The sequence below is a fragment of the Butyrivibrio sp. NC3005 genome (assembly GCF_000424545.1).
Classification (GTDB): domain Bacteria; phylum Bacillota; class Clostridia; order Lachnospirales; family Lachnospiraceae; genus Butyrivibrio.
The window spans coordinates 1-46700 of the sequence record NZ_AUKC01000031.1 but is presented as its reverse complement, the minus strand read 5'-3'; the positions used below and the strand labels follow the sequence as shown (position 1 = coordinate 46700).

At 35.0% G+C, this 46700-nt stretch carries 37 protein-coding genes; 33 read left to right on the top strand and 4 right to left on the bottom strand.

The window, feature by feature from the left end; genetic code table 11:
• The first annotated feature begins 469 nt into the window (after positions 1-469).
• The 6 genes from G634_RS0109525 (at position 470) to G634_RS0109500 (ending at position 6037) form a co-directional block, all read left to right on the top strand.
• Positions 470-1639: an ABC transporter substrate-binding protein gene (locus G634_RS0109525; protein ID WP_026505103.1), complete on the top strand. Its 1170-nt coding sequence runs from the start codon at positions 470-472 to the stop codon at positions 1637-1639.
• 130 nt (positions 1640-1769) lie between these two features.
• Positions 1770-2657, top strand: coding sequence for a branched-chain amino acid ABC transporter permease (locus G634_RS0109520; protein WP_026505102.1), 888 nt, complete (start codon positions 1770-1772; stop codon positions 2655-2657).
• A gap of 46 nt (positions 2658-2703) precedes the next feature.
• Entirely contained in the window at positions 2704-3780 is a 1077-nt protein-coding gene (locus tag G634_RS0109515; RefSeq protein WP_051233803.1) for a branched-chain amino acid ABC transporter permease, read from the top strand.
• A 2-nt stretch (positions 3781-3782) separates the two neighbouring features.
• Positions 3783-4547 carry an ABC transporter ATP-binding protein gene (locus G634_RS0109510; RefSeq protein ID WP_026505100.1) on the top strand — a complete coding sequence of 255 codons (765 nt, stop codon included), beginning with the start codon at positions 3783-3785 and terminating at the stop codon, positions 4545-4547.
• Between the two features lie 9 nt (positions 4548-4556).
• The gene (locus G634_RS0109505; RefSeq protein ID WP_026505099.1) at positions 4557-5267 is read left to right on the top strand and encodes an ABC transporter ATP-binding protein; all 711 of its coding nucleotides are present in this window, start codon (positions 4557-4559) and stop codon (positions 5265-5267) included.
• A 119-nt stretch (positions 5268-5386) separates the two neighbouring features.
• Positions 5387-6037, top strand: coding sequence for a cytidylate kinase-like family protein (locus tag G634_RS0109500; RefSeq protein WP_026505098.1), 651 nt, complete (start codon positions 5387-5389; stop codon positions 6035-6037).
• Between the two features lie 56 nt (positions 6038-6093).
• Here G634_RS0109500 and G634_RS0109495 read toward each other — a convergent pair whose 3' ends face one another.
• Both G634_RS0109495 and uxaC read right to left on the bottom strand, forming a co-directional pair.
• A complete protein-coding gene (locus G634_RS0109495; RefSeq protein WP_035799540.1) occupies positions 6094-6339 on the bottom strand; it encodes a GlsB/YeaQ/YmgE family stress response membrane protein in 246 nt (81 codons plus the stop codon).
• Positions 6340-6490: 151 nt separating this feature from the next.
• Complete coding sequence (gene uxaC, locus G634_RS0109490) at positions 6491-7888, bottom strand: glucuronate isomerase (protein WP_026505096.1); 1398 nt, start codon at positions 7886-7888, stop codon at positions 6491-6493.
• Positions 7889-8007: 119 nt separating this feature from the next.
• Here uxaC and G634_RS0109485 point away from each other — a divergent pair, with 119 nt between their 5' ends.
• Positions 8008-9012, top strand: coding sequence for a LacI family DNA-binding transcriptional regulator (locus G634_RS0109485; protein ID WP_026505095.1), 1005 nt, complete (start codon positions 8008-8010; stop codon positions 9010-9012).
• Positions 9013-9181: 169 nt separating this feature from the next.
• Here G634_RS0109485 and G634_RS0109480 read toward each other — a convergent pair whose 3' ends face one another.
• Together G634_RS0109480 and G634_RS18685 are read right to left on the bottom strand one after the other, a co-directional pair.
• Positions 9182-9823, bottom strand: coding sequence for an RpiB/LacA/LacB family sugar-phosphate isomerase (locus G634_RS0109480; RefSeq protein ID WP_026505094.1), 642 nt, complete (start codon positions 9821-9823; stop codon positions 9182-9184).
• A gap of 2 nt (positions 9824-9825) precedes the next feature.
• Positions 9826-10674 carry a gluconate 5-dehydrogenase gene (locus tag G634_RS18685; RefSeq protein ID WP_035799538.1) on the bottom strand — a complete coding sequence of 283 codons (849 nt, stop codon included), beginning with the start codon at positions 10672-10674 and terminating at the stop codon, positions 9826-9828.
• Positions 10675-10849: 175 nt separating this feature from the next.
• On the opposite strand from G634_RS18685, the gene G634_RS0109470 reads away from it, so the two are divergent.
• From G634_RS0109470 to G634_RS20325, 26 genes are all read left to right on the top strand, one after another.
• On the top strand, positions 10850-11992 hold the full coding sequence (locus G634_RS0109470) for an EpsG family protein (RefSeq protein ID WP_026505093.1): 1143 nt from the start codon (positions 10850-10852) through the stop codon (positions 11990-11992).
• Between the two features lie 55 nt (positions 11993-12047).
• A complete protein-coding gene (locus G634_RS0109465; protein WP_026505092.1) occupies positions 12048-12980 on the top strand; it encodes a glycosyltransferase in 933 nt (310 codons plus the stop codon).
• Between the two features lie 15 nt (positions 12981-12995).
• Positions 12996-14357, top strand: a complete 1362-nt coding sequence (locus tag G634_RS0109460) for a glycosyltransferase family 4 protein (RefSeq protein WP_026505091.1) — start codon at positions 12996-12998, stop codon at positions 14355-14357.
• A complete protein-coding gene (locus G634_RS0109455; RefSeq protein ID WP_026505090.1) occupies positions 14320-15720 on the top strand; it encodes a hypothetical protein in 1401 nt (466 codons plus the stop codon). Before G634_RS0109460 ends, G634_RS0109455 begins: the two co-directional genes overlap by 38 nt.
• Positions 15721-15788: 68 nt before the next feature.
• Positions 15789-16802, top strand: a complete 1014-nt coding sequence (locus tag G634_RS0109450; RefSeq protein ID WP_026505089.1) for a glycosyltransferase — start codon at positions 15789-15791, stop codon at positions 16800-16802.
• Positions 16799-18505: a hypothetical protein gene (locus G634_RS0109445; protein ID WP_026505088.1), complete on the top strand. Its 1707-nt coding sequence runs from the start codon at positions 16799-16801 to the stop codon at positions 18503-18505. Before G634_RS0109450 ends, G634_RS0109445 begins: the two co-directional genes overlap by 4 nt.
• 14 nt (positions 18506-18519) lie before the next feature.
• Positions 18520-19632: a glycosyltransferase family 52 gene (locus tag G634_RS18680; RefSeq protein WP_051233802.1), complete on the top strand. Its 1113-nt coding sequence runs from the start codon at positions 18520-18522 to the stop codon at positions 19630-19632.
• Between the two features lies 1 nt (position 19633).
• Positions 19634-20350 (top strand): pseudaminic acid cytidylyltransferase, encoded by a 717-nt coding sequence (gene pseF, locus G634_RS0109435; protein ID WP_026505087.1) that lies wholly within the window; start codon positions 19634-19636, stop codon positions 20348-20350.
• Entirely contained in the window at positions 20334-21437 is a 1104-nt protein-coding gene (pseI, locus tag G634_RS18675; protein WP_051233801.1) for a pseudaminic acid synthase, read from the top strand. Before pseF ends, pseI begins: the two co-directional genes overlap by 17 nt.
• 37 nt (positions 21438-21474) lie before the next feature.
• Positions 21475-23568 (top strand): UDP-2,4-diacetamido-2,4,6-trideoxy-beta-L-altropyranose hydrolase, encoded by a 2094-nt coding sequence (gene pseG, locus G634_RS20330; protein WP_196805332.1) that lies wholly within the window; start codon positions 21475-21477, stop codon positions 23566-23568.
• A 17-nt stretch (positions 23569-23585) separates the two neighbouring features.
• Complete coding sequence (locus G634_RS0109420; protein WP_026505086.1) at positions 23586-25136, top strand: MBOAT family O-acyltransferase; 1551 nt, start codon at positions 23586-23588, stop codon at positions 25134-25136.
• A 2-nt stretch (positions 25137-25138) separates the two neighbouring features.
• A complete protein-coding gene (locus tag G634_RS0109415; protein ID WP_035799537.1) occupies positions 25139-26248 on the top strand; it encodes a glycosyltransferase family 2 protein in 1110 nt (369 codons plus the stop codon).
• 6 nt (positions 26249-26254) lie between these two features.
• On the top strand, positions 26255-28012 hold the full coding sequence (locus tag G634_RS0109410; RefSeq protein ID WP_026505084.1) for an ABC transporter ATP-binding protein: 1758 nt from the start codon (positions 26255-26257) through the stop codon (positions 28010-28012).
• Between the two features lie 7 nt (positions 28013-28019).
• Positions 28020-29174, top strand: coding sequence for an acyltransferase (locus G634_RS0109405; RefSeq protein ID WP_026505083.1), 1155 nt, complete (start codon positions 28020-28022; stop codon positions 29172-29174).
• Positions 29158-31026 (top strand): hypothetical protein, encoded by a 1869-nt coding sequence (locus tag G634_RS0109400; protein ID WP_026505082.1) that lies wholly within the window; start codon positions 29158-29160, stop codon positions 31024-31026. The genes G634_RS0109405 and G634_RS0109400 overlap by 17 nt, the downstream gene beginning before the upstream one ends.
• 39 nt (positions 31027-31065) lie before the next feature.
• Positions 31066-32634 (top strand): MBOAT family O-acyltransferase, encoded by a 1569-nt coding sequence (locus tag G634_RS0109395; RefSeq protein WP_026505081.1) that lies wholly within the window; start codon positions 31066-31068, stop codon positions 32632-32634.
• On the top strand, positions 32621-33652 hold the full coding sequence (locus tag G634_RS0109390; protein WP_026505080.1) for a hypothetical protein: 1032 nt from the start codon (positions 32621-32623) through the stop codon (positions 33650-33652). Before G634_RS0109395 ends, G634_RS0109390 begins: the two co-directional genes overlap by 14 nt.
• 28 nt (positions 33653-33680) lie before the next feature.
• Complete coding sequence (locus G634_RS0109385) at positions 33681-34919, top strand: diaminopimelate decarboxylase family protein (protein ID WP_026505079.1); 1239 nt, start codon at positions 33681-33683, stop codon at positions 34917-34919.
• A gap of 59 nt (positions 34920-34978) precedes the next feature.
• A complete protein-coding gene (locus tag G634_RS0109380) occupies positions 34979-35206 on the top strand; it encodes an acyl carrier protein (RefSeq protein ID WP_026505078.1) in 228 nt (75 codons plus the stop codon).
• Complete coding sequence (locus G634_RS0109375) at positions 35206-35667, top strand: GtrA family protein (protein ID WP_026505077.1); 462 nt, start codon at positions 35206-35208, stop codon at positions 35665-35667. The genes G634_RS0109380 and G634_RS0109375 overlap by 1 nt, the downstream gene beginning before the upstream one ends.
• Before the next feature lie 21 nt (positions 35668-35688).
• Complete coding sequence (rffA, locus tag G634_RS0109370; protein WP_026505076.1) at positions 35689-36831, top strand: dTDP-4-amino-4,6-dideoxygalactose transaminase; 1143 nt, start codon at positions 35689-35691, stop codon at positions 36829-36831.
• An 8-nt stretch (positions 36832-36839) separates the two neighbouring features.
• On the top strand, positions 36840-38621 hold the full coding sequence (locus G634_RS0109365; RefSeq protein ID WP_026505075.1) for a hypothetical protein: 1782 nt from the start codon (positions 36840-36842) through the stop codon (positions 38619-38621).
• Entirely contained in the window at positions 38603-39547 is a 945-nt protein-coding gene (locus tag G634_RS0109360) for a glycosyltransferase (RefSeq protein WP_026505074.1), read from the top strand. The genes G634_RS0109365 and G634_RS0109360 overlap by 19 nt, the downstream gene beginning before the upstream one ends.
• Positions 39548-39558: 11 nt before the next feature.
• Positions 39559-42201 (top strand): O-antigen ligase family protein, encoded by a 2643-nt coding sequence (locus G634_RS0109355; RefSeq protein WP_196805330.1) that lies wholly within the window; start codon positions 39559-39561, stop codon positions 42199-42201.
• A gap of 4 nt (positions 42202-42205) precedes the next feature.
• Positions 42206-44152, top strand: a complete 1947-nt coding sequence (locus G634_RS0109350) for a polysaccharide biosynthesis protein (RefSeq protein WP_026505072.1) — start codon at positions 42206-42208, stop codon at positions 44150-44152.
• Between the two features lie 234 nt (positions 44153-44386).
• Positions 44387-46375 (top strand): sugar transferase, encoded by a 1989-nt coding sequence (locus G634_RS20325; RefSeq protein WP_051233799.1) that lies wholly within the window; start codon positions 44387-44389, stop codon positions 46373-46375.
• Positions 46376-46700: the final 325 nt, after the last annotated feature.

The following is a 46700-nucleotide window of genomic DNA, read 5'->3' as shown; positions in this document are numbered from 1 at the left end:
AAAGCGTGTCTGCGACGAAATATACAAACAGTAAAACGGACTATATAGAAACAATAAAGTATGACTTCATGTTTTTATTATAATAATCATTATTACGACAAACAGGTATATTTCCATATAGTGGAATATACCTGTTTTTCTTTGCAATAATTTAAAGCGTTGAGGTGGTGAATAGTCTCTAAAAAACAAACGCTATTACGACAACAAAGAATAAAAATGCATTATCGAAATTAAAATTACTATTGCACGAAAGAAAAAACATCAAGAAAATACGTAGCGAAATTAATGTGTAACTGTAGCGATTTTATCCAAATGATAAAATTACTCATTTTTACTTGACTTTTTTTGCATTTCCAAACATAATTTTTGTATACATGGATGCACGTAAAAACGTTATACTGAGCAAACGTTCAATATGTACCCATGTTTTACTACAAATTCCTTTGAGTGAGGAAACAGGAGGCGCATTATGAAAAAAAAGTTACTGAGTGCGGCACTTGCCGTCGTATTCACAGCATCAATGCTTGTAGGTTGTAGTAGTTCTAATTCTGGTTCAGGAAAAGGATCTGATAAATTCAAGATTGGTGCAATCGGACCGTTTACAGGTGCTTATGCAGCGTATGGCAATGCAGTTCAATGGGGGGCAAAAATTGCAGTCGACGAGATTAATGCTTCTGGCGGTATTAATGGATATCAGATTGAGTTCAAGGCAGAAGATGACGAAACAGACAATCAGAAATCTGTAAATGCTTACAATACCCTTAAGGATTGGGGAATGCAGTTTCTTGTAGGTTCTACTACTAGTGGATGTTCTATTGCGGTTTCCGAAGAAACACATAACGATAATATGTTCCAGATTACACCATCTGGTTCGGCATCTGACTGTGTAAATTATGATAATGTATTCAGAGTATGTTTCTCAGATCCGGCACAGGGAACAGCATCTGCACAGTACATTGCAGAACACAAGATTGCCAAGAAAGTTGGTATTATCTATGATTCCTCTGACGTATATTCAAATGGAATCGAGCAGACTTTTGAAAAAGAGGCAGCAAATCAGGGATTGGAAGTAGTATCAAAGGAAGCTTTTACAGCTGATTCCAAGACTGATTTTACAGTACAGCTTCAGAAAGCTAAAGACGGCGGCGCTGAACTTGTTTTCTTGCCAATTTATTATTCAGAGGCAGCATTAATATTACAGCAGGCAAATACAATGGGATTTGCTCCTAAGTTTTTTGGATGTGATGGAATGGACGGCATTCTGGGCGTTGAGAAATTTGATAAAAAGTTAGCTGAAGGACTTATGCTCCTTACTCCATTTTCAGCTGATGCAGAAGATGACCTTACAAAGAAGTTCGTAGAAACTTTCAAGAAGGAACATGATATTGTACCAAATCAGTTTGCAGCAGATGCATATGATGCGGTATATGCAATAAAGGCAGCAGCAGAGAAAGCTTCACTTACACCTGATATGAGCGTTTCAGATATTTGTGATAAGACTAAAGAAGCTATGACACAGATAACAGTTGATGGAGTTACATCTCCACAGATGACATGGTCTGCTAAGGGCGAACCTACAAAGCAGCCAAAGGCAGTTGTTATAAAGAATGGTGCATATGCACTTATGGAAGATAAATAATCTTTTTAAGACTGGCATCATTTATCTGCATAAAGGGAAGAAGTGCAACTTGCCGCACCTCTTCCCTTTATAAATTTTTTTATACAAAAAGAAAAATGTTACTTAATTATCTGAAAGGGGTCTGATGAGTATGAATTTTTTGACCTATTTAATAAGCGGCATAAGCCTTGGAAGTATTTATGCAATTATTGCACTTGGATATACCATGGTCTATGGAATAGCTAAAATGCTTAATTTCGCACATGGTGATTTCATAATGGTAGGCTGCTATGTGGTATTTACTATAATGGGAATGTTTAACGGTTCTGCTGTGGGGAAAATTGCAGGAGTATTCGTGGCAATAATTGTATGTACACTGGTTGGTGTCATTACAGAAAAAATAGCATACAAGCCACTTCGTGGAGCATCATCACCTCTGGCAGTATTAATTACAGCAATAGGAGTCAGCTATTTGCTTGAAAATGCAGCTCTTCTTATATTTGGTTCTGATCCAAAGTCTTTCACATCAGTAGTTCCATGGGAAGGCGTTGCAGTAAAAGGATTAAAGATACAGGGTGTTACTATTGTCACAATAGTAGTAAGTGTAATCGTTCTTGTCGTACTACAGCTCTTTGTCCACAAGACAAGAGAAGGGCAGGCAATGCTATGCGTAGCGCAGGATAAGGGAGCAGCAATGCTGATGGGAATAAATGTTAACAAGACAATTACTATCACATTTGCGATAGGTTCAGCACTTGCAGCTATAGCAGGTGCATTACAGTGTAGCGCATATCCGGCACTTACACCATATACAGGAGCAATGCCTGGTATCAAGGCCTTTGTTGCAGCAGTACTTGGAGGAATCGGATCTATTCCCGGAGCAATGATAGGTGGAATAGTATTAGGAGTAATAGAAATACTTAGTCGAAGTTATATATCTTCACAGTTAGCAGATGCTATTGTATTCGGAGTCCTGATTATAGTACTTCTCGTAAAGCCAACTGGTATTTTAGGAAAAAATATTCAGGAGAAAGTATAAAACAAATATTAAAGACAGAAGAGAATAAGAAAAGGAAGGCTTTGATATGAAGGATGAGAATAAAAAAAGTAAGATGCTTTCGATAGTTAAAGAGAAAAAAGCTTCTGATATTTCAACATATATAATAGTGGCAACCGCATGGGCTGTATTTGAAATTCTTATTGCCAATGGTATGATTTCAAGTCACATGAAAGGACTTCTTGTGCCAATGGTATATTACGCAATAGCGGCGGTAGGTCTTAATCTTTGCGTAGGAATTTTGGGAGAACTTTCTATAGGACACGCAGGATTTATGTGTGTAGGAGCATTCACAAGCGTAATGTTTTCTAATATTTTTGCAGAGACATTTCCGGCACCTGTAAGATTTTTCCTTGCTATGATGTGCGGAATAGCATTTGCTGCGCTTTTTGGATTTCTGATTGGAATACCTGTTTTGAGATTAAATGGTGATTATCTTGCAATTGTAACACTTGCTTTTGGAGAAATAATCAAAAATGTAATAAATGCTCTTTATCTTGGATATGACAAAGAAGGAGTACATGCTTCTTTGTCAGCACCGGTTGTGCTGGATGCAGAGACTGGAAAGATGCTTATAAATGGACCGCTTGGAGTTACAGGAACACCAAGAGATGCAAATTTTTCAGTAAGCATAGTGGTTCTTTTGATATCTCTTTTTATAGTTCAAAACCTTATGAAATCCAGAGATGGAAGAGCAATAATGGCTATAAGAGATAATAGGATAGCAGCTGAGTCAATCGGGATAAATGTTACCAAATTCAAAATCTATGCATTTACGATTTCTGCAGCAATCGCAGGTGCTGCTGGAGTATTGTTCGGACACAGCATATCCACTCTGCAGTCCACAAGCGGAAATTTTGGATATAACATATCAATTCTGATACTGGTATATGTAGTACTCGGAGGAATTGGTAACATTAAGGGAAGTATTATTGCGGCAGCAGTTTTGTATCTTCTTCCTGAACTTTTGAGAGGACTCTCAAGCTACAGAATGCTTATTTACTCAATAGTATTAATTGTAATGATGCTATTTAACTGGGCACCTTCAGTAAGAGATTTCAGAAGCAGTATGTGGATGAAAATTCGTCGTAGAAAGGAAAATTGATTATGGCACTTTTGGAAGTAAATCATCTTAGTATTTCCTTTGGCGGTTTAAGAGCAGTTGATGATTTGAGCTTTTCTATAGAAAAAGGAGAACTCTACGGACTCATCGGGCCAAACGGAGCAGGTAAGACTACTGTATTCAATCTTTTAACAGGAGTATACAGCCCAACAGAAGGAATTATAAAACTCGGAGATACCGATATTACAGGTAAAAAAACAATAGATATTAATAAAGAAGGAATAGCAAGAACATTCCAGAACATTCGTTTATTTGGAAAGATGTCAGTAATAGATAATGTTAAAGTGGCACTGAATAACAGCAGTGAATTCTATTACGGAAGTCTTCATGGAATACTGCATACACCAAAGTATCACAGAATAGAAAAAGCGCTCGAGAAGCGTGCGCTTGAACTTCTCGAAGTGTTCGATTTAGACAAGGAAAGAGATGTTCTTGCAAGCAATCTTCCTTATGGAAAACAGAGAAAATTAGAGATTGCAAGGGCTATGGCAACAGAACCCAAACTGCTTTTGCTAGATGAGCCGGCAGCAGGAATGAATCCGAATGAAACTGCAGAACTAATGAATACTATTTCACTTATACGCAGTAAATTTGGAATGACAATACTTCTTATCGAGCATGATATGAAGCTTGTAAGTGGAATATGCGAACGACTTACTGTTTTGAATTTTGGAAAAGTTCTAAAACAAGGCGAGACTAAAACTGTATTGAATGATCCTGAAGTAATTAAGGCATATATTGGCGAGTGAGGAAAAAGTATGGCATTATTGGAAATAAAAGATCTGACTGTAAGCTACGGAATGATAGCTGCATTAAAGGGGATATCTTTTGAGGTAGAAAAGGGAGAAATAGTGGCATTAATCGGAGCTAACGGAGCAGGAAAAACGACAACACTCCACACAATTTCCGGACTTTTGAAGCCTAAAAGCGGTCAGATATTATACAAAGGAAACGATATTAGTAAAGTTCCGGGACATAAAATCGTACAAATGGGTATGGCACATGTTCCAGAGGGAAGACGAGTATTTCCTGATATGACAGTAGCACAGAATTTGTCTATGGGAGCGTATACTAGGCGAAATAAAAAAGAAATAGCTGATAATCTTGCAAATGTATATGAACAGTTTCCAAGATTGTGCGAAAGACAGAACCAGCTGGCCGGAACACTATCAGGTGGTGAACAGCAGATGCTGGCTATGGGAAGAGCACTTATGTCACAGCCGGAAATCATACTGATGGATGAGCCTTCTATGGGACTTTCACCGCTTCTTGTTAATGAAATTTTTTCCATAATAGAAAAAGTTCATCAAAATGGTGTAACAGTGCTTCTAGTAGAGCAAAATGCAAAAAAAGCACTTTCTATTGCAGACAGAGCCTATGTTCTCGAAACAGGTAATGTTATAATGGAAGGGAAGGCTAGTGATCTTCTTAATGATGAGAAAATCCATAAAGCTTATTTGGGAGAATAGGTTAAAGGTAAGCTGTTTTTGGTGAATAGGCAAGTTTTCTCATTTTCTTGAAAATATAACCATTATAAGTAATTGCACAATAGTAATAAGTGACATTCTAAAGAAAGCTGGTGATTTGTATGAAGAGAAATATTGTTATTGCCATCGCACGTCAATATGGAAGCGGAGGCAGAACAGTTGGGGAAATGCTGGCAGATGAACTTGGAATAAACTACTATGACAACGGATTAGTCAAACTCGCATCTGAACTTAGTGGGATAAGCGAGACTATGTTCGTAAAGGCGGATGAGAATATCTTAAATGGCAAACATCTATTAGATAAAGTCAAATGGAAGAAGAATATCTACAAAGGAGGGATTATCCCACCAGATAGTGATAACTTTACTTCGATGAAGAACCTCTTTAATTATCAAGCGGAGGTTATCAAACAGCTTGCAGAAAAGGAAAGTTGCGTAATAGTCGGAAGATGTGCGGATTTTGTACTTAAAGATTATGAAAATGCAATAAGTGTATTTGTTCATGCAGACCATGATTTCCTTATGGAACAAGCCGCAAAAAAGCAAGCCGTAAGAGGAGAAGAACTGGCAAAGACTATCGAGAAAATCGACAAGTATCGCTCCGATTATTATGAATACTATACAGGAAAAAAATGGACAGATGCCCTTAATTATGATTTATGCCTTGATTCCGGAAAGCTGGGTTTTAAAAAATGTGTGGAAGCCATAAAGGCATATATGAAAGTTCGCTATGGAAATGATATATTAGATTAGTATAAAAACACTAAACTCCTGACAAAGATTAGATTCCTTGTCAGGAGTTTGTTTTTTTATGATAGTTTACGACCGAGAAAAATGATAATACATGATCCAACTACAGAAGCTACCAGATAGCCAAAACCTTTGTAAGTATGGAAACCTAAAAAATTAAATACAGCAGTTCCGACTACTCCACCAATAACTCCCAGAACAATGTTTCGAAAAAGTGAGCCCTCTGACTCCATAATTCGTCCTGCAATCCAACCCGCCAGGGCGCCGATTATAAGGCTGGTGATAACACCTGAAGAAAACAGCATACCAATCGTCCTCCTAAAAACTTTAATTTAGTAAAGGATATCATATAATACTTGAGGCGTCAAAAAACAAGTTATGACTATATGTCACTTTCATTCAGAAACTCGCATTTACTGCGAATTTCGTGAGAAAATGATTTAAGCAGCATAAAGGTTATAGGTTGAAGCCAAAGTATCTTACAGCGTTATTATATGAGATATCTTCTACGATACCACCAATATAATCATAATCTTCCGGAAGTTCGCCGTTTTCAATCCACTGTCCCAAAAGTCCGCAAAGAATACGTCTGAAATATTCGTGTCTAGCATAAGAAATGAAACTTCTAGAATCAGTCAGCATTCCGATGAAATTGCCAAGAAGACCAAGATTTGCAAGATCAGTGAGCTGATTAGTGATACCTGTTTTGTGGTCATTGAACCACCATGCACTACCAAGTTGAATCTTTCCTCTTGCTTCGTCATTCTGGAAACATCCGATAATAGTGCCAAGAGCGGAATTATCATTTGGATTTAATGAATAAAGAATAGTCTTTGGAAGTTCATCTGTTTCGGCAAGACTGTTAAGAAAATTGGAAATTGCAGCAGTAGAACACTGGTCGCCAATGCAGTCAAAACCTGTATCAGGTCCGATTTTAGCGAACATAGAAGTATTATTGTCACGTTTACATCCAAAATGAAGCTGCATAACCCAGTTTCTCTTGTGATATTCTTTTGCAAGTTCCTTTAAAAGCATGTATTTGTAACCATCAATTTCAGCTTGAGTAAGCTTTTCTCCAGCAAGTCTCTTGGCAAAAATCTTTTCTGTTTCTTCTATATTAACAGGTGCATATGGAACATAATCAAGACCATGATCCGAAACATTTGCACCATGCTTTTCGAAGAAATCAAGTCGGATAGAAAGAGCTTTGACAATATCAGCAAAAGAGCGGATATCTACACCAGATACTTTTCCAAGTTTGTCTAAGTATTCGATGAAGTCTACCTTCTCGATATTAGTAGCTTTGTCAGGACGCCATGCAGGAAGAACCTGAACATCAAAACTATCATCAGCCGCAATCTTTTCATGCCACTCAAGGGAATCAGCAGGGTCATCAGTAGTACAGATAAGAGTTACATTAGAATCTTTAATAAGTTGTCTGCAAGAAGTATTCTTGAGTTTTTCATTACAAAGATCCCATACTTCTTTGCAAGTTTTGGAATTTAAAACACCTTCATAACCAAAATATCTCTGAAGTTCTAAGTGACTCCAATGATAGAGAGGGTTGCCTATAGCTTTTTCCAAAGTCTTAGCCCACATCTCGAATTTCTCATAATCAGAAGCATCACCTGTAATATATTTCTCACTTACACCATTAGAGCGCATCTGTCTCCATTTGTAGTGATCGCCGCCAAGCCATAATTGAGTGATATTGTCAAACTTCTTATTAGTCGCAATCTCCATAGGACTGATATGACAATGATAGTCCAGAATAGGCATGTTCTCAGCATAATTGTGATAAAGTGTCTTTGCAGCATCAGTAGTAAGCAGAAAGTCTTTATCTAGAAATTTCATACGTAATCCTCCCTTGTATTAACACTAGAAAATAAGTAAAATAGTCTATGTAAGCACTTACATATAAATATAGTAGAAGAAAAATAAAAAATCAAGCTTAAAAATATCGAGGTGATCATATGGCAGTTACAATTTATGATATAGCAAGACTATCAGGGGTATCAATTGCGACTATTTCCAGAGTGGTGAATGGAAATCCAAATGTAAGTGATAAGACAAGAGAAAGAGTTCTTTCTATAATGAAAGAATATGACTATACGCCAAATCCATTTGCGAGGAGTTTGCAGTTTAATTCTATGAAGATGGTGGGAATATCCTGCTCTGATATATCAGATGATTATATGGCTAATATGGTTTCTATTATAGAAAAAAGACTTCATGAATACGGATATGATTATATGCTGTTTTGCAGTGGCTATGATTTGAATTCCAGAGAACATGCTGTGAACTTGCTGTTAAAGAAAAAAATGGATGCACTGATACTTATAGGTTCACAATTTCTGGGAAACGGACAGGAAGAAGAAGTAAGTTATCTTCATAAAGTTGCCAAAAATGTACCTATTTTCATAATAAATGGAGCTTTGGAAGACCCTAATATATATAGCGTAATTGCGGATGATTATAAGTCTATGTATGATGCTGCAAAAAAGCTTATTGAATCAGGAAGGAGAAAAATACTTTTTTTATACGATTCTGATTCGGTAAGTTCTATGCAGAAAATGGGTGGTTATGAAAAGGCTTTGAAAGAAGCTGGAATTCCCATCGATGGGAATTTAAAGATTAAGATAACATGTAAAGTCCATGAAGAAAGAGATTTGCTTCTTTTAAGAAAGGACTTGGAATTTGATGCTGTTCTTACAACAACTGATAAACTGGCTATAGGAGTTATAAAATATGCCAAGGCAAAAAAACTTGATATACCTAAGGATATCAGTGTTGTAGGATATAACAATTCATATCTGTCAGAGTATATAGAACCTGAATTAACATCCGTAGATCCTTCTGCAAAAAAAATGGCCAAAACAGTAGTTGATAATATAATGAAACTTTTGAAAGGTGATGAAATTGAGCATAGAATTACTGTAGAGGGAAATCTTATAAAACGATGTACGACTGATTTTTGATTGTTTGTAATATTTCATGAGCAGAACTGTTTATAAACGTTGGTTCTTAGATGCTGTCTTTTAGCATCTTATGAACCATTACGTTTATAATCAAGCGAAAGCGCGTCTGCGACGAAATATACAAACATCAAAACGGAACACAAAAAACAAAAAATCTATACTTTTTGCGTCATCCTATAATCTTTTTCACTGTTTCAGCTATTTTTTCATCTTTGCAATCTCTAAAGAAATACTCTTTAAAGTGCTCTCCCATGAAAGAACCTTTGACAAGTTCATGGTCGAGTTTATTTAGTATTTCAGATAAATCCTGATTGATGGTGACTTTTCTTACTTCATCTAATATTTTCTTGTTTTTTTGTTCTGGTTCTCTTCGCTCTTTGGGATATCCGCCACCAAATGGTTCTGACCAGAGTTTCTCGAAGATGTATTTAAGATTTAAATCTCCGCCCCAGCCAAATCCAAGTGCAAAGGGTATAGAAATAGCATTTCCATCGTTTATTTGTGCAAATGTATATGCATCCAGAGGGGTTTCTATATGACCACATATAACTCCAGGAAAGGAGTTAAGTGCAAGCATAGCACCTTCTCCGGTTCCACATCCGGTTACCACAAAGTCTGCGGCGCCGCTGTTAAGAAGGGTTGCAGCTAGTATGCCGTTTTGGACATAAGTAAGCTGGCATTTATCTTCCGAAGAATACATTCCATAATTTACAACTTCATAGCCTTTATTGTCAGCGATTTCTTTTAGTGCGTCAAAGATACAGGAGTTTTTTCCTGCCTGTGAGTTTTCATTTATAAGTGCTATTTTCATGTTCATTCCTCCAGAGGTTCTTCACTCAAAACAGATTCATCAAGGTTACTTGGGTCTTGACCAATATATGCGGATATTCCACCGTCAATATATATCACCTGGCCATTGATAAAATCAGATGCTGGTGAGGCCAAAAATACAGCAAGTCCCTGCAAATCTTTTGGAGTTCCCCAACGTCTTGCTGGGGTTTTCGAACGAATGAATCTATCAAAAGGATTCATTGAACCGTCTTCACCTTTTTGTCGAAGAGGCGCTGTTTGAGGAGTGGCAATATAGCCGGGGCCTATTGCATTACATTGAATGTTATAAGCTCCATATTCTGAGCAAATATTTCTAGTGAGCATTTTTAGACCGCCTTTTGCTGCGGCGTAAGCAGATACTGTTTCTCTTCCGAATTCTGACATCATCGAGCAGGCATTTATAATTTTGCCTCCGCCCTTTTTGATCATATCCGGAATAACAGCTTTAGAACAGATGAAAGGACCAGTAAGATCAACATTAATAACTGCATTCCAATCATCAAGAGACATTTCTACCATTGGAATTCTCTTGATGATTCCTGCATTGTTGACAAGAATATCAATCGAACCGATGTTTTCTCTGACGTTACTTACAAAAGAAGCGACATCTTTTTCATTAGTGACATCACATACGCTTCCATAGGCTTTGATACCGAGTTTTTCATATTCGGCAAGACCTTTGTCTACAAGCTCTTTGGTAATGTCGTTGAATACGATTGTTGCACCCGCCTCTGCGAAGGCTTTTGCATAGGATAATCCCAGTCCATAAGAAGCACCGGTAATCCACGCAACTTTTCCTGTTAACGCAAACTTATCCAATACGTTTCCCATAACCCTATACCTCCATATATTAAAATGTAACCCACTTACTATTGTAGGCTAACCCAAAAGGAGATTCAACATATAATGGTAAAAGCCTAGCCGATATGCTAAAATTGAGTTAAAATTTACAACAAACAGAAGGCTTTTTTGGAATTATTTCATAGTTTTCTTAATGGAGGAATATATGTGGCTTTATTTTTTGCTGACAGCAGTGACTTTGTTTTTGGCATTTAATGTCAGAGAAGATCATATCGCCAAGGCAAATTCTGATGATAGATTTGTTTTTACATTTACAGGTATTACTAGAAGAGATGCGATGAATATAGTGAGCATGGTGAGTATTTTCATCATGCTTTTTGCTGTATCTGCTCTAAGGCTAAATGTTGGAAATGACTATGCAAAATATGTCAATTTCATGCATTTGGCATATGTGGATGCTTATGTACCTACAGAGATAGGATTTAATCTTTTGGCAAAGATTGTTTACTCTTTGTGCGGATTTGAAAACTATCTGCTAGTATTTGCTTTTTTTTCATTTTTCACAATGTTATTTTTTTTGTGGGCAATGAAAGAGTTAAGTGATGCATTTAGATGGACGTTTATGATGTTCATGCTTTTAAGCTACTATTTTCAATCATTATCTACAGTAAGGTACTATTTGGCATTATCTATAGCGCTTTTTTCTATAAGATATATAAGAAAAAAAGACTATGTCAGATTTGTAGTTGCAATTTTGCTGGGCTCGTTATTTCATAAGTCGGTTTTAGTAACACTTATTATATATCCCCTTTGTATTATTAAATGGAAGAGGTGGATGGGAATAGCAGCAGGTAGTATTGCTTTGACTTTTGTTTTCTGCAAAGAATTTTATCTAAAACTACTTCTATTGGTATATCCTTCCTACAAGGGAACTGAATATCTGGCAGGAGGTACCAGTATTGTAAGTATTGTAAGGATACTTGCAATTGGAGCTCTTGTTTATTTGTTCTATAAAGATGCAATCAAGGAAAATGTGATGAATATTTTTTATGTAAAGTGCAATTTTCTTGCGTTGCTATTATATGTTTTTTGCTCTTTTTTGCCTGTTATATCGAGAATTGGATACTATCTGACAATAACACAGATTTTGCTTGTTCCATCTATTTTGGTACACATTAAGAGTACAGGAAAAAGGCATACAGCTAAAATTGCAGTTTTTTTGGTTCTTGTATTGTTTTTTTTAATCTTTATGTTTAGAAGTGCAGCCAAAGACGGTGTTAGAATATTGCCATATGAAACTTTTATGTTTCACGATATGGTTCCTTTGGAATATCAAGTAACAGACTGATGTAAATATTTTTATCTGTACAGAAAAGAGATGTATGTAACTAGCGGAGGAAATAATGGTTCCATTTTTTTATATAATTGTTGTTTGTTTTAATGCTGGAGATAAGCTTATACAGACTATCGAGAGTGTGAAGAAACAAAGCTTTAAGTCATATGAAATAATCGTTAAAGATGGCGGTTCTGCGGATGATTCTATAGATAGGCTTTGCAGAGAATATAATGTAGACAAAAAGAGTGGTCTGTCGAAGGATGGTTCTATTAGGCTTGTCACAGGTAAAGACAGTGGAATATATGATGCTATGAATGTTGCCTGTGATACTATTCTTGGAACATATTCCTATAACAGGAAAGATAAAAGCAGTATAGGTCCATTTGTATACTTTCTTAACTGCGGCGATTATTTTGTGGATGAAAATGTTTTGCAAAAAGTTCATGATCATATAAATAAAGCTGGAAGCATGATTTTTCTAGGAGAGAATGTTGATGGAGGCAAAGAAACATCAGTATTTCACAAGAATATTTTCTATGGAAATATTTTTGAGAGAAAAACGTCTCAGGTCGTATATTCAAATCCTGTTATAAATGATTTTACCTGCTACCGCAATGTTCCATGTCATCAGGCATGCTTTTACGATATTGAGCTTATGTTGCTGGAGCATTTTGATACTACATGGCAAGTCAGAGCAGACTATGAGCATTTTCTTAGATGTTTTTATTTTGATAATGCAAGAATGCATTTTATGCCTGTAACTGTTGCAGATTATGAGGGCGGTGGCTTTTCTGAAACCAAAGAAAATCGCAAGGTTTCAGAGAGGGAGAGAAGAGAGATAATATCAAGGTATATGCCAAAGAAAAAAGTTATTCTCTTTGATATCTTTAGAATAGTAACACTTGCACCACTTAGAACTGTTATAGCAGGTAATCCTCAAACAGCTAAGATTTATAATGGTATCAAAACAGGCATTTATAAATGTTTTGTCAGAAAATAATGGAAGAGTGAATAAATGAGAGTATTGTGGCTTTGTAATATTATGCTGCCAGCTTATGCAAGGCATATTAATGCAGCGTATTCTAATCGTGAAGGTTGGCTTTCTGGATGTTATGACAGATTGAAAATAGAGAATGAAAAATCTTCAAATAAGATTGAACTTGGAGTATGTTTCCCTGATAGTGGGGATTTTGATTGTATAAAAGATGTATTCGAAAACGTGAATTTTTATAGTTTTCATGAAGACCTTAATCATCCGGAAGTATATGATGCAAATATTGAAACTGAATTAAAAAATATAGTAGATGATTTTAAACCTGATGTTATACATATTTTTGGAACAGAGTTTCCTCATTGTCTTGCTATGGTGAGGATTTGTGATGATAAGAATAAAATCCTTATAGGTATGCAGGGAGTATGCAAAGAAATTGCAGATGAATATATGGCTCATTTACCAGGCCGGGTACAGAACAAAGTTACTTTTAGAGATTTTTTGAAGAAAGACTCTGTCTTAGATCAGCAGAAGAAGTTTTTGATGAGAGCAGAGAATGAAAAAAAGGCGCTGGAAGCTATAAAGCATGTGACAGGCAGGACAAAATTTGATTATGAAGCCGTTAAGAAGATAAATCCTTCTATTGTTTATTATTCTATGAATGAAACTATGAGGAATGATTTTTATAATGATGAATGGGATAGTAATAAAACAAGACCACATTCTATATTTGTGGCTCAGGGAGACTATCCTATTAAGGGACTTCATTTTGTACTGGATGCATTAAAAGAGCTTACAAAAAGGTATGAAGATGCGCATTTATATATTGCAGGCAACAGTATCATAGGAAGTATTTCTTGTGATGAAATAACAAAAAGAGCTAATGATGCTGGGACTGCAAAGAATTCTTTAAAGAGGTTTGTTCCTACATTTTTTAAAGAAACAGCTTATGGAAGATATCTTAGATGCAAAATAAAAAAAGAACATCTAGAAAATCATGTGACATGCCTTGGAAGACTGTCGGCTAATCAGATGAAAGAAGAGTATCTAGGAAGCAGTGTATTTGTATGTGCATCCTATGTGGAGAATTCGCCTAATAGTCTTGGCGAAGCCATGCTTTTGGGAATGCCTATTGTAGTAAGTAATGCTGGCGGTATCCCTAGTATGGTGGATGATAAAGTTGAAGCGCTTGTAACACCAAAAGGGGACTATGTATCTCTTTTCAAGGCTGTTTCAAATATATGGGATAATGAACAGGAAGCTGTAATGAGGGGAAAGGCAGCTAGAAAAAGGGCACTTACAGTACATGATGCCGAGAAGAATTTTAAGAGACTAATGGAGATTTACAATGATATATTCGGAGAAGGACAAGATGCGCGCAGTTGATTATTTCTTCAAAGAAAAGATAAAAATATTCGGAATTACCTTTCAAATTATTGATATTTTGTTCCTGATATCTATTCTGATGCTGGGTATACTTGCAAGAGTATGCTTATTTGATGTGGTATCAGGAGATTATTACACAGCTTTTGCGGATTGGATGAAAGAAATCCGAAATGCTCATGCCATGCATCTTCCGTATATTGGTGTAGAGGCAGGAGGAGTTGACCATATATCAACTTGTGACTACAACTGTTTGTATCAGTATATTATTATCTTTCTGAATTTGTTTAATAACGGCGGAGCAAATGACATGTATTTAATTAAATCCATGTCGATATTCTTTGATGTAATGAGTGCTATTGTGGCATTTCGAATCATTTTGGAAATGTCTAGAAATGTAAAAAAAGCCTCATTGATGTTTGCTGTTATTTTATTCATTCCGACTATGATACTTAATAGCGCGGCATGGGCGCAGAATGATTCCATGTACACTACATTTTTGATGTTATCTTTCCTATATCTTTTGAAAAGAAAAGACATGAGGGTGTGGATATTTTTTGCGATTAGCTATTGCGTGAAGCAGCAGGCAATTTTCTTTTTGCCAGTACTTATTATAGCCTGGCTCAAGAATAGATTGAAGATTCGCTACATTTTCTTTATACCGTTAGTATATGTGATGGTAATAATACCTGCTGCCATTGCCGGAGCATTCGTGCCTTCTTCTGTAACAGTACCTGTCGCAAGTCTTGTAGATACAGGAAATGTAGTCTGGACAGAAAGCTTCATACCTGTTGATGGCATGATAACTTTAAATCCTACCGGCAAAACTTTTTTTAGCCTTCTTGGAATATACAAAAATCAGGTGGCTATGTTCTCAAGATTGTCCATGAACTATCCGAATATTTATACTATTATTCAGACTGGTCTTGAGAAAGCAGACAGACAGATTATTATAAGTGCAGGTGAAGTAGTGACCGTTATGCTTATGGGAATGCTTGCATATTATATATATGTGAAAAAAGTAAAGCTTGATGGAATGTTTTTAGTGACACTTGCGTTTTTTTCTTCATCGCTTATTGTGTACACTCTTCCATGCATGCATGAGCGATATGGATTTGTGGCAGAGATTTTTGCATTTATTTATGGAATGTTTGGCTTTAAGCGAATGTGTCTTGCAATAATGCTTCAAGGTATTACGCTTGTAACCTATACAAGATATTTGTGGGGCGCAAGTTCCTCGCTCACAACAGCTAATCTTGTCGTTTTTGCGTTTATTATGATGGGGATAATAATGCTCATAGGTTATGACTTATATAATCAGATTAATTCGCCAAGAAACGCTACTGAAAATTCCAAAAATCAGTGACAAAATTTTACGGACTACTTAAAAACAATAAAGTCATCATATTTAAAGATATATAAGGAAATTGGAAAATGAATGAAACTACAACATATCCGATTATATCGGTTATCATTCCGGCATATAATATAGAGAAACTTCTGCCGCGCTGCGTTGACAGTGTACTTGCCCAGACTTATCCAAAGGACAGGCTTGAAATACTCATAGTAGATGATGGTTCAAGTGATAATACTGGAAAGATTGCAGATGATTATGCAAAAAGGTATTCAAATATTGTATCTCTTCATGAAGAAAATGCTGGTTCATCTGCTGCCAGAAACTATGCATTGTCGAAAGTAAGGGGAGAGTACATAGGCTTTGTGGACAGTGATGACTATATCGAGCCTGATATGTATGAGAATCTTATGATTGGCATTTTGAACAACAATGTTAAGATGGCACAGATTGGCAGAGATGAAATTGCAGAAGATGGGACAAAGCTTCCTTGCGTAGTACCGCTTCCAAGGTGGGAAACAATATATTCTCCAAAGGGATTTATGAAACTTCTTCTTCTTCATGAAGGAGACAGTTCTTTTTGTACTAAACTGACTCACAGATCTTTTTTTGAAAAAAAAGAATTTCCTGTGGGCAAGCTTAATGAAGATTTTGATTTGTTATATCACCTGCTTCCGGAAATTGGCGAAATTGTCTTTGTGAATAAGATAGGATACCATGTTTTCTACAGAACAGGCAGTAATTCAAGAAAAAAGGTAGAGGAAAAAGATTATTTTCCACCTGTTTTTACAGATATAGTAGTCAATTCGGATGAGTGTTATGAATTTGTAAATAAAAATTTTCCACAACTTGAGAGATATGCAATTAGATTTTGCCTAGTACAAAGGCTTGATTATCTGCTTCATATCCCGATTTCTAAAATGACTAAAGATAATAAGTTTTACCAAAATGTATGTGTGTTTGTTAGGAAACACAAAAAAGATGCATTGAATAGTCCGTTTCTTGGAAAAAGGCAGAAGCTTTATTTGTGGCTTTTTGCCGGAAATCCGCGTTTGATTCGACAGGTTCATGCTAAGCTGCGAGGGATAAAATGATGCGAGTTTTTTTGAAAAAAAAGTCGGCAGTATATTGGGTGATTTTATTATTACAGATAGTTGTATGTATTTATTTTGGTTTTTTGAAGAAGGGATTCCACGAAGATGAATTCTATTCATATTTTTCTAGTAATCGAACAGCAGGATTATTCGTAGTGGATAGAGATTTTGTGGATTCATCAGCTATTCGAAGTGAATTTGTAGTTAATAAAGGTGAAAGTTTTAGGTATGGACTTGTAAAACTTGTTCAGTCATGGGATGTTCACCCACCATTTTATTATGATATTCTTCACACAGCATGTTCTGTCTGTGTGGGACGATTCTCTAAATGGATAGGAATAGGAATAAATTTAATAGCTTTTGTTTTGGCATGGTTCGTGCTGTACTTAATATTGAAGGAACTGGAATTTTCTATAGGCTTTAGGATGATGATTCTGACAGTCTGGGGATTTCATCCGATGACTATTTCATTTGTGATGTTTTGCAGAATGTACATGTATCTTACATTCTTTGTACATTTGTGTGCATATCTTCATATAAGACTTATCAAAGTTTTATGGAATAATATTTCTTTTGGTAACAAAAAAGAAAACAGATTAAAGCAATATATCCATCATATAGTTCCTATAATAGTCTGTTCCTTTTTTGGATTTTTGACTCATTATTATTACATTATATTCTTTTTCTATATTGCATTAATGACTTGTTTGTACTGGATTTTCCATGCATTCAGAAGAAACAGCTATGATAACAGGATTATAAAACAGTCAGTATGCGGCATTCTTGTTTATGGAGCAAGTTGTATACTTAGCCTTTTGCTGGGAGTTGTTGCATTTCCTTCGTCTGTTGCTCAGATTTTCCATGGGTACAGAGGGAAGGGAGCAATTAATGAATTTGTTTCGGCGCAGAATACTCTAAGCCGTTTGAGATTCTTTGGAGGTCTTCTCAACAGGAATGTATTCGGAGGAGCATTTTATCTTATTGTTATATTCATTATTGCCGGAAATATTTATTTTGCAGCAAAGAAAAAGAAGACATTCATATCAGGAAAAGGTCTCATGAAAACTCTCATAAGGTCTAAGGTTAGGGTTTTAAAGCTGATTATATTTGTATCTGCTATACTGTATTTTTTAACTGTAGCCAAAACAGCGCTTTTACTGGGAGATAGCTCTAATCGTTATGAATATCCTGTTTATGGACTTGTTATCATGATGGTCATGAATTATTTCCTTAATCTATTGATAAGATTTTCTGACAGTTTCATGATTCATAGAAGAAAGACATCAAGATTTTGTTTGGCTTTTTGTGTTATCTTCATTGTATTTGACTTTTGGGCGGATTTTAAAGGGGATATGGTTTTGTTCCTGTATCCTAAGAATGCAGAATCGATGAGCCTTGCAAGAGAGCATGCAGAAAGTGAAGGCTTTGCTGTTGTGTTGTATAACAGTGAATCTTCTGATAAAATATGGTGGCTAAGTGATAAGCTTATGGAATATCCTAGAATTTATATGATAAATGAAGATAATAGCATGGATATTACTGAAGAACTTATCCAAAATGCTGATAATATGATTGTCTATGCGGCAGATGGAGATAATAAAGATGAAAGGCTTAGTCAGCTTCTTGGTACCGCTTGTAAATTAAGCAGCATAGTTGAATTAGATAGTAGAGATAACTGGACTACATATAGCTTTGAAAAATAGAAAAGACAAGAACAATGAAAGATAGAATATACGTGTGCCACACTTTTTATCATGCATATGTGGCGATTTTAAAAGAACTTGAGATTAGAAAGACCAGGAAAGATACGGGGGCAGCACTTGTTCTTTCTACAATGTCCAATGATTTTGGAAATCTTAAAGAAAGAGTTGTAAGAAGTGGTTTATTCGAGGATGTTTTTACATTTGAGGAGAAGGATTACACTTATTTTCCGGAACTTGTGGAACTGAAAAAAGACAGAGGAAATATTGTATTTAATAGCCTTCAGAGAATAAAATTTTGCAAGAAGCTTGGTAAGTTACAGGAAAAGTATATTCCTGTTGATTTTAGAAGCTACAAGGATATTTATGTTTTCTGCGATTCTGATCCTATTGGATACTATCTTTTTTATAAGAAGATAAAATATCATGCAGTAGAAGATGGTCTTAACTGTATAAGGTATAGAGATACTGCAAGAGAAGATAATGCAGGGCACTTTGGCTTCAAGAGCTTTTTGGCTCAAATTGGCATTTTGTTTATTCAGAACGGTTACAGTAAATATTGTATTGATATGGAAGTTAACGATATTTCGGTACTTGACAATCCTATTGACAAGATGGTTGAAAAATCCAGGGAAGAACTTGTTAGTGCATTAGATGATGAGGGTAAGAAGTTACTGTGTGACATATTTATAGAAAACCGCAGGCAGTTAAGTAGTGTACTGGATAAGGCTAGTGAATCAGGGCTTAATACTGTGCTTGTTTTATCAGAACCATTGTGCAAGGATTTAACTGTGAGAAAAAAACTCTTTTCCGATTTGATAGATAAATACGGTGTGATAGATGGCAAAAAGGCGAAAGTTTTTATTAAGCCTCATCCTAGGGATGCTCTTGACTATAAAAAAGAGTTCAAGGATGAAATCGTTATGGATTCACATTTTCCTATGGAAATTTTGAATTTCCTTGGGGCTACTTTTGACAGAGTTGTGACTGTGTATACGGTTCCGTCTTCTATTCACTGTGCGAAAGAAAAAATCTATCTTGGAAATGAATGGATGGATCATTACGAAGATCCAAAACTTCATGCCCATGTTAAAAACAGTAAAAGCTTTGTGACTAAGGAAGGAAAATAAAATGCCAAAAATTGCAATTATTACAGCAAGAGGTGGAAGTAAGCGTATTCCTAGAAAGAATATAAAAGAGTTTTGCGGAAAACCTATCCTTGCTTATTCTATAACCGCGGCACTTGAAAGCGGTGTTTTTGATGAAGTTATGGTGTCTACTGATGACGAAGAAATAAAAGAGATTGCGCTAAGGTATGGGGCAAGTGTTCCTTTTTTAAGAAGTGAGAAAACTTCTAATGACTTTGCTACAACAAGTGATGTTCTTTTGGAAGTGTTAGATAACTATGCAAAGCTTGGTAAAAACTTTGATATTGGATGCTGCATTTATCCTACAGCTCCTTTTGTAACAGGAGAAAAACTAAAAAAGGCAATGGAACTAATGGAGGATAACGACGCAGACACTATCATTCCGGTAGTCCCTTTTTCTTATCCTCCTCAAAGATCACTTGTTATTAGAGACGAGCGCCTTGTATTTCAGGAGCCTAAGTATTTAAATTCTCGTTCACAGGATTTGGAAAAAGAATATCATGACTGCGGACAGTTCTATATTTTTAATATAGAAGCATATAAGAAGACAGGAAATCTTATGATGGGTAATATAAAACCCTTTATTGTAGATGAGATGGAAGTTCAGGATATTGATAATCTGACTGACTGGAAGATTGCTGAACTAAAATATAAGGTTATGCTGGAAAAGGGAGCAGATACTGATGAACAGAGAAATTGAAATTGCAGGACATAAAATTGGCGCCGGTCATAAGACTTTTATGGTTGCTGAGATGAGTGCCAATCACAATATGGATTTTAACAGAGCGCTTGAAATTCTTCATGCAGCTAAAGAACAAGGAGCTGATGCAGTAAAGATTCAGACTTATACAGCAAGTACCATTACACTGGATTCAAATCTTCCCTGGTTTAGAATAAATCAGGGCACTATATGGGACGGAGATACGCTTTATTCTTTATATGAAAAAGCCTATACACCATGGGAGTGGCATGCTGACCTTTTTGAAGAGGCTAAAAAGCTTGGAATTGTAATGTTTTCAACTCCATTTGATTTTTCGTCTGTAGATTTTCTGGAAGAGTTAGATGTACCATGCTACAAGATTGCTTCTTTTGAGATAAATGATATTCCTCTTATAAGAAAAGTTGCAAAACTTGGAAAGCCTATGATTTTGGCAACAGGTATAGCCAGAAAGAGTGATATTGATCTTGCGGTTAAGACTATAAAAGAAGAGAATAACGATCAGATAGTACTCTTAAAATGCACTTCTGCATATCCGGCTCCTTATGAAACTATGAATATTTCCATGATTCCTGAACTTGCAAGAGAGTATGACTGTATAAGCGGTTTGTCAGATCATTCACTTGGATGTGAGGTTGCAGTTGCATCTATTGCACTTGGAGCAAGCGTTATAGAGAAGCATCTTACATTAAGAAGGTCAGATGGCGGCGAGGATTCAGCATTCTCAATGGAGCCTGAAGAGTTTGGCAGAATGGTCAAAGATATAAGAAATGTTGAGAAGGCACTTGGAAGAGTATCATATGACTTATCAGATCAAGTTGCACGTCAGAGAGCATTCTCGAGGTCTTTGTTTGTGGCCAAAGATATTAAGAAGGGAGAAGCTTTTACTAGTGAAAATTTAAGGTCGGTAAGACCAGGATATGGACTTCATACAAAGTATTATGAAGAAATTCTGGGAAAGACTGCTTCTATGGATATTTCCAAAGGCTATCCTATGGAATGGAAATATGTAAGCGGAATGGAAGACAATGTTACAAACGACAATCCTGCTAGTTATGATAAAGCTTGATTAGTAAACTACAAACGTCAAAATGGATGTTGAAAATATGAATAGAATTAGATTTGTTCGTGCTGACGGAAATGATAAGATTGGACTTGGGCATATCTATCGTACAATGGCGATTGCATCTTCTATGTGGGATAAGGACAATATAATATTCCTCTTAGCGGATGACAGGGCTTTGAAACTTGTCAAAGAAAAGGGGTTTAAGGCAATCGTTCTTGGAACTTCCTACGACCAGATGGAGGAAGAGACAGATATTCTTTTTGATAAAGTAAAAGATTATCTTGCAGGCAAGACAGATATTCTGGTTGATAGTTATTTTGTCACTGATTCTTATCTGGAAAAGCTTAGAGAATATTTTATAGTTACATATATTGATGACTTTGGAAAAAAAGCTTTTCCAGTCGATGTTCTTATCAATTACAGTATCTATGCAGAAGATATAGGTTATGAGAAATTGTATGAAGGTTCAAGTACAAAGCTTTGTCTTGGTATTTCTTATTCTCCTGTAAGAGATGAGTTTAAAAATAGTTCTTGTATCAGGTTAAAAGATAAGGTAACAGATATCATGGTTACTACAGGAGGCGGAGATCAGCTTGGTTTTGAGCTTAAGTTCCTTGAGTATCTTCTTTCTTGTAAAGAACTATTAGACAAAGATTATGTGTTCCATCTTATTGTAGGTCCTGTCAGCAAAGATGCAGACAAGATAAAAGAATTTTTAGCTTCTTGCAAAGAACTTGAAAATAAAATAGTGGTTCATGAAAATGTGAAGAATATGGCTGCTGTTATGGAGAATATGGATGCCTGTATTGCAGCATCAGGGAGCACTTTATATGAGCTGTGCAGATTAGGGATTCCTACTATTTGTTTTGTCGTTGCAGATAATCAGATGCAGAACGTAATGGCATTTGAGCGTAAAGCTTTTATGATAAATGCCGGGAATTTTAATCAGGATGAAATAAAAGTTTTTGATAATATTAGAAAAGGACTTTTGAGTTTAGAAGATATAAAAGTCAGAAAGACAAGCACAGATAAGATGAAATCACTGTTTGAAGGGGAAAACTCTGGTGGGAGATTTAAAGCTCTTATTGCGTTTTTACTTACAGTAGTAATATCATTTTTTGCTATTTTATCTCTAGTGGTATATGTAGATCCTTTTTTTCATTATCACAAACCACTTGAAGGATTTCCTTATATTGTAGATAATCAGTTATCTCAAAATCCGGGAATGGCACAAAATTTTATTTATGACAGTGCGATTATAGGTTCATCGATGACCGTTAATTTTCATACAAGTGATTTTGGACAAATTTTGGGCAAAAATACGATAAAGCTTAGCTATAGCGGAGCTTTGCCAAGAGATGATTATAATATTTTATCATTTATATATCGAAAGGATTCTTTTTCCAGAAAACATAATGATGTTAGTGCAATCTATATGGCACTTGATCCTATGGTTATGACAGCAGATGTTGATAGTACCAAGTATGAACTTCCAGAATATCTGTATGATGATAATATTTTCAATGATGTAAAATATGTGTTTAACAGGGATGTTTTATTTGAATATATTTTAAAGCCTGTCATTCAAAGAAAGCCAACTGATTTGTCAACTGTCTATGCGAGCTGGTGGACTCCTGAATATTATAATGAACAGTGGGTACTTCATAACTTTACACCTAGTAGTAAAGTTGAAGAAGAAACAAAGAAAGATGAATATATTGAAAGAACTAGGAAAAATCTTGATATAAACATTATTCCTTTCATTAAAGAGCATAAGGAGACTGAGTTTACTATCTTTCTCCCGCCTTATAGCATGTTGTACTGGTACAATGTGATGGAAGAAAACCATCTCGAGGCTACGTTTAATCAAATTGAATTTATGTGTGATACGCTGATGAAATATGATAATGTTAAGATTTTCTATTTCCAGAATGAAGAACAGTTTGTAACAGATATCAATAACTATGCAGACACTATACATTACAAACCTGAAATCAATACGTGGATGGTTAAATGTTTTGCAGATAATACCCATTTACTCCAAAAAGGCGATATCAAAAAAGAGCTTTCAAAGATGAGAAAGATAATAAAAGATTACGATTTCGATGCTCTTTTTAGTCGCAGGCAGGGTTGACGGAAGGATTTTTTAAAATGCTATTTAATTCATATGGTTTTGTTTTTGCATTCCTGCTGATTTTTTTAGCCGGATTTTACGGACTAAGACTAATATATGATAGGACAAGGCTTTGTTTTCTCGAAAGAGTGGCAAGGCTTTATCTTGTCGCATCATCACTTATATTTTTTGCTTTTTTCGGACTTGAATATCTAGGAGTATTCCTCGTAAGTATTTTGTGTAATTTAGTCTTTATTTTTTTGCAGAAAAAAATATCCAAAAATAGGGCAAAATTGTTAAAAATACTTTTTGTATTTTCAATAATATTCAATGTTTTCTATCTTGGATTTTTTAAGTATGCGCGCTTTTTTGCAGAAATTTTTGCAGGTATTTCTGATACAAAAAAAGAAAATATTGTAGTGCTTCCGCTAGCAATAAGCTTCTATACCTTCAGTCAGATTTCGATGCAGGCTGATCTTTATCGTGGTAAAATAGATTGTTCTGATTATTTGGAATATTTGACTTATATTACTTTTTTTCCTAAGCTTTTGCAGGGACCTATTATGAGGTTTGGGGATTTTAAGAGTCAGACAACAAATCTTTTAGGAAAAAGTATTAGCGTAGAAAAAATTGAAAGTGCGCTTAGTCTGTTCGTGCTTGGTCTTGCAAAGAAGAGTCTTCTAGCAGATACACTTGCAGCTGTTACTAATTTTGGGTATAGTCAGCCTGATACGCTTTCAAGTACTGAGGCTCTTGTGGTTATCTTTATTTATCCTTTACAGCTGTATTTTGATTTCAGCGGATATTGTGATATGGCTATGGCTATTGGACGGATGGTGGGAATTGAGCTTCCAAATAATTTCAATTCGCCTTTTAAGTCAAGAAATATAGATGAACTCTGGAAGAGATGGCACATGACATTAACATCGTTTTTCACAGAATATGTATATATTCCTTTGGGAGGCGGAAGAAAGGGAGAGTTTCGAACTTACGTAAACTTCATAATTATATTCCTCGTTTCAGGTTTTTGGCACGGTGCAGGTCTTGGTTTTATCTTGTGGGGAGCACTTCACGCTCTTGCCTATGTACTTACAAGATTTTGTATAAAAAGAAGAATTGTTGAGGACTCTATGGATGATAGGATAAGAGCTAAGACTGGAATAAGCGGGAAGAATCGCTATAAAAGGCTTATGAACAAGCCTTTTGGTATTTTCTTTAATTATCTGTTTGTAGCTTTTACATTTAGTCTTGTTGGTGCGGGTAGTATTGGAACTGCTATTAGCCTTTTTAGAAGGGTTTTTGGAAATTTTGTGGTAGGCTTTAGCAAAAACTTTCTCGAACTTTTTATGCTGGATGAACTCTGGTATATTATTAAGATGACGTCTTTTGCAAATGGAAAATATTCTATGACCATATGCATGTGGATTATTATTGCTATTTCTTTTGCAATTTGTTTATTTGCCAAAAATGCATATGAAATCGCAGAAAAGAAATTGACAGTAAAAAGAGCAGTTTTGTTTGGATTATTATTTGTTTGGAGTGTTCTGGCCTTTTCGGAGGTTAGCACTTATATTTATATGGGTTTCTGATTATGGAAAAAGAAGAAAAGTATAGTTTAAAACTATCAATTATTGTGCCTGTTTTTAATATGGCAGACAATGATAAACTTAAGTGGTGTCTGGATTCTTTGGTGAATCAGTCAATATCTTATTCATATGAGATTATTGCAGTTGATGACTGTTCTACAGATGACTCACCGCTTATTTTGAAAAAATATGCAGATAAATATGCAGATCGTTTTGTAGCTCTTTTTTCCAAAAAGAATCATCATCAGGGAGGGGCCAAGAACATTGGTCTGGCCTTTGCAAAGGGTGAGTGGATAAGTTTTATCGATGCGGATGATTGGGTTACTCCGGATTATTATGATACGATGATAAAAAAAGCGGAAGAGACCGGTGCTGATATGGTAGGCTGTGATTATCAGATGACCATGCATCATAATCTTGAACCAGGGAAATACGTTAAGAACAATTTCGAAACACAATCAGGTATCCTTGATAAAGATAAATATAAGCTTCTTATCCTTGATCCGGGAAGTCTTGCGGTTAAGATCTTTAGAAGAGAGATTATTCTTGATGGCTACGAAAAGTGTACGCAGTCTAAGATGGATCGTTTTGATGAACTTGCAAGAATAAAGGTATTTCCTGAGGATATTTTCTATGAAGATAATGCTGTAGTAAATACCTGGATGCTTAGAAGCAGGCACTTTGAGTACATTCCAAAGGCTAACTATTATTATTATCAGCACACAGATTCGACTGTTCATACTATTTCCTCCAAGAATATGCAGGACAGAATGACAGCCGGAAGAATCATTTTAGATGAAGCAAGAAGATGGAAGTATCTTGAAGAGTATTATCCTGAAATAGAGTACAAATATACAGTCCTTTTCTATATCAATACTCTGTTTTCTGTAATGCCAAAGGAAAGCAGATTCCCTGACTGTTACAGATTTACCAAGGCACTTGGAAGGGAGATGAAGGAAACTTTTCCGGATTTTCAGGAAAATCCCTATTATCAGGAAAGAACAAATCCTGAAGAGAAAAAGCTTATTGCTATGCAGATGAAATCACACGCATTGTTCTATTTATACTATAGAGCATTATGGACTTATAGAAATTGGAAGAAAAAAAGGAAATAACAGGCTATGCGCAAAGTATGTAAACAATTGATGGAAATATTAAATCGCAAACAAAAGCTATCAATGATCGGAATTGTGATTATGATGATGGTGGGAGGTTTTCTGGAATCTTTGGGAATATCTATGATTGCACCGATAGTTCAGGTTGGAATCGTTCCAAACGCAATTCAGAAAAAATGGTATTTGAGAGCTATTTATACGGAGTTTAACTTAGAGAGTCCATCACAGCTTGTTATGCTCCTGCTTATCTGTACAATTTTTATTTTTATAATAAAGAATATCTTCCTGTTCTTTGTGAATAAGGTTCAGCTTCGATTTGTTTTTACCAATCAGTTTGAAACTTCACAAAGAATGATGGTGAATTTTATCAACAGACCATATGAATACTATTTAAATGCAGATACAGCGGTTGTTCAGCGAAATATTACATCTGATGTTATTAACATGTATGGACTTATTCTAAATCTCCTACAGCTTATAAGCGAAGGCATCGTATTTATCTGTCTTATGTGCGCTTTGATTGCTCAGGATGCAAAGATGACTTTATATCTTGGAACTCTTATAATATCCACACTTGCTATTATCAGATTTTTCATTAAGCCTGTAATGAAGAGTTCAGGTGAGGAAAATCAGAGTTTTTACAGCGGACTTTTTAAATGGATAAGTGAATCTGTAAATGGTATCAAAGAGATAAAGATTGCATCAAAAGAGGGATTCTTCATTGATGAATACTCAAAATGTGGTAACGGATATGTTAAGGCTGTTCAGAGATATAATCTTTTCACTGCAACACCAAGACTTCTTATTGAGACTGTAAGTGTTGTAGGTATGATAAGCTATATTCTTTTGGTAATGTCTCATGGCAGAACACTTGGAGATATGGCAGCACAGCTTACAGTTATGTTCGGCGCAGCAGGAAGACTGCTTCCAAGCGCTAACAGAATAAATAACTATCAGACATCTATTGCTTACTTTGAACCTTTCCTTGATGATGTTTATAACAATTTGAAAAAAGAGATTCTTGATGAGTCTATAGTAGTAGATAAGGATGCCTATATAAAAGCAAGAGATGCAAAAAAACTTCCTGTTACTGAGAAAATTGAGCTCAACAATATTACATACAAATATCCAAATGCATCAAAAAATGTTTTAGAAAATGCCAATATGGAGATTCCTGTTGGAAAATCTATCGGTATTGTGGGTACTTCCGGATCTGGAAAAACAACTATCGTAGATGTAATGTTAGGACTTTTGAGACCTGAAAATGGCAATATTACAGCAGATGGTGTCGATGTCAAAGACAACTATCAGGGATGGCTCAAGAATATCGGATATATCCCTCAGACTATTTTTATGATTGATTCTACTATTCGTAAGAATGTAGCGTTTGGTATTAAGGACGAAGATATAGACGATGAAAAGGTATGGGAAGCTTTAAAAGAGGCTCAGCTTGATGAATATGTAAAATCTCTTCCAGATGGTCTTGATACTACAATCGGTGAAAGAGGTATAAGACTTTCCGGAGGCCAAAGACAGAGAATTGGCATTGCCAGAGCTTTGTTCGAGAATCCGGAAGTGCTAGTACTTGATGAAGCAACTTCTGCTCTTGATAATGAGACGGAGAAGGCTATAATGGATTCAATTAACAGACTTCATGGTAAAAAGACACTTGTAATAATAGCTCATCGTCTTGGAACTATTGAGAAGTGTGACATGGTATATCGTATCGAGAATGGTAAGGCGATTGTGGAAAGAAGGGGATGATAAGAATATGGCAGCTGTCAGAAAACGCAGAGAAGCGAATTTTGAAGTACTTCGAGTAATAGCTATTATTATGGTGCTGGTGCTGCACTATTTGTCACATTCTTTTGCAGAAGATGGAAGTTTTGGACTTTTATCCTTGAAACAGAATGCAGGCACAAGACAGTTTGTTGGACAGTTTATAGAATCTTTTTGCATTGTTGCTGTTGATGTATGGGTTCTTATAAGTGGATATTTTCTGTCGAAGTCTGATTTTAGAGTAAAAAGAATCTTTCAGCTTTTGTTTGAAATATATTTTTATACAATTGGTGTAACAATGGTTATGCAACTGGTGGATACGGCTAATGTTGCAAAAACTGACAGAATTTATAAAACTGCTCAGTTTTTGTTTCCTGTTTCTTCCGAGCATTATTCTTTTGCTACAGCATATATCTGGCTTTATGTTCTTGCGCCAGTACTTAATATGGGAGTGAAGCATTTATCAAGACTGCAGTTAAAGACTACTATCATAGGTCTTTTGATATGGTTTTGCATAATAAAATCTGTGATTCCTATTGTGTTTGCAACTGATCTTATGGGGTATAATCTAGATTGGTATATTACTTTGTACCTTATAGCTGCATATATTAGAAAATATAATGTCAGAGTATTTGGAAATGCACCGTTAAGTTTTTTGGTGTATATAGTATCTTCTCTGTTTAACTTTGCCATTTTCTCCGCATTTTATTGGATCAATTTTCACACGGGAAGGTTTAACTACTACGCAACAGTTCCGTATCATTACAATTTTATTTTTGTACTTACTGGAGCGCTTGGCCTATTCTCGTTTTTTAGAAATATTAAAGTTCCAAGGAATAAATTCACTAACTTTTTGTGCGCTCTTGCGCCGTTTAGTTTTGGAATCTATCTTTTACACGAACATTTGGAGATAAGAGATAATTGGGTAAGCTGGATTTCCGGATTTATCGGAGATGTTCCTATAAATGGTTTGCAGATGCTTATTCATATGGTGCTTAGCATAGTTATTGTATTCTTTGCATGTGTCTTTGTAGATTGGGTAAGGCTTAATCTGTTTAAGTATATCGAAAGAGTTTGTCATAATACAAAGCTGTTTGTGAAAGTTGCAGAATTTGATAAGAAGATTGCAAGTGATAAGGATAAGTAGAAAGAAAAAGGATTGGAAATACATGGATAGTCTTGAAAAATTAAAAAAATACATAATTTTATGGTTATATCCGGCTATATTGCTGGTATTTCCATTCCTTTCCATAAGGCAGGGAGTGGATGTCAGTGATACAACCTATAATTTGGGCAATTTTCAGTTTTTTGGACAAATGGATACAAACTGGAAATTGTCTATTTTTCTGCCGAGTGTATTAGGAAAGATTCTGACTCTGCTTCCTTTTTCCAGTACTATGCTCTTTATGAAAATATATACAACGCTTATTATATGTGCTCTTGTTTTGTGTATTTACTTATGGCTTTCTAAATGGATTAATAAGACCTGTCTTTTTATAGGTTTGTTTATTGCAGAGTGTCTTTGCTGGTGTCCAAGTGTTATTCTATATAATTATTTGACCTATATATGTATGTCACTTGCTATACTTTTTCTTCTTACAGGACTTTGGAAAGATGAGAAAAGTCAGGATAAATACTTGTTTATAGCAGGTCTTTTCCTTGGAATCAACGTTCTTGTACGGCTTCCTAATATTTGTGAATGCGCTTTTATAATTATTCTGTGGTACTACCTTTATCTTCAAAATGTTAGGACAAAAGCTTTTAATGCGAAAATATTCTTCATGAAGCTTATTCGAAAAACCGTTATCTGCGTTTTGGGATTTTTACTTGGAGGCGGATGTTCATTCCTAATAGCGGTTTCTATGTACGGATTTGATGCATATTTTGGGATGATTTCATGGCTAGGTGCAGTATCTAAAGATGCAGAGGGCTCTCATTCTATGGCGAGTACTTTTGCGGCAACCTTTGAAGCATATTTTAAGACTCTTTGTGATATGAGATTTTTGTTCGGAGTAATAGTTTTGGAATTTGCAGCTATAGTGATTTTCCAAAAACTTTTGGATAGAAAAGGTAAAGAGTCTTCAATAGAGATTGGCAATAAGGCTTATAACAGTACTCGAACAGGATTTTTTGATTTTTCCAAAATAGAAACAAAAGGGATTTTACCTGTACTTTTACTTACTTTACCATTCCTAGTTATTGTGAGATATTATTTTGCAATAGGTGTTTATACTAGAAATTACTGGTATTATGATTCGATGTTTAAGGCAGCTATGATGTTTATTATTCTGTCTATAATATTGGATTTTATTGTTTTGATAAGAAAAACAGAGAGTGATTTTAACAGAGTTCTTGCACTAACTTCGCTCATGATAATAATAATTACCCCATTTGGAAGTGATAACTACACCTATCCTATCATTAACAATTTATTTATAACAGCACCAGTTACTTTAAGTTTTATTTACGATTTAAAAGGTATATTGAAAAAGTTCGTGCCGGTAGGTCTTGCTGTTATACTTATTGTCTTCATGCTAATCGGACAGGGAATCTTATTCAAAAAGGGATTTTCTTTTGTGGATGGTGCAGATGGAGTTGAAAGGGACATGGTGGTTACTAAAGTTCCTAAGGCTATGAATATGATAAGTAGTAGCAAAAACGTTACAAATCTTGAAAGTTTGTATGAGTATTTAAAAGAAGAAAGTCTTCTTGACAAAAAACTTCTTCAATTTGGAAATGCCCCTGGACTTTCATATCTGTTTGATATGAAGCCTGCCATTTATACGACATGGTCGCTTCTTCCAAGTAATATGTATGAGGATTTTGCAAAGTCTGTTGATAATATGTCAAAAGATACTGTAATTGTCATACAAAAACAGGATTACACAGTTAAAAAATCCTACATTCAAAAGAATGATTATTTGAGAAAATATATGGAACAGCACGGATATAAAATGACATTTGAAAATGATTTATATAGTTGCTATATTAATTATTAAAATTAAGAAGTCAAATCTTAAATTTGCACGGTGGTATTCATGGACTTTTTTTCGTTAGGTTATATACTTTTTGTGACAGTATGTCTTTTTTTGTACTACAGAGTTTCAAAAGAGTATCAATGGAAAATTTTGCTTTTAGGTAATGCTTTTTTCTATTTGGTTTCAGGAAAGTGGAACATTATTTTTATCTTAACAACTTCGTTTTCTATCTACTTGGGAGGAATTGTTATTGCCAGGATTTCTGACAGGTTCAAGGAAGAGAAGAAAAAGTTAAAGCTTAATAGAGATGAGAAAAAAGCTTTAAAGAAAAAATATCAAAAGTACAAGAGAATTGTTCTTTATCTATTGGTTGTTTTTAATTTTGGAATACTTTCTTATATGAAATATTTTCATATAGTAATGGGGTTAAATAAGGGGTTGGTACTACCTCTTGGAATATCTTTTTATACCTTTCAGGCAGTGGGATACATAATAGATGTTTATGGAGATAAGTATCCGGCAGAAAGAAACTTTGCGAAGTTTATCCTGTTTATTTCTTTTTTTCCACAGCTTATCCAGGGTCCTATTAACAGATATGATAAATTAGAACCACAATTTTCAAAAGAGCACGCCTTTGATTATGAGAATTTTAAGAAGTCAATGCTTCTTATTTTGTATGGACTTATGAAGAAATATGCAATTGCAAATATGCTCTCTGACAGTATTTCCAGGGTGTTTGATTATGAACATACAGATGCATCAGGAGCTTTGATTGTATTTGGTATTTTGATGTATTCAGCTCAGCAGTATGCAGACTTTTCGGGTGGTATTGATGTGGTTCTTGGTGTTGCCAGACTTTTTGACATTGAGATGATGCCAAACTTCAGACAGCCTTATTTTTCAGTATCTCTTGGAGATTTCTGGCGCAGATGGCATATTTCGCTCGGTGCATGGATGAGGGATTATGTCTTTTATCCGTTTGCACTTACAAAGACAATGCAGAATTTTGGCAAGTGGTGTGGGAAACGCTTCGGCAAGCATTTTGGAAGGGTGCTTCCAGCAGGAATTGCAAATATACTTGTATTCTTAATTGTAGGTATCTGGCATGGGGTAAGCCTTCACTATGTATTATGGGGACTTTATAATGGAGTAGTTATTGCCATAAGCGATTTGGCGCAGCCTTTATTTGACAGTATATCTGCAAAGCTTAATATTAATACTCAAAGCGGTAAAATGCACATCTTCAGGATAGTAAGAACCTTTATCATCGTAAACATAGGATGGTATTTTGATCGAATTGAAGATTTTGGAAGATGTATGCGTTATATGAAGAAATCGTTTACTCAATTTGAAATAAGAGCATTTTCAGAAGACTTAAATGACATTATTCTTAATCCTGATGTTGTAAAGCCAATATATGTTATTGGAGGAATGTGCATAAGCGTTATAGGAATTGTGGCAGTATTTATCATTAGTGTCCTTAAGGAAAAAGAAAAAGATATTTACGTTCTTCTTACAGGAAGAAAACACATATTTTATGAATTTGCTGCATTGTTTTTACTTATACTTATTTTCTCCTCTTTTATTTTTACTACTTCAACCGGAGGATTTTTGTATGCAAATTTTTAAAAAATACAAAAGAGTTATCGCCTTTTTGATAATGTTTTTTGCGGTAAATCAGTTTTTTTCATTTATACTGATACCTTTTAGTGCCTCTGGTTATGAATTATGGCATGGATTTGAACAAAAAAAGGGAATTAACTGTATATATACTGGCTCGTCTCACTGCATTTGTGATATTAATCCTGAAGTTGTTGATAAAGCTACAGGTCTTGTTTCCTACAACATGGGCAGCAGTATGCAGTCCATACAAAGCTCCTATAATTCAATAAAACAGGCAATTGACCAGAAAAAAGTATCTAAAGTTGTGCTTGTTATTGATCCGGAAATAATGGAAATGGACAGAAATACAAATTTTAGAGCAGATGCCTGTTTTCAGAAATATATGACTATGACGTTGTCACCTGTGAAAAAAGTTGTTTCTGATATTGAATTTATTACCTGTTCTGATTTTATAGGAACTCCGTCTTCAATAAACTACTTTATACCTTGGACTTATGACAGAGTAAGTGATGTTGGAAATAATATAAAGGAAAAACTTTCAGGAAAAATTATTGCCAAGGCAGAGCATAGAGACTTAAATGGTTTTCTTCCTTCAGACAAGGTTTATGAAAACGGTGATAGGTATGTGGATTATGATAGCGCTTCTAAATGGAGCAGTGAAAAAAGTGACCTTCACAAGATTGAGATGACAGATGAGAATATTTCTACATTGAAGGATATATGCGAAATCTGTAAAGAGAACAAGGTCGATCTTCTTGCGATTACAGCGCCTTTTTGCAGTGCTTTTACTTACTATGATTTTGAAAGTTATACAAAGTTTGGATTAGAGATTAAGAGTATATTAAAAAAATATAAGTATCAGTATATTGATTTTAACTATCTAAAAAAAGAGCATTTTAATATCATAGATACGTCAAAGTATAGAGATAATGGACATTTGAATACAAATGGTGCAAATGAATTTTCATTAATACTTGCTGGTATTTTGAATGGAAATGATGCAAAAGGCTTATTTGTAAAATAATAATTCGTTTTTTAGATTAGAGGTAAAAATGAACACAGAACAATTAAAAGAAATTGCAGTTAAATATGGAACTCCTTCTTTTGTTTTCGATGAAGAGATGCTAAAGCAAAGAATGAGAAAAATTAAGGAAATTGTAGGAGATAGCATTTCTCTTTGCTTTAGTATTAAGGCTAATCCTTTTTTGATTCCAGCTATGTTGGAAGTTACAGATAAACTTGAGGTGTGTAGTCCGGGAGAACTTGATATCTGCAAGGCTTTAAAAGTTGATGCAGGTAGAATAATATATTCTGGTGTTAATAAGACTTTTGATAATGTCATTGACGCAGGAGAATATAAGGTTGGAACTTACACTGCAGAATCAGTCAAGCATGTAGCTCTTATTCAGGAAAATGGCGTAAGAAATAATGAAAAGTATGATGTGCTGCTACGACTTAATGCAGGAAGTCAGTTTGGTATGTCAAAAGAGGACATTTTCGCCTGTCTTGAGGAAAAAGATAAGTTTGATCATATAAATTTTGTTGGAATTCATTATTTTGCAGGAACTCAGAGAAAGAAATTAAAGCATCAAATAGAAGAACTTTCTATGCTTAAAGATTTCTTTGAAGAAGTTAACGAAAAATTTGGAATAAAGCTTGAAAGACTTGAGTATGGACCAGGACTTTACGTTCCATATTTTGATTCTGAGGATTTTTCGGATACTCTTTCGCCTGTAAAAGAACTGTCTTTAGAGCTTAAAGAAACTGCAAAATGGTGCAGTTTAACGATTGAAATGGGACGTTTTTTTGTTTCTGAATGTGGATATTACTTGACAAAAGTAGTAGATATGAAGAACAATAAAGGAATAAATTATTTGATTATTGATGGTGGTATGAATCATGTAAATTATCTTGGTCAGATGCTGGGTATGAAGAATCCTATTATTGAGCATATTGAAAGAGACAAAGATAACGATTGTGATGCAGATGTTGTTGAGAAATACTTTGGCATAGAGCATACGAAAGCTTCAAAAAATGAGGAAATAAATTATGCTGTATGCGGAAGTCTGTGCACAACATCAGATGTTTTAGTAAGACAATTGCCACTAATAAATCTGCAGATAGGAGATATACTTGCTTTTTGTAACATAGGAGCATATTCTGTAACGGAGGGTATTCATTTATTCCTTAGCCGAACAATGCCGCAAATTCTTTTAAGAAAAGAAAATGGCGATATTGTTATTGCAAGGGGCTTTATGGAGAGCAGCCCGATAAATACAATAAAAGGGTAAAAAGTTACTGGATGCGTTTATTTTCTTACAGTAACAAATATGGGAGAAAGAGGACAAATATGGAAGAATTAATCGAGTTATTATCAGAAGTTAAGGAAGATGTAGATTTTGAGAATGAGACCGCTTTAATTGATGACGGCATTCTTGATTCTTTTGATATTCTTCAGATTATCAGCACTTTAAATGAGGAGTATGATATTTCTATTCCTGCATCTGAGATTATTCCAGACAATTTTAACAGTGCAAAATCACTCTACGATATGGTTCAAAGACTTGTGGAGGAGTGATGAAAAAGTTAAGAGATCAGATTTTAAAGTTCGGCGTTGTTGGAGTTGTTTGCTTTTTTATTGATTATTTTATTTACCTTATTTCAAATAAAATAATGGTGGCTACAGGATTTGCAGCTTCTTTTAAGTATTATGATTTGATATCTTCATTCTTTGGATTTACAATTAGTGTTATTGTAAATTATATTTTAAGTTTCAAGTTTGTATTTGAAAGAAGAGAAGATATGGATCAGAAGAAGGAATTTGTTATTTTCCTTGTTCTGAGTGTTATAGGACTATTTGTTAATGAGGCATGTATGTTCGTTGGTTACCATGTCATTTATGAGAATATTTCTTTATTGCAGAAGATAATGAGCGAAAACTTTGCTGTTAATGTGTTCTTTAAGTTTGCAGCAACAGCTGTTGTTATGGTCTACAATTTTGTTACCAGAAAGATTTTTTTGGAGAAAAAAGACAGATAACAGCTATAGTTAGGAGGACTTATGGAGTATAAAATACCTTTTAATATTCCACCTTATACAGGTAAGGAAATTGATTATATTAAGTTAAGTTGTGAGAAACATAAGATTTGTGGTGATGGAGAGTTTACTGCAAAGGATAATGAGTGGATTGAGAAAAAGACTGGTGTTACCAAGGCGCTTCTAACAACATCCTGTACTCATGCAACAGAGCTTTCTGCTATCCTTGCAGATATAAAGGAAGGCGATGAGGTTATAATGCCTTCATTTACTTTCGTATCTACTGCAAATGCTTTTGTCCTTAGAGGAGCGAGAATTGTGTTCGTAGATATCAGACCTGATACTATGAATATTGATGAGACCAAGATTGAAGCGGCTATTACTCCCAAAACAAAGGCTATCGTTCCGGTACACTATGCAGGTGTTGGATGTGAGATGGACACTATTATGGATATTGCAAAGCGTCATAATCTCGTTGTAATCGAGGATGCTGCTCAGGGTGTTATGTCCACATATAAGGGAAAAGCACTTGGATCAATTGGAGATATGGGTAACTATAGTTTCCATGAGACCAAGAATTATAGCATGGGAGAGGGCGGTGCACTTCTTCTTCGTGATGAGAAATATGTAAATGACGCTATAATTGTACGTGAGAAGGGAACAAACCGTACTCTTTATCAACTTGGAAAAGTTGATAAATATACATGGCTTATGCCAGGTTCTTCATATCTTCCAAGTGATATGAATGCAGCTTATTTGTATGCTCAGTTTAACATGGCAGAAGAGATTAATGATAATAGAAAAAAGAGCTGGAACAAGTATTATCAGGATCTTATGCCATTAAAGGAAAAAGGTCTTATAGAGCTTCCTTATGTTCCTGAAGAATGTGAACATAATGCACATATGTTCTATATTAAGTGTAAGGATTTTGAAGAAAGAAGAGGTCTTATTAAACTTCTTACTTCCAATGCCATACTTCCTGCATCACATTATGTACCACTTCATACATCTACAGCGGGTCTTAAATATTCGCGCTTTAATGGTGTTGATAAGTACACTACAAAAGAAAGCGAAAGACTTTTAAGGCTTCCTATGTATTACAACTTAAAGCCTGAAGAAATTGATGAAGTAGTAGGAAGAATAAAAGAATACTATCATTTTAGTTGAGGTGAACTTTGAAGCAGACAAAGAGACAAATTTCTATATCTTTCTTTATGTCAGCATTTTTAGTAATAATGCTGGTGCTTATTTCAAATAAATGTGGTGATTACTATTTTGATTTGAATGATGATGTTTTGATGAAGAACATCATCAGCGGAAATTATACAGGAAGTCCTGCTTCGCATAATATACAGATGCTGTATCCGATAAGCCTTGTAATAAGCCTGTTTTACAGGCTTTTTCAAGGAACTTGCGTATACAGCATTTTTTTGTGTTTGTGTCAGTTTGTTTCTTTATTCATCATTATTTATCGAAGTATTACAGAGATTAAGACAAGTAAAAAGAAATATTTACTTGCAGCAATTATTTTTGTATTTTTCTTATCATCAATATTAGGGCATCTTATTTTCGTGCAATATACCTTTACAACTGCGATGCTTGCAGGTGCCTGCGCTACTGTTATTCTTACTGGAAAAACAAGCAAAAAGGATATGTTTTTTGCTTGCATCTTAGTTTTTCTGGGTTTTTTGATAAGATCAGAAATGATGCTCTTGATGCTGCCTTTTTTGGGAATAGCTTGGCTTACCAGATTTTTGTCAGTGTTTATTAATGCTAAAGAAAAAAATGTTTTAAAAAAATATCTTGTGTGGGCTATGGTTTTGTTTGCGGGACTTTTTGTATGCATTATGCTGGATAAAGCAGCTTATAGCAGTCCTTCGTGGAAAGAGTTTAGGAGCTTTTTTGATGCCAGAACAAAGCTTTATGATTATTATCAGATTCCAGAATATGAGGAAAATAAAGAATTTTATAGCAGTATAGATATGTCAAAAGAACAGGTGGAGCTTTTGTTTAACTATAATTTTGCAATTGATGATGAACTGAATTCACAAAAACTTTGGGAAATAGCGGATTATGCAAAAAGTATTCATGAAGAAACTCCATTTAAAACAAGAATTGTACAGGCTCTAAAAAAATATATCTGGAGACAGCATAATTTTTCTAAGCAGAAAAGCTTTGAATATCCGCAAACTGATGCTCCATGGAATATTTTTACGATTCTTTTATATTTGATAGTCTTTTTGTTCTCTTTTATTAAGGAAAGACAAAAAACTCATAAAAACGGTATTGTTACAGCGCTTATGGCGATGCTTCTTTTAATAATAAGGACTATGCTGTGGATGTATATTCTTTTGGGAGAGCGCGACCCTATAAGAGTAACTCATGGAATGCTTTTTGTAGAAGACTGTATTTTGTTAGCATTTATGAACAGAGTGATACCTGAAAATAAACTACTTTGCATCATACCTTTTCTTGCTTGTTTGGCGATACTTGCAGTATATGTTCCTAATCAGATAGACATTTGCAGAAAAGAAATGGACTATAGGAAGGAAATGAATGCTCCTTATAATGAGCTTTACTCACAAATATGTGACGATAGTTCTAATTATTATTTTGTTGATGTATATGCAAGTGTAGGATACTCAGAGAAAATGTATCCAGATGATATTAAAGAGAGAAAGCATGCTTTTGCAACTCCGGTTAACTATGATTTTTGCGGAGGATGGGCAGCAAAAAGCCCATTGCAGAAGGAAAAATTAAAAAAGCAGGGTTTTGAAAATATAAAAGATGCATTATTACAAAAAAACGTATACTTTGTAACGAAAAACGATAGTTCGACTAAATGGCTTGTTGCATATTATAATAGTGAAGGTGTTGATGTTGATATCCGGGAAATCAGAACTGTTTCTGATAGATTTAAGATAGTAAAGGTAGAGTTATGCAAAACGAAAAAATAAGCTTTGTCATTCCCTGTTACTGTTCAGAGAAGACACTTGAAGCTGTTATAGCTGAAGTTGAATATACAATGGAAAATGAGATAAAACAGGATTTTGAAATCATTTGTGTAAATGATGGTTCAGCCGATGATACCTGGGGAGTTATTAGAAAACTTGCAGATACTAAGGATTATGTCATAGGGGTTAATTTTGCCAAAAATTTTGGACAGCATGCAGCTATTATGGCAGGTCTTTCCAATACAAGCGGAGATATTATTGTGTGTCTTGATGATGATGGACAAACACCCGCAAATGAAGTAGGAAAGCTTCTTGATGCTATTAGAAGTGGAAGCGATGTGGTGTATGCAAGATATTCTCATAAGAAACACTCTATATTTAGAAATATGGGATCACTTATGAATGAGTGGATGGCTAAGACTATGATTGGCAAGCCTAAAGATCTCTATGTTTCTAGTTATTTTGCTGCAAGAAGATACGTTGTTGATGAAATGCTTAAATACAAAGGTTCATTTCCTTATGTCGTAGGACTTGTGCTTAGAACTACCAGTAATATTTCAAATGTAGACGTTAATCACAGAAAAAGAGAAGTTGGTGCAAGTGGATATACTCTTAAAAAGCTCCTTAATCTGTGGGTAAATGGATTTACAGCATTTAGTATCAAACCTTTACGCGTGGCTACTTTTGGCGGTGGAGTTTTTGCGTTTTTAGGGTTTATTTATGGAATCTATACCATTATTAAAAAGATTGTACTTGGAAGTGTCGTTCAGGTTGGTTTTAGTGCACTAATGTCAGTACTTGTTTTTTCAAGTGGTATGCTCATGCTTATGGTGGGAATGGTTGGAGAATATATTGGAAGATCATATATTCTTTTAAATAGTAGCCCGCAATATGTAATAAGAGATGTAGTAACAAAATCTGATAAATGAGAGAAAAGAACATGAATAAGAAAATAAACAGTAAAGTCGCGGCAGCGGTAGTAGTAGGCGTTATTGCGCTTATTATCATTATGTGTCTGTATCCTTTAAGATTGCTACGGCAGAGAAGTGAGTTTATTATAGGAGAAGTGAGTGGTTATACACAGGGAATTGACAGCACTCATGATGCTATTCAGGATTTTGAAGCGCAGTATAATAGAATAGATTCAATAGATGTATATGTGGGTGAGGTCTTAAAAGGCAGATATATGAGAATCTCATTCTGGGATGTTGATAAGTGGAAGATGCTTTATACAGACATCTGTGATCTTGGAGATAAAAGAGTTCCCGGATATGTGAACATTCCTCTTGGGATAGATATTGAAGTTGGTAAAAATTACAGACTTATCATGACATCAGATCGCAGTACCTATACAGTTGGTGTCACCAATATAGAAAATGTGAAAAATCCTGCTGTTAAGATGTTCTATTATCAGGATACAGAAGTTCCGGATAAGGCACTTGCTGCGATAATAAACTATTCTGTACCTGTTTCAAAGACATTATCGCTTTTTATAATGGGAGGCATATTATTAGTAGCCGCAGTTGTCATTTTCTTCTTGATTAAGGCAGGAAAGAAAAGTGATAATATAGTTACTGTTCAGAAAGTTCTTCAAATAACACTTAATCCGATTTTTACTGTTATTTACCTTGTGCTTGCTGTAATGGTATTTCCTCTGAAAAAATTTGATGATAGAGTGACAGATATTATTTTTTATGAAGCCGGACTGTTAATAGCATATTTATTTGGAATATTTTTTGTAAATCATAAACGAAATGAGCATTTCAGAGAAACAATAGTAGATGAATCCTGTATCTATGAGAAAATAAGACCTTTTCTACAGACTGTTTTTGTGGCACTTACGATGCAGTTTGGATGTGAATATATGAATGGGCTCTATACTATTTTCCATACAGTTGCAGAGAGAAAACTAATAGCAAGCCTTTTATTTGTGATTATTTTTTCTTTTACAAAAAGAGAACTTTTTAATATTCTAAATCTTTTTTGTACCGGAATTCTTGGAATAATAGGAATTATCTATTATTTTCTTCATAGAATGCCGGTTTCAGAAAAAGAAGCTGATTTAAATAACATAGCACTTTTCTTTGGAATTGTGATTTGCATTGAAACTGTGGTGATTCTTGTTAATATTATTTGTGTTCTTAGTAACAGGAAATTCAGAGTTAGACATATAGCTAAACGAAAAAAGACATTCCTTTTGGTGCCTGTAATTGTATTTGCAGCTCTTATGATTATTTTTAGATATGGAAAATGGTGGGGAATAGTAATGACTCTTGCATTTTCCTGTTTGTATTTTAGATACTATATATCAATGGGGCAAAGCAGATGGATTAAGATAGTGTCAAATGGTCTTATACTGCAGGCCATGTATTCTGTTGTATTTTGTATGGCGCACAGGTATATGGTAGGTTTTTATTCCGGAAGATATGCAATGATGTTCCATACTGTAACTGTTACGGCAGAGTATCTGACTGTAATGCAGGTAGTATCTGCGGCACTTTTAATTTCCAAAATTGCAGGTATAACCTCAAAGGTTGGATTTTTATCTGTGATGAAAAAATGCTACAAGGAAATGTTATTCTTTGGAGTGATGTCTTCATACATGATTCTAACTGAATCAAGAACAGGATTTCAGGCATTTTTATTCAGCTTTTTTGCGATGATTGTTCTTCTTGTTATTAGAAAAAGAAAAGAAACCTTAAGATGCATAGGAAGAATTATAGTTTTGAATGTGGCTGCACTTCTATTATGCTTTCCAATGACATTTTCATTGCAAAGAATGATTCCTTTGATAGTGGGACATCCGGTAATCTATGAAGTAGATGACTTTGTGGCAGATGCGTGTGGTTCAAAAGACTGGGATGATTATAGCTATTTATGTCTTGAAAGATTTACATCTCTGTTTATGGAGAAGATTCTGGGAGTAGATGGTCTTGATTACAATTATCCTGAAGATCCGTTTAATTATGGAGAAAATGGTGAAGAGTTGTATGACCAAGATGGAAATCTTCTAAATAAACCATCTGGAAAGCCGTCTATAAGGCCAGCAGATACAGTTGCTATTGCCAAAGGACAGGAAGTAGAAGTGGCAAATGCGTCTGAAGAATCAAATATCAAAGTAACTGATGAAACTTTACCAAAAGGCGATTCAGAAAGTGAATCTGGAGGTATTGCAGAATACAGTAATGGACGTCTTGATATTTGGAAAGCTTATCTTAAAGATATGAATCTTACAGGTCATGCGGTAATGAGTATGGATCTTCCAAACGGAGAAAACGTTATTCATGCTCACAATGTATATGTTCAGGTTGCACACGACTACGGAATTATTGCAGGAATAGTATTTGGTATAATAATTGTTGCAGCTTTCTTTATAAGTGGTTATTATTTTATATGCAGCAGGAAAATAGGAAGACTTCTAGTGGTATTTTCCATAGTAAGCGGTTTTGCTTTTGCAGGGCTTACTGAGTGGAATTTTCAGATGTGCAATCCGATGACTATTGCGCTAATGTTTGCTTTTCCTGTTATCTTGTTTCCGTCGATGCCTAATAAAGATGGATTAAATAATCAATCAGGAAGATAAAAAAATGAGTAAAGATAATATTAAGAAGATCAATTATACAAAGTTGTATAGGCAGATTGTATTGATAGTTTATGATGTTGCCAGCATCATCATTGCAAGCTATCTTGCTGTTGTCATGCGTTTTGAATTTCATATTTCAGATGTTCCGGAACACTTCATGACTCCAATTGATGATTTTTTGCCTTTTAATATAATTTTGACATTGATTATTTTTACATTGTTCAAGTTATATAGCAGTTTGTGGGCTTTTGCAGGCGAGACTGAACTTCAGAATCTGGTCGTTGCATGTGTTATTTCAGGAATAGTGGATGCAGTGGGGCTTCAGATGTTCAAGGTTGAGAAACAGCCAGTTCCTCAAAGCTATTACTTTATGTATACATTTCTGCTCATCTCTTTGATATTTGTTAGCCGTTTTTCGTACAGGTTTTTCAGATCACAGAAACACAAACAAAGAAAAAGAGAAGATGCCTCTTCGGTTATGGTAATAGGCGCAGGTGAAGCTGCCAATGTTCTGGTTAAGGAAATGGTCAACAGCATGTACCTTACCATGAATATAAAGTGCATCATAGACGATGATCCTAATAAGTGGGGAAGATATATTCAGGGAATCCGTGTTGTTGGAGGAAGAGATAAAATAAAAGAATGTGCTGATTTGTTCGAAGTAGATCAGATAATTCTTGCAATTCCATCTGCACCACGAAAAGAAATAAGTAAGATTCTGGAAATCTGTAAGGAAACCAACTGTCAGATGAAGATTCTTCCTGGTGTATACCAGCTTGTAAGTGGCGAAGTAAGTGTTTCGAGACTTCACAATGTTGAAATTGAAGACCTTTTAGGAAGAGATCCTGTGTCTGTTGATATTGATTCTATTCTTGGATATGTTAGAGGCAAAGTAGTCATGGTTACAGGTGGAGGCGGATCTATAGGAAGTGAACTTTGCCGCCAGATAGCAGGTCATCAGCCAAAACAGCTTATTATTTTTGATATTTATGAAAATAATGCTTATGATATTCAGCAGGAATTAAAGACAAAGTATCCTGATCTTAATCTGGAAGTTTTGATAGGTTCTGTCAGAAATACTAGAAGAATTAATTGGGTATTTGAGAACTATAAGCCTCAAATTGTATATCATGCAGCGGCTCATAAGCATGTTCCTCTCATGGAGGATAGTCCTAATGAGGCTATTAAGAATAATGTGTTTGGAACATGGAAGACTGCTATGGCTGCAGCTATGAACGGAACAGAAAAGTTTGTAATGATATCCACAGATAAAGCTGTAAATCCTACAAATATCATGGGAGCCAGCAAGAGAATTTGTGAAATGATAGTGCAGACTTTCAATAGACACTTTGAAACAGAGTTTGTAGCAGTAAGATTTGGTAATGTATTAGGAAGTAATGGTTCAGTTATACCTCTGTTTAAAAAGCAGATTGCTGCAGGAGGCCCTGTAACAGTTACAGATCCTAATATCATACGTTACTTTATGACAATTCCGGAAGCAGTATCACTTGTACTTCAGGCGGGCGCTTACGCAAAGGGTGGAGAAATCTTTGTTCTTGATATGGGCGAACCTGTAAGAATTTTGGATTTGGCAGAAAACCTCATAAAGCTTTCAGGTTATAAGGTTGGAGAAGATATTAAGATAGAGTTTACAGGACTTAGACCTGGTGAGAAGCTGTATGAGGAAATGCTTATGGATGAAGAAGGACTTCAGGATACCAAGAATAAAATGATTCATATAGGAAAACCTCTAGAAGTCGATGAAGACAGATTTTTCAAAGAACTTGAGATGCTTAATGAAGCATCACGAGGAGAAAGTGATCATATAAGAGATATTGTAAGACGAATTGTAAAGACTTACCATCCTAATATTAATGATGCAGAGCAGAAAACTGCAGAACACGTGATGGAACTTAGAAGAGTTGCAGAAAGAATAAATTCAACTGATTAATCAAAAACTATACTTCATTGTTACTTATACTTGATAAATGAGTTTTGCTGGCTTGTAATATTTCATGAGCAGAACTGTATATAAACGTTGGTACTTAGGTTCTGTATTTTAGAACCTTATGTACCATTACGTTTATAATCAAGCGAAAGCGTGTCTGCGACGAAATATACAAACAGCAAAACGGATTACATAAAACAATAAAGTATAGGTTTTGGTTATTCTAGGGAGAGGAAAATGGAAAACTCAGGAAAAAAGAAAAATAAGCTGATTAAGGTGCTATTATTTCTTGCGGCTTCTTATATTGGCCTTGATTATTTAGCTAAAAAGAAAGAAGATTCGAAAGATATAGATGATAATAATCAATATCTTGAGGAAGCTAAGACAAAGCATAAGAGCAGTAAATTTTTGATTTCACAGGATGAAACTTTATACGTTTCGGTTATTAAACCACTCATAGGAAGGTTTGGGGCACTTATTGCGCTTATTTTACTTAGTCCTTTATTTGCTGCTATTTCCTTTGCGATTTATATTGATGATCCAGGACCGATATTTTTTACTCAGAAAAGAGTAGGAAAGAACAAACATTTCTTTTCACTTCATAAGTTTCGTTCTATGAAAATGTCAACTCCTCATGATGTGCCTACTCATCAGCTTTCAAATCCTGATCAGTACATCACAAGAGTTGGAGCTTTTCTTAGAAAATCAAGTCTTGATGAACTTCCTCAGCTTTGGGATATTTGGAGAGGTAAGATTGCTTTTTGCGGACCAAGACCTGCTTTGTGGAATCAAGATGATTTAGTTGCAGAAAGAGATAAATATCATGCTAACGATATTCTTCCAGGCCTATCAGGTCTTGCACAGATAAACGGAAGAGATGAATTAGAGATTTGTGAGAAAGCGCGTATTGATGGTATTTATGCTAAAGCACTTAGAAAAAGCAGCATTTCCGGATTTATTATGGATGCAAAATGCTTTTTTGGAACTTTCTCTAGTGTATTAAAAAGTGAAGGTGTAGTTGAGGGCGGTACGGGCGAAATGGAAAAGAATATGGGATCAATGGAATATGATTCTGAATTAAAGGCCTATATAGATTGCAAAAATGGTGTTAGAAATCGTTCAATTGATGGAGATAACAGGGTTCTTTTTATCTGTAATCATGTAATTGGAATTTATAATTTCAGACTTGAAATTGTTGAGAGAATGCTTGATGAGGGATACGAAGTGCATATATGCTGTCCTGCTTTAGAACACATTGATGAAGTAATAGGACTTGGATGTGTATTCCACCCGATTACAATCGATAGGCATGGAATGAATCCTTTTGAGGATATAAAGATTTATCAGCACTATAAAAAGCTTTTTAAGCAAATAAAGCCTCTTGTGGTATTTGGCCTTACAATTAAACCAAATATTTATGGAGGAGTTGCAGCCAAGAGAGTTGGTGTTCCATTTGTAGCCAACGTTACAGGACTGGGAACATCAATCGAAGATGGTGGACTCAAAGCCAAAATAATCGTTCCTCTTTATAAATTTGGTCTTAAAAATGTGCAAAAAGTTTTTTTCCAGAACGAAGCAAATTTGGAGTTCATGAGGAAAAATGGCATTGTAGGTGACAATTATGAACTTCTTCCAGGTTCTGGAGTAAATCTTTCAAAGCATACTTTTGAAGAGTATCCAGAAGATACAGATAAGCTTTTGTTTACAACAATCGGTCGTGTAATGAAAGATAAAGGAACAGATGAACTTCTTGAAGCTGCGAAGATTGTTAAAAAGAGTTATCCAGATGTAAGATTCAGAATGATTGGCTTCTTTGATGATGATTATGAAGAAAAAATAGATGCAGCTGTTAACGAAGGTATCATAGAGTATATACCTCAGCAGGCAGATATTCATCCGTTTATGAAAGAAACGCATGCAGTTATTCACCCATCTTACCATGAAGGCATGTCAAATGTCTGTTTGGAAGCAGCAGCCACAGGAAGAGTGATTCTAGCTTCCAATATTCCTGGATGTAGAGAGACATTTGATGAAGGAATAACAGGTTATGGTTTTGAGGCTAAAAGCGCAGAAAGTCTTGCAGAGACAGTTATTAAGTTCATTGAAACTTCCTATGAGAAAAAAGTCGAAATGGGTAAAAAAGCAAGAATCAAGATGGAGCAGAATTTTAATAGAGAAATCTGCGTTGAAAAATATCTTCACGAAATTCCGGGATATTTCAACTAAAGGATAATCGTCGACAATAACCTATACTTTATTGTTTTTATATAGTCCGTTTTACTGTTTGTATATTTCGTCGCAGACACGCTTTCGCTTGATTATAAACGTAGTGGTACGTAATGCGCTAAAAAACAGCGCATAAGTACCAACGTTTATAAACAGTTCTGCTCATGAAATATTACAAGCCAGTAAAACTAATCTACTAAGTATTTAAAACAATAAAGTATTACTTCTTGTCACTTACATTCAGAAACTCGCATTTACGGCGAGTTTCGTGAGAACAAAAGTCAAGTGGCAAACTGGTCAAAGGCGAACCCTTTTCAAATGGCCA

Excerpts from the sequence above, each read along its gene's own strand:
- G634_RS0109525 (WP_026505103.1), top strand. The coding sequence starts at position 470 with ATGAAAAAAAAGTTACTGAGTGCGGCACTTGCCGTCGTATTCACAGCA.
- G634_RS0109520 (WP_026505102.1), top strand. The coding sequence starts at position 1,770 with ATGAATTTTTTGACCTATTTAATAAGCGGCATAAGCCTTGGAAGTATT.
- G634_RS0109515 (WP_051233803.1), top strand. The coding sequence starts at position 2,704 with ATGAAGGATGAGAATAAAAAAAGTAAGATGCTTTCGATAGTTAAAGAG.
- G634_RS0109510 (WP_026505100.1), top strand. The coding sequence starts at position 3,783 with ATGGCACTTTTGGAAGTAAATCATCTTAGTATTTCCTTTGGCGGTTTA.
- G634_RS0109505 (WP_026505099.1), top strand. The coding sequence starts at position 4,557 with ATGGCATTATTGGAAATAAAAGATCTGACTGTAAGCTACGGAATGATA.
- G634_RS0109500 (WP_026505098.1), top strand. The coding sequence starts at position 5,387 with ATGAAGAGAAATATTGTTATTGCCATCGCACGTCAATATGGAAGCGGA.
- G634_RS0109495 (WP_035799540.1), bottom strand. The coding sequence starts at position 6,339 with ATGCTGTTTTCTTCAGGTGTTATCACCAGCCTTATAATCGGCGCCCTG.
- uxaC (WP_026505096.1), bottom strand. The coding sequence starts at position 7,888 with ATGAAATTTCTAGATAAAGACTTTCTGCTTACTACTGATGCTGCAAAG.
- G634_RS0109485 (WP_026505095.1), top strand. The coding sequence starts at position 8,008 with ATGGCAGTTACAATTTATGATATAGCAAGACTATCAGGGGTATCAATT.
- G634_RS0109480 (WP_026505094.1), bottom strand. The coding sequence starts at position 9,823 with ATGAAAATAGCACTTATAAATGAAAACTCACAGGCAGGAAAAAACTCC.
- G634_RS18685 (WP_035799538.1), bottom strand. The coding sequence starts at position 10,674 with ATGGGAAACGTATTGGATAAGTTTGCGTTAACAGGAAAAGTTGCGTGG.
- G634_RS0109470 (WP_026505093.1), top strand. The coding sequence starts at position 10,850 with ATGTGGCTTTATTTTTTGCTGACAGCAGTGACTTTGTTTTTGGCATTT.
- G634_RS0109465 (WP_026505092.1), top strand. The coding sequence starts at position 12,048 with ATGGTTCCATTTTTTTATATAATTGTTGTTTGTTTTAATGCTGGAGAT.
- G634_RS0109460 (WP_026505091.1), top strand. The coding sequence starts at position 12,996 with ATGAGAGTATTGTGGCTTTGTAATATTATGCTGCCAGCTTATGCAAGG.
- G634_RS0109455 (WP_026505090.1), top strand. The coding sequence starts at position 14,320 with ATGATATATTCGGAGAAGGACAAGATGCGCGCAGTTGATTATTTCTTC.
- G634_RS0109450 (WP_026505089.1), top strand. The coding sequence starts at position 15,789 with ATGAATGAAACTACAACATATCCGATTATATCGGTTATCATTCCGGCA.
- G634_RS0109445 (WP_026505088.1), top strand. The coding sequence starts at position 16,799 with ATGATGCGAGTTTTTTTGAAAAAAAAGTCGGCAGTATATTGGGTGATT.
- G634_RS18680 (WP_051233802.1), top strand. The coding sequence starts at position 18,520 with ATGAAAGATAGAATATACGTGTGCCACACTTTTTATCATGCATATGTG.
- pseF (WP_026505087.1), top strand. The coding sequence starts at position 19,634 with ATGCCAAAAATTGCAATTATTACAGCAAGAGGTGGAAGTAAGCGTATT.
- pseI (WP_051233801.1), top strand. The coding sequence starts at position 20,334 with ATGAACAGAGAAATTGAAATTGCAGGACATAAAATTGGCGCCGGTCAT.
- pseG (WP_196805332.1), top strand. The coding sequence starts at position 21,475 with ATGAATAGAATTAGATTTGTTCGTGCTGACGGAAATGATAAGATTGGA.
- G634_RS0109420 (WP_026505086.1), top strand. The coding sequence starts at position 23,586 with ATGCTATTTAATTCATATGGTTTTGTTTTTGCATTCCTGCTGATTTTT.
- G634_RS0109415 (WP_035799537.1), top strand. The coding sequence starts at position 25,139 with ATGGAAAAAGAAGAAAAGTATAGTTTAAAACTATCAATTATTGTGCCT.
- G634_RS0109410 (WP_026505084.1), top strand. The coding sequence starts at position 26,255 with ATGCGCAAAGTATGTAAACAATTGATGGAAATATTAAATCGCAAACAA.
- G634_RS0109405 (WP_026505083.1), top strand. The coding sequence starts at position 28,020 with ATGGCAGCTGTCAGAAAACGCAGAGAAGCGAATTTTGAAGTACTTCGA.
- G634_RS0109395 (WP_026505081.1), top strand. The coding sequence starts at position 31,066 with ATGGACTTTTTTTCGTTAGGTTATATACTTTTTGTGACAGTATGTCTT.
- G634_RS0109390 (WP_026505080.1), top strand. The coding sequence starts at position 32,621 with ATGCAAATTTTTAAAAAATACAAAAGAGTTATCGCCTTTTTGATAATG.
- G634_RS0109385 (WP_026505079.1), top strand. The coding sequence starts at position 33,681 with ATGAACACAGAACAATTAAAAGAAATTGCAGTTAAATATGGAACTCCT.
- G634_RS0109380 (WP_026505078.1), top strand. The coding sequence starts at position 34,979 with ATGGAAGAATTAATCGAGTTATTATCAGAAGTTAAGGAAGATGTAGAT.
- G634_RS0109375 (WP_026505077.1), top strand. The coding sequence starts at position 35,206 with ATGAAAAAGTTAAGAGATCAGATTTTAAAGTTCGGCGTTGTTGGAGTT.
- rffA (WP_026505076.1), top strand. The coding sequence starts at position 35,689 with ATGGAGTATAAAATACCTTTTAATATTCCACCTTATACAGGTAAGGAA.
- G634_RS0109360 (WP_026505074.1), top strand. The coding sequence starts at position 38,603 with ATGCAAAACGAAAAAATAAGCTTTGTCATTCCCTGTTACTGTTCAGAG.
- G634_RS0109355 (WP_196805330.1), top strand. The coding sequence starts at position 39,559 with ATGAATAAGAAAATAAACAGTAAAGTCGCGGCAGCGGTAGTAGTAGGC.
- G634_RS0109350 (WP_026505072.1), top strand. The coding sequence starts at position 42,206 with ATGAGTAAAGATAATATTAAGAAGATCAATTATACAAAGTTGTATAGG.
- G634_RS20325 (WP_051233799.1), top strand. The coding sequence starts at position 44,387 with ATGGAAAACTCAGGAAAAAAGAAAAATAAGCTGATTAAGGTGCTATTA.